The organism is Rhizobium sp. SG_E_25_P2, from assembly GCF_029892285.1.
Taxonomy (GTDB): domain Bacteria; phylum Pseudomonadota; class Alphaproteobacteria; order Rhizobiales; family Rhizobiaceae; genus Rhizobium_E.
Window position 1 is genome coordinate 1 of the sequence record NZ_JARXVM010000002.1, and the last position, 57,671, is coordinate 57,671.

47 protein-coding genes and 1 tRNA gene (1 of these 48 running past the window's edge) are annotated in these 57,671 nt (G+C 59.6%); 24 read left to right on the forward strand and 24 right to left on the reverse strand.

The features are described from left to right. Positions 1-15: 15 nt before the first annotated feature. Positions 16-92 (forward strand) — tRNA-Met (locus tag M2360_RS03940). Between the two features lie 671 nt (positions 93-763). Here M2360_RS03940 and M2360_RS03945 read toward each other — a convergent pair. Further along, positions 764-1,132 (reverse strand): isochorismatase family protein, encoded by a 369-nt coding sequence (locus M2360_RS03945; RefSeq protein WP_280773088.1) that lies wholly within the window; start codon positions 1,130-1,132, stop codon positions 764-766. A 425-nt stretch (positions 1,133-1,557) separates the two neighbouring features. On the opposite strand from M2360_RS03945, the gene M2360_RS03950 reads away from it, so the two are divergent. Continuing rightward, positions 1,558-2,544: an MBL fold metallo-hydrolase gene (locus tag M2360_RS03950; protein WP_280773089.1), complete on the forward strand. Its 987-nt coding sequence runs from the start codon at positions 1,558-1,560 to the stop codon at positions 2,542-2,544. A gap of 52 nt (positions 2,545-2,596) precedes the next feature. On the opposite strand, the gene M2360_RS03955 is transcribed toward M2360_RS03950, so the two are convergent. Beyond that, positions 2,597-5,443 carry a winged helix-turn-helix domain-containing protein gene (locus M2360_RS03955; protein ID WP_280773090.1) on the reverse strand — a complete coding sequence of 949 codons (2,847 nt, stop codon included), beginning with the start codon at positions 5,441-5,443 and terminating at the stop codon, positions 2,597-2,599. Between the two features lie 66 nt (positions 5,444-5,509). Beyond that, complete coding sequence (locus M2360_RS03960) at positions 5,510-8,380, reverse strand: winged helix-turn-helix domain-containing protein (RefSeq protein WP_280773091.1); 2,871 nt, start codon at positions 8,378-8,380, stop codon at positions 5,510-5,512. A gap of 609 nt (positions 8,381-8,989) precedes the next feature. Here M2360_RS03960 and M2360_RS03965 point away from each other — a divergent pair. The 3 genes from M2360_RS03965 to M2360_RS03975 all read left to right on the forward strand — a co-directional run bounded on the left by M2360_RS03965 (position 8,990) and on the right by M2360_RS03975 (position 11,702). Then, the gene (locus tag M2360_RS03965) at positions 8,990-10,519 is read left to right on the forward strand and encodes a winged helix-turn-helix domain-containing protein (RefSeq protein ID WP_280773092.1); all 1,530 of its coding nucleotides are present in this window, start codon (positions 8,990-8,992) and stop codon (positions 10,517-10,519) included. A 386-nt stretch (positions 10,520-10,905) separates the two neighbouring features. Next, positions 10,906-11,529: a pyridoxamine 5'-phosphate oxidase family protein gene (locus M2360_RS03970; RefSeq protein ID WP_280773093.1), complete on the forward strand. Its 624-nt coding sequence runs from the start codon at positions 10,906-10,908 to the stop codon at positions 11,527-11,529. 47 nt (positions 11,530-11,576) lie between these two features. After that, on the forward strand, positions 11,577-11,702 hold the full coding sequence (locus tag M2360_RS03975; protein WP_280773568.1) for a DUF1348 family protein: 126 nt from the start codon (positions 11,577-11,579) through the stop codon (positions 11,700-11,702). Positions 11,703-11,859: 157 nt separating this feature from the next. Here M2360_RS03975 and M2360_RS03980 read toward each other — a convergent pair whose 3' ends face one another. Further along, on the reverse strand, positions 11,860-12,798 hold the full coding sequence (locus tag M2360_RS03980; RefSeq protein ID WP_280773094.1) for a LysR family transcriptional regulator: 939 nt from the start codon (positions 12,796-12,798) through the stop codon (positions 11,860-11,862). A 258-nt stretch (positions 12,799-13,056) separates the two neighbouring features. Here M2360_RS03980 and M2360_RS03985 point away from each other — a divergent pair, with 258 nt between their 5' ends. Both M2360_RS03985 and M2360_RS03990 read left to right on the forward strand, forming a co-directional pair. Continuing rightward, the gene (locus M2360_RS03985; protein WP_280773095.1) at positions 13,057-13,377 is read left to right on the forward strand and encodes a nuclear transport factor 2 family protein; all 321 of its coding nucleotides are present in this window, start codon (positions 13,057-13,059) and stop codon (positions 13,375-13,377) included. Continuing rightward, on the forward strand, positions 13,377-14,156 hold the full coding sequence (locus tag M2360_RS03990) for an SDR family oxidoreductase (protein ID WP_280773096.1): 780 nt from the start codon (positions 13,377-13,379) through the stop codon (positions 14,154-14,156). The genes M2360_RS03985 and M2360_RS03990 overlap by 1 nt, the downstream gene beginning before the upstream one ends. 332 nt (positions 14,157-14,488) lie before the next feature. Here the strand turns inward: M2360_RS03990 and M2360_RS03995 are convergent, their stop codons facing one another. The 9 genes from M2360_RS03995 to M2360_RS04035 form a co-directional block, all read right to left on the reverse strand. Further along, positions 14,489-15,463, reverse strand: coding sequence for a quinone oxidoreductase (locus M2360_RS03995; RefSeq protein WP_280773570.1), 975 nt, complete (start codon positions 15,461-15,463; stop codon positions 14,489-14,491). A gap of 16 nt (positions 15,464-15,479) precedes the next feature. Next, a complete protein-coding gene (locus tag M2360_RS04000) occupies positions 15,480-15,887 on the reverse strand; it encodes a carboxymuconolactone decarboxylase family protein (protein WP_280773097.1) in 408 nt (135 codons plus the stop codon). 12 nt (positions 15,888-15,899) lie between these two features. Further along, positions 15,900-16,751 carry a branched-chain amino acid aminotransferase gene (locus tag M2360_RS04005; RefSeq protein ID WP_280773098.1) on the reverse strand — a complete coding sequence of 284 codons (852 nt, stop codon included), beginning with the start codon at positions 16,749-16,751 and terminating at the stop codon, positions 15,900-15,902. A 36-nt stretch (positions 16,752-16,787) separates the two neighbouring features. Then, positions 16,788-18,284 (reverse strand): sugar ABC transporter ATP-binding protein, encoded by a 1,497-nt coding sequence (locus tag M2360_RS04010; RefSeq protein ID WP_280773099.1) that lies wholly within the window; start codon positions 18,282-18,284, stop codon positions 16,788-16,790. 14 nt (positions 18,285-18,298) lie between these two features. Then, entirely contained in the window at positions 18,299-19,333 is a 1,035-nt protein-coding gene (locus tag M2360_RS04015) for a hypothetical protein (protein WP_280773100.1), read from the reverse strand. Beyond that, positions 19,330-21,453 carry an SMP-30/gluconolactonase/LRE family protein gene (locus tag M2360_RS04020; RefSeq protein WP_280773101.1) on the reverse strand — a complete coding sequence of 708 codons (2,124 nt, stop codon included), beginning with the start codon at positions 21,451-21,453 and terminating at the stop codon, positions 19,330-19,332. Before M2360_RS04020 ends, M2360_RS04015 begins: the two co-directional genes overlap by 4 nt. 130 nt (positions 21,454-21,583) lie before the next feature. Then, positions 21,584-22,609: a sugar ABC transporter substrate-binding protein gene (locus tag M2360_RS04025; RefSeq protein ID WP_280773102.1), complete on the reverse strand. Its 1,026-nt coding sequence runs from the start codon at positions 22,607-22,609 to the stop codon at positions 21,584-21,586. Positions 22,610-22,655: 46 nt separating this feature from the next. Then, the gene (locus M2360_RS04030) at positions 22,656-23,642 is read right to left on the reverse strand and encodes an ABC transporter permease (protein WP_280773103.1); all 987 of its coding nucleotides are present in this window, start codon (positions 23,640-23,642) and stop codon (positions 22,656-22,658) included. A 122-nt stretch (positions 23,643-23,764) separates the two neighbouring features. Then, complete coding sequence (locus M2360_RS04035; RefSeq protein ID WP_280773104.1) at positions 23,765-24,706, reverse strand: LysR family transcriptional regulator; 942 nt, start codon at positions 24,704-24,706, stop codon at positions 23,765-23,767. Positions 24,707-24,840: 134 nt separating this feature from the next. On the opposite strand from M2360_RS04035, the gene M2360_RS04040 reads away from it, so the two are divergent. The 12 genes from M2360_RS04040 (at position 24,841) to M2360_RS04095 (ending at position 40,799) form a co-directional block, all read left to right on the forward strand. Beyond that, complete coding sequence (locus tag M2360_RS04040; RefSeq protein WP_280773105.1) at positions 24,841-25,749, forward strand: MurR/RpiR family transcriptional regulator; 909 nt, start codon at positions 24,841-24,843, stop codon at positions 25,747-25,749. Between the two features lies 1 nt (position 25,750). Continuing rightward, on the forward strand, positions 25,751-26,389 hold the full coding sequence (locus M2360_RS04045; protein WP_280773106.1) for an isochorismatase family cysteine hydrolase: 639 nt from the start codon (positions 25,751-25,753) through the stop codon (positions 26,387-26,389). 2 nt (positions 26,390-26,391) lie between these two features. After that, positions 26,392-27,714, forward strand: coding sequence for a glutamine synthetase family protein (locus M2360_RS04050; protein ID WP_280773107.1), 1,323 nt, complete (start codon positions 26,392-26,394; stop codon positions 27,712-27,714). Next, on the forward strand, positions 27,714-28,451 hold the full coding sequence (locus tag M2360_RS04055; protein ID WP_280773108.1) for an N-formylglutamate amidohydrolase: 738 nt from the start codon (positions 27,714-27,716) through the stop codon (positions 28,449-28,451). The genes M2360_RS04050 and M2360_RS04055 overlap by 1 nt, the downstream gene beginning before the upstream one ends. A gap of 108 nt (positions 28,452-28,559) precedes the next feature. Then, on the forward strand, positions 28,560-32,156 hold the full coding sequence (locus tag M2360_RS04060; RefSeq protein ID WP_280773109.1) for a glycosyltransferase: 3,597 nt from the start codon (positions 28,560-28,562) through the stop codon (positions 32,154-32,156). A gap of 1 nt (position 32,157) precedes the next feature. Beyond that, positions 32,158-32,772, forward strand: coding sequence for a hypothetical protein (locus M2360_RS04065; RefSeq protein WP_280773110.1), 615 nt, complete (start codon positions 32,158-32,160; stop codon positions 32,770-32,772). Between the two features lie 82 nt (positions 32,773-32,854). Then, complete coding sequence (locus M2360_RS04070) at positions 32,855-33,511, forward strand: FkbM family methyltransferase (RefSeq protein ID WP_280773111.1); 657 nt, start codon at positions 32,855-32,857, stop codon at positions 33,509-33,511. Between the two features lie 2 nt (positions 33,512-33,513). After that, entirely contained in the window at positions 33,514-35,139 is a 1,626-nt protein-coding gene (locus M2360_RS04075) for a hypothetical protein (protein ID WP_280773112.1), read from the forward strand. A 515-nt stretch (positions 35,140-35,654) separates the two neighbouring features. Then, a complete protein-coding gene (locus M2360_RS04080; protein ID WP_280773113.1) occupies positions 35,655-36,248 on the forward strand; it encodes a DUF922 domain-containing protein in 594 nt (197 codons plus the stop codon). 118 nt (positions 36,249-36,366) lie between these two features. Then, a complete protein-coding gene (locus tag M2360_RS04085; RefSeq protein ID WP_280773114.1) occupies positions 36,367-36,567 on the forward strand; it encodes a DUF2892 domain-containing protein in 201 nt (66 codons plus the stop codon). A 9-nt stretch (positions 36,568-36,576) separates the two neighbouring features. Further along, on the forward strand, positions 36,577-37,557 hold the full coding sequence (locus M2360_RS04090) for an efflux RND transporter periplasmic adaptor subunit (protein WP_280773115.1): 981 nt from the start codon (positions 36,577-36,579) through the stop codon (positions 37,555-37,557). A 23-nt stretch (positions 37,558-37,580) separates the two neighbouring features. Continuing rightward, positions 37,581-40,799, forward strand: a complete 3,219-nt coding sequence (locus M2360_RS04095) for an efflux RND transporter permease subunit (RefSeq protein ID WP_280773571.1) — start codon at positions 37,581-37,583, stop codon at positions 40,797-40,799. A gap of 55 nt (positions 40,800-40,854) precedes the next feature. On the opposite strand, the gene M2360_RS04100 is transcribed toward M2360_RS04095, so the two are convergent. After that, complete coding sequence (locus M2360_RS04100) at positions 40,855-41,475, reverse strand: TetR/AcrR family transcriptional regulator (RefSeq protein WP_137155897.1); 621 nt, start codon at positions 41,473-41,475, stop codon at positions 40,855-40,857. A 138-nt stretch (positions 41,476-41,613) separates the two neighbouring features. Between M2360_RS04100 and M2360_RS04105 the strand changes: the two genes are divergently transcribed. Beyond that, on the forward strand, positions 41,614-44,082 hold the full coding sequence (locus M2360_RS04105; RefSeq protein WP_280773116.1) for a glycoside hydrolase family 3 C-terminal domain-containing protein: 2,469 nt from the start codon (positions 41,614-41,616) through the stop codon (positions 44,080-44,082). 45 nt (positions 44,083-44,127) lie between these two features. On the opposite strand, the gene M2360_RS04110 is transcribed toward M2360_RS04105, so the two are convergent. From M2360_RS04110 to M2360_RS04120, 3 genes are all read right to left on the reverse strand, one after another. Beyond that, the gene (locus M2360_RS04110; protein WP_280773117.1) at positions 44,128-44,448 is read right to left on the reverse strand and encodes a hypothetical protein; all 321 of its coding nucleotides are present in this window, start codon (positions 44,446-44,448) and stop codon (positions 44,128-44,130) included. A gap of 58 nt (positions 44,449-44,506) precedes the next feature. Further along, the gene (locus tag M2360_RS04115) at positions 44,507-45,886 is read right to left on the reverse strand and encodes a GH1 family beta-glucosidase (protein WP_280773118.1); all 1,380 of its coding nucleotides are present in this window, start codon (positions 45,884-45,886) and stop codon (positions 44,507-44,509) included. 72 nt (positions 45,887-45,958) lie between these two features. Then, a complete protein-coding gene (locus tag M2360_RS04120) occupies positions 45,959-47,128 on the reverse strand; it encodes a Gfo/Idh/MocA family oxidoreductase (protein WP_280773119.1) in 1,170 nt (389 codons plus the stop codon). 150 nt (positions 47,129-47,278) lie between these two features. Between M2360_RS04120 and M2360_RS04125 the strand changes: the two genes are divergently transcribed. After that, positions 47,279-47,917: a CatB-related O-acetyltransferase gene (locus tag M2360_RS04125; protein ID WP_280773120.1), complete on the forward strand. Its 639-nt coding sequence runs from the start codon at positions 47,279-47,281 to the stop codon at positions 47,915-47,917. On the opposite strand, the gene M2360_RS04130 is transcribed toward M2360_RS04125, so the two are convergent. The 4 genes from M2360_RS04130 to M2360_RS04145 all read right to left on the reverse strand — a co-directional run bounded on the left by M2360_RS04130 (position 47,914) and on the right by M2360_RS04145 (position 52,720). After that, positions 47,914-48,966 carry a sugar phosphate isomerase/epimerase gene (locus M2360_RS04130; RefSeq protein ID WP_280773121.1) on the reverse strand — a complete coding sequence of 351 codons (1,053 nt, stop codon included), beginning with the start codon at positions 48,964-48,966 and terminating at the stop codon, positions 47,914-47,916. The two genes, M2360_RS04125 and M2360_RS04130, sit on opposite strands and share 4 nt — an antisense overlap. A gap of 168 nt (positions 48,967-49,134) precedes the next feature. Further along, the gene (locus tag M2360_RS04135; protein ID WP_280773122.1) at positions 49,135-50,079 is read right to left on the reverse strand and encodes a substrate-binding domain-containing protein; all 945 of its coding nucleotides are present in this window, start codon (positions 50,077-50,079) and stop codon (positions 49,135-49,137) included. Between the two features lie 65 nt (positions 50,080-50,144). After that, complete coding sequence (locus M2360_RS04140; RefSeq protein WP_280773573.1) at positions 50,145-51,149, reverse strand: ABC transporter permease; 1,005 nt, start codon at positions 51,147-51,149, stop codon at positions 50,145-50,147. Positions 51,150-51,193: 44 nt separating this feature from the next. Next, positions 51,194-52,720 carry a sugar ABC transporter ATP-binding protein gene (locus tag M2360_RS04145; RefSeq protein WP_280773123.1) on the reverse strand — a complete coding sequence of 509 codons (1,527 nt, stop codon included), beginning with the start codon at positions 52,718-52,720 and terminating at the stop codon, positions 51,194-51,196. A 167-nt stretch (positions 52,721-52,887) separates the two neighbouring features. Between M2360_RS04145 and M2360_RS04150 the strand changes: the two genes are divergently transcribed. Together M2360_RS04150 and M2360_RS04155 are read left to right on the forward strand one after the other, a co-directional pair. Then, positions 52,888-53,916 carry a LacI family DNA-binding transcriptional regulator gene (locus M2360_RS04150; RefSeq protein ID WP_280773124.1) on the forward strand — a complete coding sequence of 343 codons (1,029 nt, stop codon included), beginning with the start codon at positions 52,888-52,890 and terminating at the stop codon, positions 53,914-53,916. Between the two features lie 3 nt (positions 53,917-53,919). Beyond that, positions 53,920-54,279, forward strand: coding sequence for a VOC family protein (locus M2360_RS04155; protein WP_280773125.1), 360 nt, complete (start codon positions 53,920-53,922; stop codon positions 54,277-54,279). A gap of 71 nt (positions 54,280-54,350) precedes the next feature. Here M2360_RS04155 and M2360_RS04160 read toward each other — a convergent pair whose 3' ends face one another. Next, on the reverse strand, positions 54,351-54,878 hold the full coding sequence (locus tag M2360_RS04160) for a hypothetical protein (RefSeq protein ID WP_280773126.1): 528 nt from the start codon (positions 54,876-54,878) through the stop codon (positions 54,351-54,353). Beyond that, on the reverse strand, positions 54,875-56,161 hold the full coding sequence (locus tag M2360_RS04165; protein WP_280773127.1) for a DUF3696 domain-containing protein: 1,287 nt from the start codon (positions 56,159-56,161) through the stop codon (positions 54,875-54,877). The genes M2360_RS04160 and M2360_RS04165 overlap by 4 nt, the downstream gene beginning before the upstream one ends. Before the next feature lie 224 nt (positions 56,162-56,385). Between M2360_RS04165 and M2360_RS04170 the strand changes: the two genes are divergently transcribed. Next, positions 56,386-57,009: an RNA ligase family protein gene (locus tag M2360_RS04170; protein WP_280773128.1), complete on the forward strand. Its 624-nt coding sequence runs from the start codon at positions 56,386-56,388 to the stop codon at positions 57,007-57,009. Between the two features lie 191 nt (positions 57,010-57,200). On the opposite strand, the gene xylA is transcribed toward M2360_RS04170, so the two are convergent. Beyond that, on the reverse strand, positions 57,201-57,671 hold the final stretch of the coding sequence (xylA, locus tag M2360_RS04175; RefSeq protein ID WP_280773129.1) for a xylose isomerase. Its footprint extends 837 nt past the window's final position; 471 of the gene's 1,308 nt are visible here — the last part of the coding sequence; its start codon lies beyond the right edge, outside the window; the stop codon is at positions 57,201-57,203.

The following is a 57,671-nucleotide window of genomic DNA, read 5'->3' on the forward strand; positions in this document are numbered from 1 at the left end:
GCAAAAATCTGGTAACGCGGGGTGGAGCAGCCCGGTAGCTCGTCAGGCTCATAACCTGAAGGCCGCAGGTTCAAATCCTGCCCCCGCAACCAAAAGCAATTCCTAAAACGCCCAGTGATAAAATCACTGGGCGTTTTTGCGTTCAAAAAACCGCAGCGGGCAGCCAGACCTCACCGTTAAGACAAAATTAGTGATTAGAATGGCCACGGATTCAATAATCCAGGGATAGCCGGAAACACCGGCTTCCCTGCAGCGTTTCCCAGCGATACCGAGGCGCTCATGATGCATGACAAGAACAACACTGATCCGAATTCGCACGACGCTTCGAGGGCTCGGTTTGTCTCGCCCGTTATGACGGGGTGGGATCACGCCGCAATAACCAAGGCGGTTCGGGCGCTGGCGGACTGCCCTGTCCTCAGGTTATTCTCGGACGCCATGACCGTCGATCACCGCGTCCTTCACTAAAGCAGGCCGCCCAAAAGTCGTCGTAGGTTCCGGGACGGCGACATCCCAACAAACCAGAGACTTAAAACGTAAGGCGCCAATCCGAAAGATCGCGAGATCTGGCATTCGGTCCCCTGCCTACAGTTTTTCGGAGGTTTGACCGATGCGTGCGACGATCATCGCCGCCGGTCGGCAAAGTTCGGGGTTTCCCGATGGGATCGCTGAACTTTCTGGGCGAGGGCGACTATCCGCATCGCCCAGACCAGGACCGGTCAGCCTGCATTCCGCGCTGCCACCTGGGCGCGCTGATAGGTCTCCATCACCGCAGCCTAGTTCGGCGCCCCTGGGCGGCTTCCGGGCGGGCCCAAGTCCTGTGGAGTTCTGACAGAAGTGAATTTGTCGAGGTCGGTTTGACCCCGCCCTGGACAAATCGAGCAAGCGTAACCCGCGACGCCATTTCACTGGGATCACCAGACGCATCGATCATCGCATAGACATCGTATCCCGCCGCCCGCGCGTCGAGCGTCGGGCACATGACGCAGACGCTGGTCCAGACGCCGGCCATGACCAGCGTCTTGCGGCCGGTAGAGCGGACCACCGCAACGACATCGTCATTGTCCCAGGCGTTTCCTTCTCCCTTGCGCGCGACGTAAACGGCGTGCGGTGCAAACTCATATATTTCGGGCATCAGAGGGCCGTTGCTTCCAGATGGCTCCGAAATCCGCCGTGATCACGATATGTCCTATTCGACTTCGAAAATTGGGATGGAGTTTCCTTTTCACCGGGGTTCACGCAACTTTACTGAGATTAACTCGCGAATACTTCGCTTGTTGTCCATCATATGATTATCGACCAAGTCAAAATAAGCCTTGAAGATTGGTATTGAAGTTATTTATCACAAACATAAAATATCATTGGCGAAAAAATGTATGATGTCACATGAAGTATAATTTCCTGAGTTCTGGTTACATGAATATTATTAAATACAATTATGCAAAATAGGAATAAGCGAGAAATATCAATAGGAAGTCAATCGGCTCGGCGATGTTATGTTCAAGTCCATTCCCAATGACCCTGCGTCATTGACCTGACACCTATCGGAAGGAGACTATCATGCCTAAACTTTCACGTCGCGCCTTTGCCGGCGCCCTGCCTATGGGCCTCCTCGGAGGCAGCCTTTTCGGAGCGGCGATCATTGGACGCGCGACTGCGCCGGCTGCGGCGCAGGAAAGCGCTAAGTTGCCCGCAAGCGTTACGCCCCTTGCGCAGATCCGCATCGGTCGTTTCACGGTAACGGCGTTGACGGATGGATATGCCGATATGCCCTATGATTACTTTCCAGGGCGCAGTGCGGCCGACGTCGAGAAGGCGGCGGTCGCGCAGTTTACCGCCCGGCAGAGTGGCGTTCGGTTTCTCTTCAATCAGTATCTCGTTGAGGACGGGGAACGCCGACTCCTGATCGATGCCGGCGCCGCGGGCTCGATAGGGCAGACCGGGCAGCTGCCACAGGCGCTTGCCACGCTCGGCGTCAAACCCGACCAGATCGATGCGGTCATTGTGACGCACATGCATCAGGATCACATGGGTGGTCTAATCCTGGGCGGCGCGAACAACTACCCGAAGGCGGAACTTTACATTGATCGTCGCGACGTCAAGCACTGGACTGATCCGTCCAAGCGCAATGGCGCGCCGGATTATCTGCAGACCAGCTTCAGGATGGCGGAGGAGGTGGTTCGCCTGTATCCGCGGCTGCAGGCGATTGACGGAGAGCGCGAGATCATGCCGGGCGTTTCGATCGTCGACCTGACCGGCCATACGCCTGGCCACATCGGCGTGCGCATCGAGGATGCCGGGCAGAGCCTGATCATGGTTTCAGACATGATTTTTCCGGTCGTCCATCCTGGCGCGACCGATGTCTTCTTCCTCTTTGAACAAGATCCTGCCGCCGCCAAAGCGATGCGCGATCGGTTTTTCCCCCGCGCCGCCGCCGAAGGGGCGCTCATCGCTGCCACGCATATGCCCTTCCCCGGGCTCGGCCGTGTTGTGGCCGATCAGAACGAAATGCGCTGGCAGGTCGCAGACTGGGCCTTGCAGGAATAACAGCACGTCTCGATGATAGGATCCTATTGGCTCCTATCATCGACGGTTGGCATTACGCTCTGTTCCGCAGCCTTGCCGCGCTCAGCAAGTGTTGGGCGCGATGGAGATCACGATACTCAAACCCTTCGCTGAACTGTTTGTAGATCGGTTCAAGCATGCGACGGGTCTCGTCGAACCGTGATTGGTCCAGCAACGATGCAGCCAGATCGTTTGCCGCCCTTAATGTCCAGGAGCGCGCGCCGATACTGTTTGCGAAGTCCATCGCTCTTACAAGATTGGCCTGTGCCGCGGCATGTTGGCCATCGGCCGTGAAAATGGCGGCTTCTACGCGCAGTAACTCCGGCACACACCAGTTTTCATCCTGGATATCAGCGCGCTCGAAAGCAGTCCGAATGATTGTCTTTGCGCGCGCGAATTGCCCAATTTCGTACAAAGCTGAAGCGAAAATCCCGAGATAAAAGGGCTTCCGGATCCAATGGTTCAGCATCTGAAACTCCTCGACGGCGCGTGACATGCTGTCGATGGTCTCAAGCGTGAGACTGTTAGACAACATCGCGTGGGCGCCACGAAAGATGTGCGCAACCGGTCGCCAGGTGCCGATGCCATGCCGGGCGATATATAGCTCCAGGTCATCTATATAGCGGCCCAACTGAACGGTGTCGCCGTTCCAAAAGGCGATCGGGCAGGAGGCGGCAACAAGGGCGTTGCTCAGCGAAACCTCCTGTCCGTAGGCCACCGTTTTGTCCAGGTTTGTCCGCGCTGTCGCAGACGCGGTTTCGGGCAAGCCCATCAACCACTGGGACCAGGACAGGACGATGCCAACCGACGTTGCATCGAATTCGAAGCGTCCGTAGTGCGGGCTCTTTCCCCCGTCCAGACTGTTGCGCCATAAGGCGTCAACGCGCCTGGCGGCCGTTTCCAGTCGTCCGACCCCCACTTCGGCAAGCGCCAGCATGGTTTGTCCAGCGGGCAGCGCCGACGGGTCATTCGCATTCGCGACTGCAATGAAGGCGTTCAAACTCTCGATTGCGGCTTTGTGCTCGCCAACGAAAACCTGGTAGCCTGCGATCATTCTCAACGCGCGCAATTGATATTCTGTATCGGCGATGCCAACGGCAATGCCGAACGCTCGTTGCAATGCTTTGGGTATAACGGGCACCAGACCGCGCGTGAACATGATCGCATAGGCGTAAGACGTCTGCAGATGCATCTCTGTCGCCGTGCCCGTCATTCCGGCATCGTCTAATCGCTCAATCGCCTTGAGCAGGCGGCCGGAGCTTTCGCTTGGCGACGAAAATTGGCTCCACAGATGGTTGCCCGCGGCCGTCAACCTGATGAGCAGGCCAGACGCTGTCTGTGTCTGTTCGCACCAGTCCAACGCGGCGCGCAGATCATCCAGATATGGTCGGTACTCGGCCGCCCAGTCGTCCGCCGCGCGGTGCGGAACTTCACGGGCGGCATTTTCAAGAGTGGCGCAAATGAAATCGGCGTGCCGGTGTCGAACAATTGCTTCATCGCCATGTTCGCAGAGACGCTCCAGACTATAGAGACGCGTCGTTTCCAGCAGCCGGTACCGGAAGTCAGAACTGTCCGGGTCGACTGCGATCAGCGACTTGGCCGCGAGTTCTTCAAGGGCATGCCAGCTGTCGGAGGCAGGCCGATTGGCAATCGCCGATGCCCCATCTATGCTGAAGCTGCCCGCAAAAACGGAGAGGGTGCGAAGAAATGCGGCCTCGCCGGCGGGAAGCAGGTCGTAGCTCCAGGCGATCGTGGCCATCAAAGTACGTTGCCGCTCAAGACCCCCGCGCAGACCCTTGAGGAGACGGAACTGGTTGTCCAACTGATTGAGAATTTCACGGACGCCGAAAGCATCGACGCGCATCGCCGCCAGTTCTATCGCGAGGGCAACTCCCCTGAGTCTCCGGCAGATCTCGGCAACAATCGGCGCGCTCACATCATTGAGGTCAAAGGTTTCGAGCCGGTCTCTCGCGCGCGCGACGAAGAGTTGGATCGCCGGGAACTCCATTGCGCGCGCTGCGGTAATCGCTGCCGCGTTTGAAGGATATTCAAGCCCGGGAAGTATCCGGACATGCTCGCCGACGAGAGCGAGGGGTTCCCTGCTGGTCACGATAAGCCTGACCTGGGGCGCGTTTGCCAGGATCATGTCTGCGCAGTCCGCGGCTGATTGGGCGAGGTGCTCGCAATTGTCCAGCACCAGCAACAGTTTGCGCTCTGCCAGATGGCGTCGAAGCACGTTCACAGTGTCTGCGCCAAATGTTTCTATGCCCAAAGCCAGAGCGATCGTATCAAGCGCCAGGCTCGGCTCTTTAAGAGGGGCGAAATCGACCATCCAGACACCGTCGGGGAAACCTTCTTTGGCGTGGTTCGCGACAGCAATCGCCACTGTCGTCTTACCAATACCCCCGGGTCCGACGATCGACACCATTTTCCAGGTGTCGAGGTCACGGGATATACGCCTTATGATGTCCGCTCTGCCGATGATGTGGGTCGTCGTATGTGGCAGACTGTGGCGGATGCGTGTGGGAAGCGCGGCTCCAGCCGTCGCTGTGTGCAGCGGCGCAACAAATCGATAGCCTTGCCCGGGAACGGTTTCAATGAACTGCTCTGTTGCAGCGCTCTCGCCCAGGGCGCGACGTAGTAAGGCGATGTTGACCTTGAGATTGCTTTCATCGACCGTAACGCTTGGCCAAACGCGGGCATAAAGGTCAGCCTTGCTCACCACGTCTCCGGCGTGTTCGACGAGCACGGTCAATATATCCAGCGCACGACCACCGATCCGGACTGGAACCTCAGCCACTGTCAGCAACTGACGTTCCGGGACGAAAGAAAATCGTCCGAAGCTGTAGCTGGTATGCGCTTTATGCTGGAAGCTTTCCATAACCGTTCCCATGCGAGTGGAGATCGTCCTTGACGCGAAAACCACGGGAATATCCGGATTGTGTTTTCATGCTATGATTTGCAGGAGAGTTGCGGCGCGACGCAAATCGGAGGTCCATAGACCCTCGGAAAACTGACGGTAGGTGCTCGACAAAATGCTCTCCGCCTCATCACTGCCCCCCTTGTTGCGCCAGAGATCAACCAGTTGGATTGCCGCGCGGAGCTGCCAGGTGAGCGACCCGTGCCGTCGCGCCATCTCGATGGATCGGCTGTAGCAATCAGCAGCGGCCTCCAAATACCCTTTGCTCTCTCCAGCTCGAATAAAGTTCCCTCGCATCGTGAGCATTTCGGGAATTCCCCAATCCTGTCCGCTGCGAGCATAAAGCGCTATCGCGTCATCGATGCATCTCAGCGCTCCGTCCAAGTCGCCGCGCAAGGAGAGCAGGTGACCGTAATTGGCCAGGAAAGGCGGATATCGTAGTCCGAGGCCGCCGTTGCGAATTTCCGCCAGGATACGTCCGTAGGACTCCAGATCGACAGGGCGCCCCATGTCAATATGCAGTTTTACCCGCATGCAGGCTGCAACCGTGTTCCATAAAGTCAATTGATGTTCAGCCGCGTATTCCTCGGCAAAGTCGAGTTGGCGCTCGGTTTCCTCAAAGTTCCCCACGTAAAGTTCGACGCACACCGACGTGAGCAGGATCGCTGCGCATCGCGGCATCGCAAAATTTGCGACTTCTGCTTCGTCACGCTGGCGCCGGGCCATGGCAAGGGCCTGGTCCGAGAATCCTTGCAGCCAGAGAACCATGGCCAGCGATCCGCGCGCCTCTAGCCGCTGGTCGAATTCGAACCGAGACACATCCGTGCGGAGCGCTGAAAATGGAGCCGTGTCGAGGAAACTTTCAAGGTGTCGTCGCGCCGCTGCCAGATCGCCAAGCGAGTGGAGGGCGCTGCCCGTTTGCCCGTCCGCATTCGTTGCGGCGCGTCCTTCCTTCTTCGCCGCCGCAAGCTCCCGCACTCGGTTTGCGATTGCCAGCGATGATCGGGAGTCTCCTGCCCATAAATCATATTGGGAAAGACCTCTCAAACATTCCAGCTGAAGGTCAACATCTCCTAGAGTTTCAGCGATTTCTAACGCTTTGGAGAAAAGCAGCCGGACTTCGGGCAAGGGGCCGCGTGTGAACAGTTTGGCCGCCGCCTGCGCGAGGATAAGAAGAAGGTCGTCGCGCCTGGTTCGATGCATCAAGAAGGCGTCATCAAGGGCGCGTTCGACGGCCATCCTGTTTTCTTCAAGCAGCGACAACTTTTCCCAGTAGGAAATCGCAGCAACGGTCAGCCTCACGCCCAACGCCGGATTCCCCCGTCCGGAAAGACTGAAGGCCTGAGCATTGCGAATATCGTCGATTTTCGAGCCATAGCGCTTCAGCCAGGCAGAATTTGCCAAAGTGGCGCTGTCTTCTTTGGCTCGATCTACAATCTCAAATGCGTATTCAGCCTGACGACGACGAATAGACTCCAACTCCCTGCTCGCCGACAGTTTGGCAAAAGCGTAAGCGCGTGTCGTATCCAGCATCCTGTAGTCTATCTCGACATCCAGCGCATCGACGGCGACAAGGGATTTGGACACCAGGCTTGCGAGGTCGTCGACCACATGCCTGGGATCGATCGTTTCATCTGCGGCGACGGCGCACGCTGCGGCCAGACTGAAAGATCCTGCAAAAATCGAGAGGCGACGCATGGTCGTCTGTTCGCTGTCGGACAGGAGTTCGTAGCTCCAGTCAATCATCGCGGCCAAGGTTCGATGCCGTTCGGGACCCGCCCGACGACCCTGTAGCAAACGGAAGCGATCGTCGAGCCGCTCGAGCAATTCGGGGATGCTGAACGCATCTGTCCGCGCCGCGGCAAGTTCGATGGCCAGTGCAACACCGTCGAGCTTGCGACATATCGCGCCGACCTTGAGAGCGTCGACATCATTCAAGGTGAATTCCGGGTTGCGATCTGTCGCGCGCGCGACGAACAACCGGACGGCTGGAAAGGCGAGGGCCTCGCCCGCCGTTGTGACGATTGATGCCGGCGGCGTCTCCAAGCCTGACAGACGGCGCACCCGTTCGCCCCTGACACATAATGGCTCCCTGGATGTAGCCAGGATTTTTACTTTCCGTGCGCTGGTCAGAATTCGTTGAACGCAAATTGCAACCGAATCGATAAGGTGTTCGCAATTGTCCATCAGCAACAGCATGTCCCTGTCCTGCAGAAATGCGCAGAGGGCTGCTGTCATGTTGGCGGAATGCGCATTCAACCCGATCGCCGTTGCAATCGCGTTCGGCACCAGCGACGGCTCTTTGAGTGTGGCGAGATCGACAAGCCAAACGCCATCGGCAAACAGCCCTATGGCCTTTTCCGCAGCGGCAAGCGCGACGGTCGTTTTGCCGACGCCCCCCATGCCGACAATCGAGACAAGGCGGGCGTTTTCCAGGTCGTCCAGCATGGATCCGATGGAGTCTGTCCTACCCAAGACCTGTGTCGCGCCGATCGGCAGGTTATGGCTCTGTTCGGCCGGCGTCTCACCCGCATCGCTGCGATCAACAGCATCGCCAAGCCGGTTGGCCAAAACCGGTGCGATGAAACGATATCCTCGCCCAACGACCGTCGCGATATATTTCGGCGGAGCGCTTTCTCCAAGCGCACGCCTCACGATGCCCATGTTGACTTTCAGATTGGCGTCGTCAACGGACATTCCGGGCCAGACCCGCGCCAGCAGATCTCGCTTCTCCACGACTTCACCGGGGCGCTCGACGAGCAAGGTCAAGATGTCGAGCGCCCGTCCGCCAATCCGGACGGGCGTTTCGCCCTCCATGAGCTGTTGCCGTTCCGGAACGAGAACAAACGGGCCAAAGGCGTATGCGCGCTGGATCTGTTCGGATGGGTACGTCGCCAAGCCACTCTCCCTCATCCATCTATTCCTGGAATTGGCGAAACTATATCGAAGTTCGGCTCAGGTAAAAAATGGTAAATTTGGGTAAGGTCGCGAAAATGCGTGTTCGAGTTTTGACGCCGCGTCCGGCGCCATACAACTAGCAGAGTCATACCTAGAGTCGGCCATATCGGTATCGGACCCAACGGAAGTTAAAGGGTGTGTTGAGGGCGTTGGCAATTGTTCCAATCCTTGCCTCCCTGCGTGCTCCTGTGGTGTGGCAAGAGATGCTCTCGCTGCGCAGTTTGCAACTTTGCGATCGACGAAGTCGTGGATCAGAGGCGCCATTGGGTGATCAGATTGCGGACAATGTATGAGGATCGCGAAATCCGTGGCGCTGGAGAGCGCCAGGCCATGAGACGGGTCCGCCTCGCAATAGAAGATGTTCTCACCGTCGATATCGGCTGACCGGTAGTGGACGACGGGTTGTGTTGCTGCTGTTCCTACCGCGAAACTCTGACTATTTACCGGAATTAACCGGTCCGCCGTGACGTCGTTGCGTAGGGTTTGATCGCAACAGGAGAATCCTGAGCCTCCGCTTTGAGGCGACTGGCCAGATCATGGGTGAATTCAATGGGAGACAATCCGAGAGCCAGTTTTTTCGCGTTCGGGCCGCATCGTCTTTATCCGGTCGCGCGAATTTTGACGCGAGATGGGCTGACAGTGCAAATTGGAAGTCGGGCGTTCGACATGCTTGTGGCGCTTGTCGAGCGTCAAGGCGAAGTGGTTTCACGCAGAGAGCTGATGAATTTCGCCTGGCCTGGGCTCACTGTCGAGGATTCCAATGTCCGCGTGCAAATTGCCCATTTGCGTCGAGAAATTCACTGCGGTGAAAACGGCGAACGATATGTGGTGAGTGTCGCTGGGCGAGGATACAGTTTTGTCGCATCTGCCGAGTGGCGCGAGATGGTTGACGATGAGGACTCCTCGACTGCGCCGCCCCGCGTTCAAGACATGCCCCCATACGGACCGGCTTTGCCCGCTCGGTTGGCGAAACCAATTGGTCGGGAAGAAAACCTTGTCGAACTCGTCCAGATGATCGGCGAGCGACGGTTCGTGACTGTGGTGGGTGCGGGAGGCGTCGGCAAGACGACGCTGGTCGTTCTGGCTGCGCAGGAATTGAAACAGTTTGATCGCGTGCACTTCGTCGATCTGAGTTTGGCCGAAACCAGCGAGATGATCCTGCAGCGGATTGCCGTCGCTATGGGCCTTGAAGCGGAACCTGACATACGAAGCCGGCTCGTCGATAAATCCCATTCATGTCTCACCCTGTTGATCGTCGACAATTGCGAGCACTTGCTCGATGAGGTGGCGCAACTCATCGGTCCCCTGCTGCAGAAAGCACCCAAGCTGCATATCGTTGCGACAAGCAGAGAGGCCTTCCGGTTGCCAGGGGAGACTGTATATCTTTTAAAGCCGCTGGCCGTTCCGCCCCCGGCAAGCAGTCTGTCGGCTCTCCAGACGCGAACCTGGCCGGCCGTGCGGCTGTTCATAGATCGAGCTATTGATGGTGGGTATCAGGACGAAATCGACGACGAGCGAGCCGACCTGATTGCGGCGCTTTGTCGAAGGCTGGACGGCAACCCGCTCGCCATCGAACTTGTCGCCAGCCGGACGGGCGCTTATGGACTCGAAAGAGTGTCGGAACTGCTCGACAACCAGATGGCGATGTGCTGGCGCGGAAGCCGATATGCGCCGTTGAGGCAGCAGAACGTACAGTCAATGCTGGACTGGAGCTATGCCTGCCTGTCCGAGACTGACCAGATCGCTCTGCGGCGTCTGTCCATATTCACCTGCGAATTCTCGTTGGATGCAGCTCTGGCGGTCGCGGGCGGAGACGGGATTGAAGACGTTCAGCTCATCGGTGCGGTTGGAAATCTCGTGGACAAGTTCCTGCTGGTTTTCCAGGCGGAGAGGGGCCCTGCTCTCTTCAAGCTTCCTGGAATTACCAGGATGTATGCAGCCAACAAACTCACGAGTTCCGGGGAGCGCGGATGCATTGACAAACGGCACGCTGCTTACGAGCGCCGGGTAAATTCAATATCCGGCTTTGGTGAAGGCGGATTGAGGGAAGACGCGGCCAGAGCGAGCGTCGCCCCCTAGGGCGGGAAAGGCCGTTCGCGGGAGGGCGCCTGTCGATCGCAATGTCCTTGTGTCGCCCCCACGCCGCGCACAGGGTTCGGATCCAACCTATATTCGTTCCCTCACTGATATCGCGCGCTCATGATGTGCTTTCCTCAGTGAGCTTCCCGTTTGAGGAAGGGCGTCGTCAGTGACTTTCGCCCGGCCGCCGGGGATGCGGTGCTGCTGTATGTGGCGATCTCCTTCGGTCGTGGCCGGCATTGCCTTTACGGGAATTCACGTTGTTTAACTGCTGGTTTGCCGGGTTTCAGCTAGTCTGGAAATGAGCGATGCCCCAGGGATGGTGACCTTCCGGCAGCGTCAAGGAGGTCACAACGCTCATCGACCTCTGATGGAAAGGTATTCCCATGCAGAAACGCCCTGTCGACGCCGCCTTTACCCCGTCGGTCAAAGCCGCACAGGCCCGCAAAGGGTCACGCGGCATGTATGAGGGCATGAGCATGGGAAAGCATGTCGATGACCACTTGGCCCGTCTGATTGGGACGGTCCGCAGCTTTTACCTTGCCACCGCAAGCGCCGGTGGCCAGCCCTATATTCAACATCGCGGCGGTCCCCCTGGGTTTCTGCACGTGGTCAACCAGACGCGTTTGATATTCGCCGATTTCAAGGGCAATCGCCAATTCATCACAACCGGCAATCTGGCCGAGAACCCATTGTCGTTCATTTTCTTGATGGACTATGCGCACCGGCTCCGGATCAAGATTTGGGGCGCGGCCCAGGTGATCGAGGGGAATGCCGAGCTCGAGGCCAGCCTGAAACCTGCCAATTACCGTGCTGCTATAGAGCAAGTCATTGCATTTGACGTCGAAGCCTGGGACGCCAACTGTCCGCAACACATTCCGCAGATGTTCTTTGCCGAAGATGTCGAGACTGCCATTGCCGCTCGCGACGACAAAATTGCAAAACTGGAGGCTGAACTCGCCGCCCTACGCAGCGCGGCAGCATCGGAGGCCGTATCCCACCCGTCCTGATCGCGCGAATTGCGGGTTTTTCACCGGGGCGCTGTTTCATTCTTTCCATCCGAACCGAGGCCACGATCTGGCGCAACCGCAGCGAATTTCCGTGTGGGTGCGCCCGAGCACAAGAGTTTTTGGAGCGCAAATGGGCGAAAGAGCGGGGGCGCCGGCTCATCAACGTACTTTGAGCCATCATCGCGCACCGTATCCAAATAATTTAAACAAACCGCCCAGTGAAACAGTTCTTGGGCGGTTCTGCGTTCCGAGAACAGGCTTGCTAGGCCAAGGCGCTCGCGTTGGCTTCGTCTAACGGGTCCACAAATTCGGCGCGTCCCGCCAAAGCGGTCACGCAGTGGAAAGACCGGTTGAGCGGGGATCGAGGGTGCGTTTCGCCAGCGCGCGCGCCATGTCCAGAAATGCCTTCATGCCAGCGGTGAGATGCCGCCGACCGGGATAATAGAAGCAGAGACCGGCATAAACAGGTGTCCAGTCGCCGAGCAGGCGGACCACCGTTCCCGCCTCGATATCGGCCAGAATATCCTGTTCGATAACATAGCCTATGCCCGCGCCTTGCAGCACTGCGGTCCTGACGAGACTGGTTTCGTCCAGCGTGATCTGCCCCTTGACGTCGATGTGAAGCGGCTCGCCATTGTGCTCGAAACGCCATGGATACAAAGAGCCGTCGGGCAGCCGCACGCGAATGCATTTGTGCCCGACGAGATCCGCCGGCGCCGCTGGCGCGCCGTGCTGGCCGAGATAACCGGGCGAACAGACGACGGCATGTCTGAGCGGCCGGCCAAGCGACACCGAAATCATGTCGCTCGGGACCAGATTGGCCGCCCTGACCCCGAGATCGAACCCGTCTCTGACGATATCGACCATTTTTCCCTCGGTGACCAGATCGACATTCATGTCGGGGTAACGCTCGATAAACTCGAGCACGAGCGGCGCGAGGATGGCGCGGGCGGCGAAGGGCGCGGCGTTGATGCGTATTGTGCCCATCGGCGTGGCGCGCTGTGCGCGCACCGCCTCCAATGCGCCGTATATATCCTGAAGCGAGGGAGCGACGCGCTGGACAAATTGCTGGCCCGCGTCAGTCAGGGCGACGCTGCGCGTGGTCCTGTTGAACAGCCTTACCCCGAGATTGGCCTCGAGCTTGGCGATCATATGACTGAGCGCGGTGGTGGATGTGCCGATCTCGATGGCCGCCGCGCGGAAAGTGCCGCGACGCGCGATGGCGATGACGGCGTCGAGTTCTCGCAGAGAGGCGATACCGGGGATCATCGATTGGGACTCACGCGATGGCTTGTAAACGGCATGCCGGCGGCCGTCGAAATCCGTGACCGATGCCCTCGGCGTCGCTCTGCGGTTTTCTCCTCGCCGGACGACACAAGGGATCCGGCCACATGAGGGCGTGTCGATGATTCCTGGCCAAACTGCATTGTCCCGATCTCTTCATGTCTGGATGCCGATTCATCCCACTTATTGATATATCGCCGATGGTCTATCTGTCTGCAAGACACCGCAAGATTGGAGATCATCATGAACCTGCCGCCCATCCTGGCCGCCTATTTCGAGGCCGACCGCCGCAATGACGCCGACGCATTGGTCGAAACCTTCACCGACACCGCCATTGTCGACGATGAACGGGTTCGGCGAGAAGGCAAAGAAGAGATCCGCCGCTGGTGGAGGGAGGCCAAGCAGGCCTCGCAATTCGTCGCCGAACCGCTCGATCTACGCGACGCCGACGGCGTCTTCCATGTGGCCGCCAAAGTCAGCGGACAGTTTCCGGGCAGTCCGGTCATGCTCACCCATAGTTTTACCGTTGAGGCCGGTAAAATCGCCATGCTGGAGATCCGGTGATGGCCGATTTCATGACCCTCGCAGGCAAGCGCGCCCTGATCACGGCCGGCAGCAAAGGGACCGGCGCGGCGACCGTCAGCGTCTTTCGCGCCCTTGGCGCGTGGGTGTTGACGACGGCGCGGACACGCCCGGACGATCTTCCGGAAGACATGTTCGTGGAGGCGGATCTGACCACGGAACATGGATGCGCAGCGGTGGCGGAGGCCGCCCGCGCTCGGTTCGGCGGCGTCGACGTGATCGTCCATATGCTTGGCGGGTCATCGGCTCCCGGCGGCGGCTTTTCGGCGCTGACGGATGACGACTGGCGCAGGGAATTGGAGCTTAACCTGTTCCCGGCCGTCAGGCTGGATCGCCTGCTGATTCCGGATATGGTCGAGCGAGGGGATGGCGTGGTCATCCATGTCACGTCCATCCAGAGCGTATTGCCGCTACCCCAATCGACGACCGCCTATGCGGCGGCGAAAGCGGCGCTTTCCACCTACAGCAAGGCGATCTCGAAGGAGGTGTCGCCGAGGGGCGTCAGGGTCGTTCGAGTATCCCCCGGATGGATCGAGACGGAAGCCTCCATTCATCTCGCCGAACGTCTCGCCAAACAGGCCGGCTCCGACCTGGAGGGCGGCAAAAGGATCATCATGGAGGGGCTGGGCGGCATCCCGCTGGGTCGTCCCGCCAAGCCGGGCGAGGTCGCGGATCTGATCGCCTTTCTGGCGTCCGATCGGGCGGCGTCGATCACCGGCGCTGAATTCACCATCGACGGGGGCACTGTGCCGACCGCCTGAGCGGGCGCGTCGATGTCGTCCGCCCGGGCCGCCGCACAGGGCTGCATTTACGCCAGGCGGTGGCTGTCGTCGTGGCGTTGACAATCAACGATTGGGAGGAGTGCGGCGCTGACGATCCGGCGCGAGAAAAGCCCCGTGCGGTGAAGCCCTGCGGATGTGAAGATCCCGACAACGTCATCGTCAATGCCGCCTGCAACGCCACAGATATCCGATACGCGATTGTCTGGTGACGCTGGTCAGGCTGCTGAAAGAGATGGCTTCGTTTGGATAAGCCAGGCTGATGACATCATGGCGACCATTGCGCGAACAGGGTCGTCCCAGACACCGAGGCTTCACACATCGAGAACCAGCGACCCGGTGGTCTGACGGCCTTCGAGCATCGCATGCGCCTGCGCCGCATCCGACAGCGGACGGCGATCGGGCTCTTTGATCCGGACCGCGCCGCTGACAAGGCGCGAGAAAAGATCGGCGCAGCGGGCAAGCAGTTCGTCGCGTTCTTCGACATAATCGAACAGCACGGGGCGATTGGCCGAAATCGAGCCATGGGCGGCGAGGTCGGACAGCTTGAAGCCGTCGATCATGCCGGAGGATTGGCCGAAGCTCACGAACATGCCGCGTTTTTTCAAACATTGCAGCGAACCGCGCCAGGTGTCGGCGCCGACGCTGTCATAGACGGCGGCGCAGCCCTTGCCGCCGGTGATCTCCTTGACCGCTTTGACGAAATCGTCGCGCCGGTAGTCGATCACATGTTCATAGCCATGCGCTTTGGCGAGCGCGACTTTCTCTGGGCTGCCTGCCGTGCCGATGGCATGCGCGCCGAGCGCCTTCAGCCATTGTCCCAAGATCAGGCCGACGCCGCCAGCGGCGGCGTGGACGAGGATATGGTCGCCGGGCTTCACGCAATAAGAGGAGGTGACGAGATATTGCGCCGTCAGCCCTTTGAGGAGCGAGCCGGCGACAACCGTGTCGCTGAGACCGTCGGGGATCTTCACACATCGGTCGGCCTCGATCAGCCGCTCCTCGCAATAGGCGCCGAAGCGGGAGACATAGGCGACGCGGTCGCCAATGGCGACATCGTGGACATCGGGGCCGACAGCCGTGATGACGCCGGCGGCTTCCGCGCCCGGGATGAGTGTTTTCTCAGGCCAGGGATAGAGGCCGCTGCGATAGTAGACGTCGATGAAGTTAACGCCGATCGCGCGGTGGCGGATCCGGACTTCGCCCGGACCGGGCGCACTGAGCTCGACATCGCTCCACACCATCGCGTCGGGTCCCCCCGGCGCGGCTGCCAGCATCGCTTTCATGATGTCCCCCCGGACCTGGTTATTTCACGTCGAATTCGGGATCGGCGGGCACCTGCATGGCGATCGCCAGATGGTTGGTCTGCGCCGCCAGCCCGATCACCGCCAGCAGTTCTCCATGCTGGGCGTCGGTCATGCCGCGGGCGCGGGCGGCCGCCGTGTGCGACTGGATGCAATATTGGCAGCTATTGGCGGTGGAGACGGCGATATAGATCATCTCGCGGGTCAGCGGGTCGAGCGCGCCCTCCACCGCCATCACCGATTTCAGGCTTTCCCACACCCGTTTGAGATTGGGGGGATCATTGGCGAGCGCCCGCCAGAAATTGTTGATGAAGTCGTTCTTGCGGGTCGTGCGGATGTCGTCGAACACCGCTTTCACAGCAGGGATCGCCTCGGCGTCGGCGTCGGTCAGAAGTTTGACAGTGGCCATGGTTCTTGCTCCTTACGCGTGCGCCCAGTCCCAATAGAGCGCCCGCGCCTTGCGGGCGAGCGGGCCGAAATCGAGCCGTTTGTCGTCGAAAGCGACGATCGGCACGACCTTGGACATGTTGCCGCTTGAGAAAATCTCGTCGGCCTCGCGGAAATCCTGAACCGTCAATGTCTTCTCATGTACGGTCACGCCGGCCTCGCGCAGGAGCTTGATGACGCGTTGGCGGGTGATGCCATCGAGGAAGGTGCCGTTCGGAACCGGGGTGAACACCTCGCCGCCACGGGCCATGAACACATTGGCGGTGGCAAGCTCGGCAACATTGCCGATCACGTCGGTGACCAGCGCATTGTGAAAGCCCTTGGCTTTGGCTTCGCGCATCATGCGGGCATTGTTGGGATAGAGGCAGGCGGCCTTGGCGTTGACGGGCATGACCTCCAGCGTCGGGCGGCGGAAGCTGGTGGTGGTGATGGTGAAGCCCTTGGGCTCGACCATCGGGATTTCCTCAAGGCACAGCGCAAAATCGGTGGAGTCGGCCAGCGGCGGCACGGTGCCGGCGTCGCTCTCCTCGGCCCAATACATCGGGCGGATATAGACATCCGTGCCGGGGGCGAATTTCTTCAGGCCCTCGCGGGTCAGCGTCTCGATATCCGAACCTGTGAGCGTGGGGTTGAGGCCGAGCGCGGTCGCGGAGGCGTTGACGCGTGCGCAGTGGCGGTCGAGATCGGGGGACACGCCTTCAAACAGGCGCGCGCCGTCAAACACCAGCGAGCCGAGCCAGGTGGCGTGCGAGGCGGCGCCGAGAATGCGGACATCGCCTTCATGCCAGGCGCCTTTGTAATAGGTCCAGGTGGTTTTCGTGCTCATGGCTGTTTCCTCATTTCGTCTTCTTGTGCGGGTGTCTCAGTGAACCGCCGCATACATGATTTTCTCTTCGGTCGCTTCGGTCGGCGAAAATTCCTCGACGATGCGGCCCTGGCGGCAGACCAGGATGCGGTCCGACAGGTTCAGGATTTCCGGAAGGTAGGAGGAAATCACCACGACGGCCAGCCCCTCATCGGCGAGCCGGTTGATGATCTGGTGGATCTCGGCGATCGCGCCGACATCGACGCCGCGGGTCGGTTCGTCGAAAATGACGATCTCCGGCTTCTGCACCAGGCCCTTGCCGATCACCACCTTCTGCTGATTGCCGCCCGAGAGTTCGACGACGCGGGCATTGTCATTGATGGCGCGGACATTCAGCGTCTTCGACCAGTCCTTGGACAGCGCCTGCATTTCGGCATAGCTGATGATCTTGCTCTTTTCGCGGTCGGCGGCGAGCAGGCCGCCGAACATGTTTTCGGCGATCGACATGGTTTCGAAGAAGCCTTCGGATTTGCGGTCCTCGGTGACATAGACGATGCCGTCCTTCACCGCCTGGCGCGGCACGACATAGCGGACGGGCCTGTCATTGAGTTCGATCGAGCCGCCGCGCAGGAAATCGCGCTTGTAGATGCCGGAGACGATCTTGAAGGTTTCGGTGCGGCCCGAGCCGATCAGGCCAAAGACGCCGGTGATCTGGCCCTGGAAGATCGAGAACGAGTTGTTGCGCACCGCGGCGCCCATGGAGATGTCCTGGACGGACAGCACCTTCTTGCCGGCCTTGCGGATCTTGCTCTCGTCGCGCTGGCGATAGAGTTCGGCCGACAGGGTGCGGCCGACCATGGCGGCGATGATCTTGTCGCGGTCGAAGTCTTTCGTTTCGCCTGAAGCGACGAGTTCGCCGTCGCGCAGGATGGTGATGCGGTCCGACAGCATCAGCGCCTCTTCCAGCGCATGGCTGATGAAGACGATGGAGACGCCGCGCGCCTTGAGCCGCCGGATGAGCGCAAAGAAATGGCGCTTTTCCTCCGGGGTCAACGTCGCAGTCGGCTCGTCGAAGATGATGACTTCGGCGTTGTGATGCACGGCGCGGGCGATCTCGACCATCTGCTTCTTGGCGGCGCCGAGCGTCTCGACCATGGCGGTGGGATCGACGGAGAAATTCAGCGACTGCAGGAATTGCTGGGCGGAGATATAGATGCCGCGCAGGCGGTTGAGGAATTTCTCCGAGCCGAGATAGAGGTTCTGCGCCACCGTCATCGAGCCCACCAGCGAGGTCTCCTGAAACACCATGGCGATGCCGGCTTCGAGCGCGTCATTGGGCGTGGCATAGATCGTCTCGACGCCCTTGTGGAACAGTTTGCCGGATGAGGGCTCGACGACGCCGGCGATCATCTTGGTGAGCGTCGACTTGCCTGCGCCGTTTTCGCCGAGCAAAGCATGGATCTCGCCGCGCTTGAGCTCGAAGGTGACATTCTTCACCGCCGGCACGCCGCGATAGAGTTTGTAGATGTTTTCGAGCCGGATGATCGTATCCATGATGTCTTCTCCGCTCACAATGCCAGAGCGAGGATTTCATCCCCGCCCGCCGAGGCCGCATGGATCCTGCCGTTCAGCGACAAGGCGGCGACAATGCCGTGGCGCTTGCCGTCGGCGCGGCTGTGATAGCTGGCGATGGGCTGGAAATCCCGGTCGAGCCGGGCGATGAGCCCGTAGGAGCGGCTTGGCGACCAGGGTTTGTGGATGCCCATGGTCTTGATGCCCCCGCATTGCAGCGGCTCGAGGAAGGAACGGCCGGAGGCGAGCGACGGCGCGATCCAGAATTCCGGCGCGATCTCCTCCATCATCGCCTGGCGATACTGGTCTTCCTGCAGCACGAATTCGATGAGGCGGTTGACCGGCGCAAAGATCGACAGAAGCGCATCGTCGTCGATGCGGGAGAGACGGCCGGGATAGCCGGGGATGTTCGACATCAGGGTTTTTGTTGCGCCGCTGGCGCTGATACGGATCACGCGGCGGGTCCAGGCTTCGGAGACGACGACATCGACGCCGTCTTCCAGAACGCCCGAGGGCCAGCCGAGGCCATCGATAAGCTTCGTGCTCTCGCCATTGGGCTTCACACGCCAAACGGAGCCCGTTGCGCCCTTTTCCATCAGGTCGCGGCGCCAGTCCGAAGGGCGATGGCGGGCGGAGCCGTTGGCGACCAGCAATTCGCCGCTGGCGGTGAAGCTCAGCGCGGTGACGCAGCGGATGTCTTTGGCAGTGGCGATCACGTTGCCGTCGAGGAGTATCGCTCCGGTTTCGAGCGCGACGGCGATCGAGCCCGAGGGCGAGACGGCGAGCGCCCTGACCGGCGATTGAAAGGCGGCGAAAACGCGGGCCTCTCCATCCGCAGAGACAGCAAGAACCGCATTGCCTGCGGCGGCCAGCAATTGGCCGTCATGGCTGGCGAGATCGACGGGCGACGCAATGGTCGCGATGCTCTCGGCCTCGTCAAGCCGGCGATTGGGGCGGAAGGCGCCGTCGAGCGGCGGCACGGTGACGGCCTTGCCGCGGAAGAGATCGAGAAGCGGATCGAAGATGGTCATGCCCGCTCTCCCCAATAGGATGTCGGACCGGTCCAGGCTTCATTGGCGCCGTCGAGTTTGTAGCGGCCGATGCGGTTGTTGAGAATGCCGCCGATATAGAGCCAGCCTTTGTGCTCGCGCATGGAGGTGACCATCGGGTGGGAGTCTCCTGTGAGATCGCCGAGCGCGCCGATGATCTTGCCGGCATCATCGAATTTCACCACGCCGCCGGTGTTGATGTTGGGAAACAGCCAATCGTCCTGCGGCAGGCGGCGCGTCATGCGCTTGCGGAAGCCGGGATTGCGCAGCGACAGGTCGAATGTCGGCGTGCGCATGCCGAGCCAGGCCATCCAGTAGGAACCATCGGAGGCGCGGTTGATATTGTCGGGGTAGCCCGGCATGTCCTTGATGACGCATTCCGCCGTGCCGGCTTTGGGACCTTCCAGCCAATAGCGATGCACGCGGCAGGCCCAGCTTTCGGCGAAGAACAGGCTCTTGCCGTCATGGGCCATGCAGACGCCGTTCATATAGTGATAGCCGTCGAGCAGCGTTTTGGTCTCGCCGGTCTTGGGGTCGTAGACCAGCAAGCGGCCGGTGGCGCGGTTCTCGATGGAATCGAGCGCCCAGTCATGCGCGTCGAAGCGCTTGGTGGAATCGGTGAAATAGATGCGGCCATCGGGGGCGATGTCGAGATCGTTGGGGTCGCGCAGACGGGCGTCGTCCTGCACCGAGGTCCAGGAGCGGCGCGTCTCGGCCGATAGCCGCGTCACTTCGCGATCGGGCGAGATGGAATAGAGGCCCATCGCGCCGACGCAGCTGAGCAGATTGCCCTGACGGTCGAACGCGAGGCCGAGCGGGAAGCCGCCGACATGGGCGAAGACTTCGGAGCGTGTGTAATCGGGAGCGAAAAAGCGGACGATTTCACCATGACGGGTGCCGCAATAGAGATGATCATTGCGGTCGAGAATGACGTCTTCGGGGCCTTCGAGTTCGCCCAGCCCGATATAGTCGGTGCGGGAAATGGCGTTGTTCAGCGCATAAGGCGTGCCGGAATTGGGCTCCGCCGACTGCGCCTCGCCCATTTTCAGATAGATGGGCGCGACATAGACCTCGTTGAGCACCTTGTGGCGGTTCTTGAGCCAGCGGATGTCGATGGTGACCGCGACCGCCAGCATCAGGCCGATCACCATCTGGTTGGTGCCGGTGCCGTAGCCGAGGCGGATCAGGCCATTGTTCATCACCAGCACGATGATGGCGCCCATCAGGCCCTTGACCACCGAGCCGCGACCGCCGCCCAATGAATTGCCGCCGACCACGGCGGCCGTCAGCGCCAGGATCTCCATGTTCAGCCCGGTGCCGGGGCCTGCGCCCGACAGGCGGCAGGCAATCAGGAAGCCGGCGATGGACGCGCAGAAGCCGGAAAAGACATAGGTCATGAAGACGGTGCGCTTGACCTTGATACCGGCATTATGGGCCGAGCGCCTGGAGCCGCCGACCGCCAGCACATGCCAGCCGGGACGCGACCGGGTCAGCGCGATATGGGTGATAATGGCAAGGATGATGGCGATGATGACGGGGATCGACAGGCCGGCGAATGTGCCGTCGCCGATGAAATCCCAGGCGTCGGACGAGGCCATCGAGGTCTGGATCGCCGCGCCGTAATTGACGACGAGAATGTCGAAGATGGTGCGGCCGATGATGAAGGTGACCAGCGTGGTGAGAAAGGCGCGGAGCCGAAGAAAGCCGATGAGATATCCGTTGATCGCACCGCAGACCAGGCCTGTGGCGATGGCCGCAGCCAGCGCCATCCAAACGGGCGCCTCGAAGATGAAGAAGGTTCCGACGGCGGCGAAGGTGGCGAGCGCAAAGATCGAGCCGACGGAGAGATCGATGCCGCCGCCGAGCAGGACGACGGTGAGGCCGGTGACGACGATCGAGAATTCGCCGAGCTGGCGGGTGGATTCCTGCAGCGACAGCGGCTTGAAGAAGCCGGGAATGGCCGAGCCGAAGCCGACGACGACGGCGATCAGCGCGATGAAGGGAATGGCGTTGTCGGTCCAGCGCTTGGACAGGATCTCGCCGATCAGATGATCGGGAATGAGATTGTAGCGCCAGGACTGCAGGCGTTCGCGAAAAGTCATCAATCAACCCGGAACTGTGGTGAAAACGGGCGGGGCGGCGCAAGGACAAAGCGCATCCGCAGCGTTTGATGGGCGCGCCGTAAAGCGCGCCCCGATGTCATGGCGAGAGCGGCAAGGACCGCTCTGTTGATTATTTCTGCTCGGCTTCGGCCTGCAGGGCTTTCAGATCCCAGCAGCTGTCGGGGCGCAGGTTCTCCTTCGTGGTCGCCTTCATCAGCGTGTAGATGAAAGGCGAGGCCGTGCCCGGCGCCTGACCGCTCTGCAGCAGATATTTGATGATCGCCACCATATTGTGGGTTTCCTGAGCGAGCTCGGTCATCACCACGGCGCCATAGGTGCCATCGGCGATCTTGTCGCAATCGGCGGTCTTTTCGCCGCCGCCCGTCGTCACCAGGAAAACCTTGTCCTGAAGCTTGGCTTCGCGGATGGCGGCTGCGGCGCCGACGGCGTCGCCGTCCCAGAAATCGATGATGCCGCAGATATCGGGATTCTGCTGCAACATGGTGGCGGTCACATTGCGCGAAGTGGTGGCGTCCCAGTTGGAATCAGGCTTGGCGACCACCTTGAAGTCCGGGTTCTTTTCGAGAACCTGCATGATGCCGGCATATTGATAGAGGCTGGTGGCGTTGACCTGGTCGCCCTGGACGAGGCCGATCTTCTTCGACGAATTCGGGCCGCAGCCCTTGATCACCGCTTCAGCCTCGAGGCGGCCGAGTTGGGTCCAGTCGCCGCCGACATAGGCGTCGGCCTTGAAGTTGGCGGGGTTGTCGACGAGGATCACATAGATGCCCGCAGCCTGCGCCTTCTTCATCAGCTTGGAATAGGAGTTGAGGTCGGGCGACATGACGATCAGCACGTCGGGCTTGGTGTCCGACGAAATGGCTTCGGTGATCGCCTGGGCGCCGGCTTCAACGCTCCAATTGGGATCGCGGGTCTCAAACACGCCGCCGAAAGCGTCGACTTCACGCTTCAGGATAGCGGCCCAGCCCTGGGCGAGATCGAAGCCCATGGCCATGGGCACGAGCATGACCCGCTTGCCCTTCATGGCTTCGGCATAGATGGCCGGCGACGGATCATCCGCCGCCTTGACCGGGGCGGCCGAGACGCCCATTGCAAAGACTGTTCCTGCGAAAAATATCGATAGTAGCTTTTTCATGTCTTGTCCCTCTTTTGGCGACAGTGTTGTTCCCCACACACGAAAGTCAGATATCCCCTTGCTGCGCTGTCTGTTCGTCACGCGGATTGAGCAGGCCGTCCATGATGATGGCGGCAAGCAGGATCGAAGATTTGATCAGGTTCTGGTAGATCAAGGGAATGTCGATAATGGTCATGGCGTTGAGCAGCACGCCGGTCAGCGCCGCGCCGATCAGCACATTGCGCACCCCGCCCTTGCCGCCTGACAGCCCGATGCCGCCGATCACCGCCACCAGAACAATGTCGTAAAGCAGCGTCGAATTGACGACGCGGGTATTCATCGAATGCAGGCTGGCGGCGGTCAGAATGCCGGCCATGAAGGAAAACACCGCCGAGATGACATAGCGCAGCATCAGCATGGGGCGGACCGGCATGCCGGCATTGCGCGCGGCCACCGGATTGTCGCCGGCGTAATAGACGTAGCGGCCCCATTTGGTGAAGCGAAGGAACAGGAAAGTCGCCAGCGCCAGGCCCGCGAAGATGAACACTTCCACCGGCGCGCCAAGCATCTGGAACGAGCCCAGCCCGATGATCCAGTGATCGACAGGAGCGCTGATCGCATCGGCGGAAATGACCTGCGAGCGGACATAGCCGAAAACGAAGGAGGCCGAGGCGAGCGTGACGAACAGCGCCGGCACGTCGGCATAGGCGACGAGAAAGCCGTTGATCAGGCCGAGCCCGATGACGCCGGCCAGCGTGATGGCAAGGGCTGCGCCGTCGCTCATGCCATCGCTCAGCATCTGCAGATAGGCCGCCACAGACATGGCCATGATGGCGACGGCGGAGAGATCGATGCCGCGGCCGATAATGACCACGGCCATGCCGAGCGAGAGAATGCCGAGCACCGAGACCGAGCGGATGATCGTGACGATGTTGTCGGATGTGAAAAAGCCCGGCAGCATCGCGGACGCCGTCGCGAAAATCAGAATGGCGATCAGGAGAACGATCCGTTCCTGATTGAGCATGGTCCAGTCAAATCGCTTGGCGGCGTTCATGTGTCGGCCTGGTCCTCTCAGTGAGGTTTCACTCTGCACAGCCCGAAAGTTAGGGGCGGGGCAATCGATACGTCCAATGAATTCTGATCCCCCCGATCCATGCGAAACGGGAATGGATTGTCTCAAACAGAATAAAGCGCGCCCCGGCGGAAAGGCTGGCGCGCTTCCTTCTCCTCCTCCCGGGCGATATGGGCGGCGAGCGCGTCGATGAAGCGTTGCGCGAAGGCGGGCGGCGGCAATTGCGTGTTCCACATCGCGGAGATGTCGAAGCGCACCGGCTCGCCCTTCAGCATGATCGGCCGACGCATCAGCGACGCAGAACTGATGCGCGCCGAGGACGGCACGATGGCGACGCCATTGCCGCCTTCGGCGAGCGAAAACAGCGTATGCGGCGAATAACTCTCGACGATAATCTCTGGACGCGCGCCATAGACACGCATGACCGCATCGAACACTTCGCGGGAAGCGTGTTTGCGATTGAGCATCAGCAGCGGCTTGTCGAATAGGTCCGAGGCTTCGATGGGCTGGCCCGGGCGGTCAAAAAAACCGGGGGCGGCGACGGCGAGATAGCCGAGACTGCCGATGCGGCGCAGGCCGAAGGTCTCAACCGGCTGGGCGGGCGCGGCGCTGACGGTGCAATGGACCTGTCCGCCCTTGAGCTTTTCGATCAATTCCGCGCCGCCGGCATCCTCGATGCGCAGATCGACGCCGGGATTCTGATCGCGCCAGCCGCGCAGGAAATCCGGAAAATAGCGCTCGATCAGCTGCGAGCAGGCGCCGAGGCGGAGCACGCCTGTATCACCCTGAGAGAGACCGTCGGCCTGCAGCCGCAACTCACGCTCGGCGGCGAGCAAAGCCTGGGCTTTGGCCATCAACAGTTCGCCTTCGCCTGTCAGCCGGATATTGCGGCCGGATTTTTCAAACAGTTTGACGCCGAGATGCGCCTCAAGACCGGTGATCTGCCGCGACAGCGCCGATTGCGTCATGTTGAGCCGCTGGGCCGCCGCCGTCATGTTCATCAGTTCGGCGGTGGTCACGAAACTCGAATAGACCCTGATATCCATGGTCGCTCCATCAGGCTGTCATGCCCTAAAAAGAAGCTAAGGCGTAAAATGAGGCAATGTCAACAATTCTTCAAGCTTGACGGAATTTTTTAGATATGTAGTGATCTCTACATTCGTTAACGCGTGTGTTCGGGATGGAACAGACAATCAGAGACATGCTGCTGGCCGCCACGCCAGCGCTGACGCCTGCGGAAGGCCGGATCACCCAGGCGCTCTTGGCGGAGTATCCGTCGGCGGGCCTGGGCTCGGCGTCGGCGCTCGCCCGGCGCGCCGGCGTGTCGGATCCGACCGTGCTCAGGCTGGTGGGCAAGCTCGGTTTTCAGGGCTTTGGCGACTTTCAGGCCCGGCTTCTGGCCGAGGTGGAGGCGCGTCTGCATTCGCCGCTGATGATGATGGAGGCGAAGAAGCCTGTCGGGGCAGGAGCCCCGGCCTCGGCCCAGTATCTCGCCTCCGTCGCGATATCCATGGACAGACTGGCGGCGTCCAGCCAGGAGGCGCTGATCGGACGGGCGGCGCGGCTGATCATGTCCGCCAAGGGCTGCGTCTATCTGCTGGGCGGCCGGTTTTCCCGGCATCTGGCCGGCATGCTCTCAGGCTATCTCGCCCAGTTTCGCGACGGCGTGGTCGATCTCGGCGAAGTCGGCTCCCGCACTGTTGACCAGCTGGTCGATATGTCCAAGGCCGATGTGCTGATCCTGTTCGATTACCGGCGCTACCAGAACGACACGATGCGCTATGGCGAACAGGCGGCTGAGCGCGGCGCCCATCTCATCCTGTTCACCGATCCCTGGATGTCGCCGCTTGCAGCGCGGGCCGAGGTGACGCTGACCTGTCCGGTGGAGGCGCAATCGCCCTTCGACACGATGGCGCCGGCGCTCGCCCAAATCGAGGCGCTGACGGCGCATATCCTCGGCGCAGCCCGGCCTGAGGCGCGCACCCGCATCGAGGCGCTGGAGGCGATCCGCGCCGAGAACGCCGTGACCATGGATGCAGAGCCCGCCTTGCGCGGCGGGCCCGGCCCCAAACCCAGCAAGGATTTTTGAGATGATCGACAGCATACGCCGCGACGAGCCGTTCAGGAAAGGCCAGACCGCGCTGCTTCTGGTGGATATGCAACGCATCTGGCTGGAGCCTGGGCTGGATCCGCATCACCCCGAACGCGGCCCGGACCATCACTTCTATAAAAGCGTGCGCGATCTGGCGATCCCCAATTGCGAGCGCCTGCTCGAAGCCGCCCGCGCGCATGGCGTCGAGCCCTTGCACACGATCATCCAGTCGCTGACCCGCGATGGCCGCGACCGCTCGCTTGATCACAAGCTGACGCCAATCCATGTCTCGCCGGACCTGCCCGAAGGCCTGCCTCCTGGAAATCTCGCGCCGCAGGGCGACGAGATCCTGATCCCCAAGACGTCGTCGGGCGTGTTCAACTCCACCAATATCGATTATCTGCTGCGCAATCTCGGCATCCGCTATCTGATCGTCGCCGGCGTTCTCACCGATCAATGCGTCGACATGACCGTGCGCGACGCCGCCGATCGCGGCTTCCTCGTCACCTGCGTCACCGACGCCTGCGCCACCATCACGCCGGAGCGGCAGGCCAATGCGCTCGCCGCCTTCGGCGGCTATTGCCATCTCGCCGACACGGAAACCGTGGTCGCCAAGATCAAGGCGATGGAGGGCTGAACATGAGCGCCAAACTTCCGTCTCTCGCCGTCATCGCCACCACCGATATTTCGGGCGTCACCAGGGGGCGGCCGGTGCGGCTCGATCGGCTCGACGATTACGCCGCTGCAGGCGTCGGCTGGGTGCCGGCCAATATTTCGCTCACTGCGTTCAACGCCATCGCCGATCCCAATCCCTGGGGCTCCCAGGGCGATCTGCGGCTGCTGCCCGATCTCGGCGCGGTGTTCACCACATCGGGGACGGGGGCTGCGACGCCGTTCACGCTCGCAGCAGGCGACATTGTCGAACTTGATGGCGCGCCCTGGCGCTGCTGCTCGCGCACCATCCTGAAACAGGCCATCGCCGATCTCGAAGCCGAGACGGGGCTCAGGCTGCTCGCCACATTCGAACTCGAATTCCAGATTTTCGGCGCTGATCTGCCTGAGGCGCACGCCTTCTCAGTAGGGGCTCTCCGGCGCGCCGATCCCTTCGCCTCCGAAGTGCTGGCGGCGCTGGAAGAGGCGGGCGTGGAGCCGGAAATGTTTCTCGCCGAATATGGCGACGACCAGTTCGAAATCACGCTTGCGCCCGCCGATGCGCTGGCGGCTGCCGACCGGGCGGTGGCGGTGCGCGAGATCATCCGCGAAATTGCCCGCAACAAGGGCTGGCAAGCCAGTTTTTCGCCCAAGACCAGTCTCAATGGGGTGGGCAATGGCGTGCATATCCATTTTTCGCTGCGCGACGGGCAGGACCAGCCGGCGGGCTATGATCCTGCGCAGCCGGGATGCCTTTCGGCGACGGCGGGCTCGTTCTGCGCCGGCATTCTTGAGCATCTGCCGGCCCTGACGGCGCTGACGGCGCCCAGCATTCCCTCTTACTACCGGCTGCAGCCGCATTACTGGAGCGCGGCCTGGACCTGGCTGGGCGAGCGCGACCGCGAGGCGTCGCTGCGCATCTGCCCGATCGCCGGCCTTAGTGGCAAGGACCCGGCCCGCCAGCACAATATCGAATATCGCGCCGCCGATTCGACCGCCAATCCGTACTTGTCGCTTGCCGGCCTGATCCGCGCCGGGCTCGAAGGTCTCAGGCATGGCCTGCCGGCGCCGCCGATCTTTTCCGGCGATCCGGCTCTTCTGAGCGAGGTGGAGCGGACCGAACTCGGCCTCAGGCGCCTGCCGGAGACGCTGGAGGCGGCGCTCGCCGCTTTCGAGGCGGATGACCGGGTCTGCGGCTGGTTCCATGCGGATTTCGTCGAGACCTATCTCGGCGTGCGCCGGCAGGAGATGAAGATGCTGGCCGGCAGCGATGCCGAGGCCATCTGCGCCCGCTACAGGACATTGTTCTGATGCCGGCCGAGACGACGTCCGTTTGGCCGGCGGCGGTGGAGATGCTCAATGCAGGTGGGCGCTCGCCCTTCGTGCTGACCTGCGAGCACGCCTCGCGGCATATTCCTACAGACTATCAGGGCCTCGGTCTGCCCGAGGCCGAGATTTCACGCCATATCGGCTGGGATATCGGGGCGGCGGCGGTGACGCGGCGGCTGAGCGCGCTGCTCGACGCGCCGGCCTTTCTGAGCAACTATTCGCGGCTGCTGATCGACCTCAACCGGCCGCTCGGCGCCGAAAGCAGCATTCCCATCCTATCGGAAATCACCGTCATTCCGGGCAACCAAGATCTCGACGCGGCGGAGCGGGCGCTCAGGGCGGACCGCATGTTCCACCCCTTCCATACCGCCGTGACAGCCCATCTCGACGAAAGGGCCCGGTGCGGGCGGCCCGCCTTGATCCTCGCCATCCATTCCTTCACGCCGGTGTTCAAGGGCGTCGAAAGGCCTTGGCATGCCGGCGTGCTGTTTTCGCATTCGCGCGACTGGGGCGCGGCGATGGTGGAGCGGCTGGGCGAGGACGGCCTGAACATCGCCGCCAACCAACCCTATGTGATCGACCGGACCGAGGACTACACCATTCCCATCCACGGCCAAGACCGCGGCCTGCCCGCGCTGCTGATCGAGATCCGCCAGGATTTGATCGGGGAGGCGGCCGGCGCCGAGGAATGGGCTGAGAGGTTGGCGAGGGCGGTGTGAGGGGTGGGCGCCACCCCGCTGGAATCTAAATCAAATCCCGCCTTGCCGGTTTTGCGGTCTTGCGTCTATAACGCACCAATAGGGGCGTTAAAGTGGAGAAGTATAGGTATGGCTGGCGCACGGAAGCTATTTTTCTATCCTGATTATACAGGAACAAATCCATACCAGTCTTCCCTTTATTCAAATTTTGCGGCTTTTGAGGTCTCCAGCGGCGACATAGATAATGCCATACAGTGTGTTTTAAGCGATGACAGCGTCATATTTCACTTGCATTGGCCGGAGCCGATATTTTCAGGCGCAAAATCTAAAGACGCAATGTACCGCGCCGGCGAGATATTTCTAGAAAAAGTTACCAATCTTCGTAGTTACGGCGGGAAGTTTGCGTTCACGGTTCATAATGTCCTTCCCCATGATAGTGAAAAAAGAGATATATGGGCTTGGTTTTATGAATCCATAATGAAACTAAGCGACTTTGTTCATCTTCATAGCGCCAGCGCGATAGAAGAAATGGAGAAAGAATACAAAGTTCCTGTCGACAAGTGCCATATTTTTCCACATGGAAACTACGTCGGCTCTTATCCGATGCGCCAGGCCACCGACGAAGCAAGGCAGCAACTTCTTCTCCCGGAAGAAAATACGGTATTCGGATTCGTTGGGCAGTTGCGGGCCTATAAGGGACTTGAGAAACTCGTTTCCAGTTTCGAAAAAATAAGAATAAAACATGAAAATGTTGATTTGTTGATTGCGGGAAAGGCTGTTCATCCTACGCCATCTGGTTATTGGGAGAGGTTGTCGATATTCAAAAAATCGATCACTGTACATGAAGGGTTTGTACCGGACGAATCGCTCCAAACTTATTACTCGGCTTCTGATGTTGTTGTCCTGCCATATGAAAATATATTGACATCTGGCTCTGTTATGCTGGCGTCCACTTTCGGAAAACCAGTTATTGCTCCATCGCTTTCAACCCTTGCAGAGGTTCATGAGGCGGGATTCACGATTTCCTACGACCCAGCGGATCCGGATGGTCTTACGTTGGCGCTTGAGAAGTTCCTGTCGACCTCACAGGTGGTTCGAGACGAGATGCGCCAAGCAGCCTTGGATTTTGCCGGGCGCTTTGGATGGGCTGATATAAGCGACGCCCTGGAAACAGCTTTGCTGACGCTGGAGAAGTCAGGCGACCTGCTGGAACTAGATTCGGGTAAAAAGCTGGAATTGTACGGCGACCTGGCCTCTGGGACAGAAGGGCAAATTGCCATAGCCCTCGTTAGTTACTATAGTCTTGATGATGTCGAAGCATTGTTGGAAACAATTCCACATCATATCGATTCAAGGGATGTTCATATATATATATTGTGTAATGGATTTTCTGAGCGCGAGATAAATTTTTACCGCGATATGGACAGGAAGGTCGTTGTTCTTGTTCCGGGTGAAAATCTTGGTTATGCGGCGGGGAACAATGCAATATTGGAACTGGCCCTCAAGAAACGATACGCCTACATATCCATTTTGAACCCTGATATGAACCTGCGAAAGGGCTGCTTGGAGCGACTGTACAGCGCGGCGCAGCAGTATCCGAATGATATCCTCTCGCCCGCGGTTTTGACGGCAGAGGGAAAGATATCCTTCGCGGGCGGTTGGATCATGAAAGATCGGACCATCAAGCAAAAGCACCATCTCGACGGTCAAAGCATCGCGAAACTTCCCACGCGCGACTACAAGGTTGATGTCCTCAACGGCTGCGCGCTTTTTGCGTCTGCGGGCGCCTTCCAGAAGGCGGGCTACATACCAGAGGACTATTTCCTCTACTATGAAGAGACTGACTGGTTCCTGGGTATGGAGCGGAATGGGGTTGGACGACGGGTGATACCGGACGCTGTCGCAACACATCACAAGGCGTCGCATGGCCGTTTGGCTCCCACCTTGTATTACCTATACTATTTTGTCCGGAACAGTTTTGTCTTCAATAAACGGGTGTTGGGGTCGAGCGACTATGTTTATGACGACATCATCCGCAAATTCAAGGAGGGGTGGTCTGAGCGCATCAAAAAAAACGCGCCGTCGTTTACTCCCATTTTTCAGCGCGCGCTGACGGCTGCCGAGGAAGATGGTGAAAATCATCACCTTGGGCCGGTGAGTGTCGGAGACCGCCTAGACGCCGTTGAGCTTGAAAGCCTTAAAAACTATAGCATCGAAGGCTATGTCGAAACGGTCGGAGAGACTATTTCCGGATGGGTGTCTTTTCGTACCGGTGACAGTGACGGCAGCGAATGGCAGGGCGGAGCCGACATTTGGCTCATTATCGATGACGTTCCTGTCGAGCGGGCGACAGCCGAATTGGAGCGCCCGGATGTCGCATCGGCGGGATATGCTACGGGCTGCGGTTTCGTTGTCCAGATCCCTTTCAATCTGCTTGACGGGGCTGTGCATAAGATTGAGATCCGTAACGGGCTTGACGGTCAACGACTGATGTTTCTCGAGGGAGATTGCCTGGAATTGAAGCATCGACTTACGCGCCCGGCGTCGGCAAGTTCGCTGTTGCCGATTCAGGCCCGCGTGGACGCGATCGAAAATGGAGTGGTCACAGGCTGGGTCTACGACCCATCGGCTGTAAACCGGGCGGTGCATTTCGAGTTGTCGGTGAACGATCATCACGTGTCCGGGTTAACGACCGGATTGTATCGAGAAGACTTGGAAAAAGCTGGCATGGGCAATGGCCGGCATGGATTCAGGCTCGCTTTACCCTATGACCATATAGCTCCGGAGACGGTAAACGTCAGGCTATATTTGGAAGGCGAAACGACGCATTTTTATGAACGGAAGCTTTCGCCGAGGATCCGTGGAGCGAATATTTCAGCCGCGATGACGCCTGAAGAATTCCTGGTGTGGGCGTTCACAAATTTTGAAACACCATTGGGCTTTTATCAGAATAACCATGCGCTTCAGCGTTATTTTGAGTTCAATAAACTTCATTACAGCCTTCTCGGGCGCAATAGTTCGCAGGATGACCTCATATCGGTTATTATGCCCGTCTACAATCGGAGTGGCGTTGTTGCTGACGCCATTCAATCCGTCCGCGAGCAAGTTTATGAAAACTGGGAACTGCTGATCGTCGATGATGGCAGTACGGATGATACCTGCAGCCATCTGGAGTTGTTGCTAACCGAATTGGCCGATCCACGAATTAAACTCCTGAAACTCGATAGGAATCAGGGTGTCTCAGCCGCCAGAAATGTCGGTTTGAGCGCGTGTAAGGGAAGTATCATTTCCTACCTGGATTCCGACAACCAATGGTATCCGGAATATCTTTCGATCGTCGTCGGCGCCTTTGAACGATCATCTGGCTTTTCCAGCTGCTATATGGGGCAGGAAATATGGGAGTATCTTCCTGCAATCAATGGTTCGGAACTACGGAGCATTCGGGCGTGCCCGTTCAACAGATCCAAGCTAGAGCAGAGGAATTATATCGACCTCAATGTCTTTGCCCATCGTCGGTCGGTCTATGAGAAAGTCGGCGGTTTCCGCGAGGATATGCGGCGTCTCGTGGATTGGGAATTCATACTTCGCGCGACAGAGCGTGAACCGTCGCTGTTTGTACCCGCTCTCATGAATAAGTATTTTGTCGGATTGGTCGACAATCAGATCACAAAAGTCGAAGTCTACGACGCTAACCTGCAAAAAATCCGGGCTTTGAGGCGCTACTGATATGAATATGTCACTTGTTGAAAATGGTATCGACATCGTCGTCAGAGCGAGCGAAGACGCCTTGGTCAAGGTCTGGTTGTCTTACAACAGTGAGTGGATCAATTCACTGGAGGCTCAAATATGGCGTTGTTCACCAGCGTCATCAGGCGGCTTGAGCGTGACGCCCTTTGGTGAGAGCTTCTGCGAAGAAGCTGGTCCGCAATCATCTGAAAGACCCCTTTTGTATGTATCCGCTGACTGGGTCCTGAGACATGATTGGCTGTCACATATCGCTGCGGCATATGCGTTGCGTCCTTTTATGTCGGCAACTGGAAGGTTGGTTATTCAAGCTGCTGGCGCGCGCGCGGACCTTGTCGATCAGACACCCCATCGAATTGCAGAAGATATCAAGGAATGGTTTTTCGCGCCGGAAATGCATGGTCTGGTTGCTCACAAACTGCCGGATGACGTCCTTTGGGTCAGTCCCGATGCAAGGCCATTGTTTTTGGCCACGCTTACCTTCGAAGATGAATTCGAGGGGGCCGCATCGAGATTTTATGGCTCGCTTGCCAGCGACGTCACCCCCGGCATTCACGTCTATCTGCCGGACGCGATAGCCGTAAGAATTTCACAGTGATCAAACCGTTTGCTAATATTCAAAGATGCCAACAGATTCGCGTCAGCGCTCTGTTGCAGGTGTCGTTTTATCGGTGTCGACAATGGAAAATACAGAGAACAGCGAAAAAAACTATGGTCGCAAAAGTTATTCCCAACTTGGGGAAGACGTGTTCATTGAACAAAGGCTGAGGAAGAGGGTTGGCGGTCTCTATCTCGATATCGGCGCTTATCATCCTTTCAAATATTCGAACACTGAACTTCTCAGGACTGCATTGGGTTGGAAAGGTATAAATATTGACGCCTCTTTCCAAGCGATTGATGCTTTTAATTTGAATCGTGACGGCGACATTAATATTTGCGCAGCGGTCGGAGATAAAGTCAAAAACGGAATATATTATGAATTCGAAGATAGCGCGCTCAATACTACAAATGAGACTGTTGGAGAGAAACGTCGCCGTCGTCAAAAATTGATCGCCGCAAATCCAATACAATTAAATCCTGTGCCGAAAATATTAAACGACAATCAGTTAGAATGTCGCGACATAGAATTACTTAATTTGGATATATCGGGCTCCGAGTTTGATGTCCTTGTTGGGATGGACTGGAGCAAGATGAGGCCTAAAATTATAGCTGTCTCCAACGAAAACTTAAAACTTAAAAATGTAATTCAGAATAGAATTTATCTTTTTCTATCGGCCTTAGGGTACAATTTGGTGGGCCACCTTCTGATAACCTCTGTATTCGAGTGGGAGGCATGATAATGCAAAGCTATCTTGACGAGAGCGCCGCATTTGAGGTTTTGAAGAAAAGAATGCATTCAAATCAACCGTTTAGCTTTGTAAGGCTCGGCGACGGAGAAGCCCTCATTTTACGATATCCGGATGATGGCAATCGTGAAGACGTAGATTTCATTTTAAATTTTTGGTTCGGTGACCGAAAATCGGAAATTACACATGAAGATCTGTTGTTGATACGTGCGTTGCTGATAAATGCTATCAAAAACTGTGACATGTTGGGGGTTCCGAGTTCTGCCCAAAAAAGAGATGCGAAAAAGGGCAAAAACTGGGCGTATATTGAGAAGTTTTTGGAGAAAAACATCGATCTTTCCGGAAAGATAATTACCTCTCATGAGCTTCATCTTTGGATTCAAAATCAAGAACGTTATCAGGAGTTGTTCGAGGGGCAGAAATGCTCTGTTATATCTTGTCGCTCGGTAGCTGCTGGGATGAAAGATCATTTTGGTGCTCAGAGAGTAAATCAAATATTTGTTCCTGAAGAAGTTATCTACGCTCACGACAGAAGCGCAGTGAAGGCGCATTATCCGGGAGAATTTATAAATATAATAGAAAAAATTCAAAGTGATAAAATTAGCAACCAATATTATGTTGGTGCAGGAGTTCTCGGAAAAATTTATGTGGATAGTGTGAAGCGTTCAGGCGGTCGTGCTGCAGACTTAGGCTCTGCTTTCGATAGTTGGGTGAACTGGTCTCGAAGAGGCTCTGTGAAGGTCAACAAAGCTGGATTCTCCTCTCGGTCCGATAATAAGTTAAAAGTTCTTGAGGGACGTGAGGGCTGGTTGTTCCTGGACAACGATACGAACAATGTAATTCAGCAGATTAAAGGGGAATATAAATTACCTCTGAACTTTGAGAGTCAGTGGAAAAACCTAATGTATGCTCGTAAAGTGAAATTCACTGCCAGGAATATAAATTATCGATTTTTAATAGCTCCAAATAAAGAATGTGTTTTTTCTGATTATCTTCCGCCGGGTGTTGTGCTTTCTGCGTCGCGACCGATAGGACTGGTTCAGTCTGCTAGCGCAGAGTTTGTGCGCACAATCTATCCTATCGATGTCCTCTCTGAGTGCAAGGATAGGTTTCTCAGTTATTCGAAAGGGGACACTCATTGGAACGATTGGGGAAGTTTTAGGGCCTTTCAGGAATTGTTCTCAGATGTTCCTGAGATGCAGTTGGAAGAAGATCAAATAGAGTTTTTTGAAAATGATGCTTCTGGCGATCTATCGGATAAACTCGGTAGAAAAAATTTTGCAATTTCAGCGCGATTGAAGAATCCCAAGGCTAAAGAAATATTTAACAATGGTGTAAAAAACAAAGGTAATTATATTGTTTTTGAAAACGAAGATAAAAATCTTCCTAGGTGTGTTTTGTTTAGGGATTCATTTTCTACTCCTATGCTAAAATATATGGCGGAAATATTTTCAAGGCTCGTGGTTGTTTGGCAGCCAAATATAGATTTTGTATTAGTGGATGCCGAGAAGCCGCAATATGTCGTGTCGCAGCAGGCCGAGCGATTTTTGATAGGATGTCCCGAAGATGATGGCGGGAAGAGTTTCGAAGATTACGCTCGAGACAAAGCCAGTCCTTGAAGTTACAATTCGTCATTGACGTTAGGAGTTGAAGGGAGGGTGTTGCGTTCTCCTGTGTTCTTCCCGCTCCTCCCCTCTGACCCTCGGCCCTGCCTCTGGATTGTTTTGCCGGAGGCAGCCGATGACGGTTTGGCGGATTTCGCAGCGCATGTCGAAGACGCGGCGTCATGGAGGGGGAGGCGCGGGCGCGCGGTAGTCAGCAAAGACAGTCATCGCGCCGATGATCGAGGCGCTTTCGAGGGGCCAGTTCTGGAATGGCTTTTCGATCAAGTCATTGAGCGGCAGGATCATCCGCCGCCAGGCGGCTCACGGCGATGGCTGCCGCTTGATTCAGAGCCCTGCTATGCGACTCTTGTTGCGAGGCGGAGTTCCCGCCGGCACCCAGCGAGAGGCGCTTGTCGATGCCGACCGGCCGCGGACGAAACGGCATTCCTCCCCTTCGCATCCCCGATCCCAGGCTCTTGCGCGGCGGCGGGGCGTCGGGCTACCAAAGTCCTGCTTGGATTGGAGGCGTCATGATCGTCAGGAAGTTGTTCGTTGCGTCCTTCGCGCTTGTCCTGTTGTGCGGTGCCGCTCGGGCTGAATGGACGGCGCGGGAAGAGATCAAATCCTATTCCGTCTCCGGCCAGACCGGACCCGAGCTCTACGCCTCGATCGGCGAGACCGGCCCCAAGCTCGGGGCGGGGCGGGTGATCGCCCATACCGCCTTCAAGCTTACCTGGCGGCGCGACTATCAGCGGCGCGGCAATGATTGCGTGCTGGCCTCCGCCAAGCCGAACCTGGTCATCACCTATACTTTGCCCAAGGCGCGGGAACGCCTGGCCTCGCCCGCCGCCGAGACCTGGGCGCGCTTCCGCGCCGGGGTCGAGGCGCATGAGCGGGTGCATGGCCAGATCATCCGGGAGATGGTCGAGGAGATCATCTCCATGTCCGTCGGGCTGGTCGAGAAGGACGATCCCGGCTGCAAGAAGATCCGCGCGACTCTGACCGATCGGCTCAGGGAGATTTCCGGCCGCGAACGGGCTCGGCAGCGGGATTTTGACCAAGCGGAATTCAGCGATGGCGGCGCGGTTCATCAGCTGATTTTGATGTTGGTCAATGGCGGCTGAGCAAAAGGCGCTATTCTCAGCGTTGTGACGGTATCCAGCATTCATCGTCATCATGGCATTGACATTCCGTATCACGTATCTACATAATGTCGTAGATACGCAATAAAAGGAGATTCTCATGTCTGTTGATCGCGCCGTTCTTGTCTTCGCAGGTTTCATGGTGCTGGCGTCTCTGGCGCTGACACAGTTCGTGCATCCCAATTTCATCTGGCTCACTGCCTTTGTCGGCGCGAACCTGATGCAATCGGCCTTCACCGGCTTCTGCCCGGCAGCGATGGCGTTTCGCAAGCTGGGCGTCCGCTCCGGCCCCGCTTTCTGAGGCGGCGCGATGATTCGGAGATCCGGACTTCGGAGCCTGGCGGCCTTGTTTCTGCTGGCGTCGCCGCTTGCGGCGACTGCGGGCGATCACATCCTCACAGCTGAGACGATCGTGGAGATGAAGGCCGTCTATGGCCAGGTGCAGGCGCGCAACAGCGTGCTGGCGCGCGCGCGGATCGGCGGCACGCTGTCTTCGCTTGAGGTCACCGAAGGCGACGTGGTCAAGGCGGGCCAGGTCATCGCCCGGATCCGCGACGACAAGATCGATTTCCAGATCAAGGCCGTCGACGCGCAACTTCTCGGCCTCCAGGCTTCGCTCGACAATGCGCGGTCCGAACTCGACCGCGCCGAGAAACTGATCAAGAGCGGGGCGACCACCGCCCAGCGTCTCGACCAGTTTCGCACCCAGGTGGATATCGTCGTCAACCAGATCGGGGCGGCCCAGGCGCAGCGTTCGGTGCTGGTCGAGCAGCAGCGCGAAGGCGCGGTGCTGGCGCCGACATCCGGCACGGTTTTGACCGTGCCCGTCACCCGCGACGCCGTGGTTATGGCCGGCGAAAGCGTCGCCACCATCGCTGGCGGCGGCTTCTTTCTCCGGCTCGCCATTCCCGAGCGGCATGCGCAGTTTCTCAAGCAGGGCGCGGATATCCGCATCGAAGCCGGCGGCAAGGCGCTTAGCGGCAAACTCGCCAAGATCTATCCGGAAATCTCGGGCGGACGCGTGACGGCCGATGTCGAGGTCGATGGACTTGAGACCGAGTTTGTCGGTGTCCGCGTGCTGGTGGAGCTGCCTGTGGGCGAGCGTAGGGCGCTGTTTGCGCCGTCTTCGGCGCTGACCATCCGCGCCGGCATCGATTTCGCCGCGGTCAAGGAAGGCGACAAGACGGTGGAGCGCGCGGTGGCGCCCGGCGCGACCGTCATGCGCGACGGCGTGGCCGTGACTGAAATTCTGACCGGCCTCGTTGAGGGCGATATCGTGGTGACGCCGTGAGCGCGAACAAGATCGATCCTTCCCTGTCCGCATCCGAAGACGTTGACCGCCCGCAGGGACGACTGGGCATTGCCGGGCATTTGACGGCGGCCTTCATCAAATCGCCGCTGACGCCGCTGTTCCTGATCGCCGCCTTCGCCTTCGGGCTGGTGGCGCTTCTGACCCTGCCGCGCGAAGAAGAGCCGCAGATTTCCGTGCCGATGGTCGACATCATCGTCAACGCGCCGGGGCTCAAGGCCGATGATGCCGAAAAGCTGATCACCGAACCGTTGGAGACCATCGTCAAGAGCATCAACGGCGTCGAGCATATCTATGGCCAGTCGATGGACAATCAGGTGATGGTCACGGCGCGCTTTCTGACCGGCACCTCGTCTGATATCGCCGTGCTGCGCGTGCGGGACAAGGTCCAGGCCAATCGCGACCGCATTCCGGTCGGCATCGCCGAGCCCGCCATTGTCGGCCGGGGAATCGACGATGTGGCGATCGTGACGCTGACGCTGTCGCCCAAGCCGGAGGCGCAAGGGCGGATCGCCGCCAGTGACCTCACCCGCATCATCCGAGAGGTCCGGACCGATGTCGCCAAGGTCGAGAATGTCGGCCTGACCTATCTGGTCGGCGAGGTCGACGAGATCATCCGCATTTCACCGCAGCCGGAAAAGCTCGCGCTTTACGGCGTCACGCTCCAGCAGCTGGCCGCCAAAGTGCAAGGCGCCAACAGCGCCGCGCCGGCGGGCCAGATCCGCGACGGCGGCCGCCAGATCGATGTGATGGCGGGAGAAACCCTGTCGACTCCTGCCGAGATCGGCAATTTGCTGATCACCGCCCGCGACGGACGGCCCGTCTATGTTCGCGACGTTGCGACGATCGAAGTCGCCCCTGAAGATACCGAGGCGCTGGTGTCGACGCTCAACAAGGGCAAGGACGGCGTCGAGCGCGCGCCGGCGGCGACGCTGGCCGTCGCCAAGCGTCCCGGCGCCAATGCCGTGGTGGTGGCTGAAGCCGTGCTCGCGCGGGTCGAGGCGCTCAAGGGCAGGCTGATCCCGTCCGATATCCGGGTCGAGGTGACGCGCGATTATGGCGAGACGGCCAATGAGAAGGCGAACGAGCTGCTCTATCATCTCGGTCTCGCCACTCTGTCGATCATCGCGCTGGTCTGGCTGGCGATCGGGCGGCGCGAGGCCTTCGTGGTGGCGATCGTCATTCCCGTCACCATTCTGCTGACGCTGTTCGCCTCGCGGCTGATGGGCTACACGCTCAACCGCGTGTCGCTGTTCGCGCTGATCTTTTCCATCGGTATTCTCGTCGACGACGCCATCGTGGTGATCGAGAACATTGCTCGCCACTGGGGCATGGGCGACGGCCGCAGCCGACGCAGAAGCGCGATCGAGGCGGTGGCGGAAGTCGGCAATCCCACCATCGTCGCCACGCTCACCGTGGTGGTGGCGCTTTTGCCGATGCTGTTCGTGTCGGGCATGATGGGCCCCTATATGAGCCCGATCCCCGCCAATGCCTCGGCGGCGATGATTTTTTCTTTCTTCGTGGCCGTGATGGTGACGCCCTGGCTGATGCTGAAGGCAGCGGGCAAGGCGCCGGTCGCCCATGACGATCACGCAGCCGCCGGCGGGCGGCTCGGCGCAGCCTATGCCGCGGTGGCCCGGCCCATTCTGGCCTCAAAAGCGCGGAGCTGGGTTTTCCTGCTTTTCGTCGGCGCACTGACGCTGGCGTCGCTCAGCCTGTTCTACACCAAGCATGTGACGGTGAAACTGCTGCCTTTCGACAACAAGTCGGAACTGTCGGTGGTGCTGGACCTGCCGGAGGGCTCGTCGGTGGAGGCGACGGATCGGGTGGCGCAGGCGGTGGCGCGCATCGCGCTCGACATGCCGGAAGTGGTGTCGGCCCAGACGCATGCGGGCGCGGCGTCGCCGTTCAACTTCAACGGTCTCGTGAGGCATTCCTATCTGCGCTCGGCGTCCTATCAGGGCGATGTCGCGGTCAACCTGACGCCCAAGGGCGAACGGACGCGAAGCAGCCACGGGATCGCGCTCGATCTGCGCAAGCGCATTGCCGCCATCCCCACGCCCGAGGGCACAAGCCTGAAAGTGGTCGAGCCGCCGCCGGGGCCGCCCGTCATGGCGACGCTGCTCGCCGAGATCTACGGCCCCGACACTGAGACGCGGCGCAAAACCGCGGCCAAGGTGGAGGCGGCGTTCCGCTCGGTGCCCTTCATCGTCGATGTCGACAACTCCTATGGCCAGGCCGCGCCGCGCAAGCGGCTGACTGTTTCCACCGACGACGCCGAGTTCTACGGTGTGGAGGAGAGCGACGTGTTCGACACGATTTCGATCCTCTCGCAAGGCAAGACGATCGGCTATTCGCATCGCGGCGAGGGGCGACAGCCGATCCCGATCCGGCTCGAGCGGGAAAAGGCCGACAAGGTGCTCGACGAGCGCTTCCTGGTGACGCCAATGCCGGCCAATGTGCTGCCCGGCGGGCGCGGCGTGGTCGAACTCGGCGATGTGGTGCGGATGAGCGAGGAAAAGACCTCGCCGATGAACTATCGGCATAACGGGGTCAGCAACGACATGGTCACGGCGGAACTGGCCGGCGATTTCGAGGCGCCGCTTTACGGCATGCTTGCGGTGCAGGAGGCGATCGACAAGCAGGACTGGACCGGCCTTGAAAAGCCGGCGATTGCGCTGCATGGCCAGCCGAGCGACGAGAGCAAGCCGACTTTGCTGTGGGACGGCGAATGGGAGGTGACCTGGGTGACCTTCCGCGACATGGGCGCCGCCTTCATGATCGCGCTGCTCGGCATCTATATTCTGGTGGTGGCGCAGTTCGGCTCGTTCAAGCTGCCGCTGGTGATCCTGACGCCGGTGCCGCTGACCTTCATCGGCATTCTCGGCGGGCACTGGTTGTTCGATGCGCCGTTTTCGGCGACGTCGATGATCGGCTTCATTGCGCTGGCCGGCATCATCGTGCGCAATTCGATCCTGCTGGTGGATTTCATCCGCCATGCGGATCACGCGGGCCGGACACTATCCGAGGTGCTGATCGAGGCGGGCGCGATCCGTTTCAAGCCGATCCTGCTGACGGCGCTTGCAGCCATCATTGGCGCGGCGGTGATCCTGACCGATCCGATCTTCCAGGGGCTGGCGATTTCGCTGCTGTTCGGGTTGATTTCCTCGACGCTGCTGACAGTGCTGGTGATCCCGGCGATCTATCGGGTGCTGCGGAGCTGAACGCGACGCATGTTCGACAATGGGGCCGGAAGGACGATCCTTCCGGCCATTTTCGTTACGGCTTGACTTCGAGATCGCGGACCAGCCGGTCTATATAGGCGTCGAAAATCGCGACGATGTCGGTTTGAGCCGGCGCGCGCAGCCAGAGGATCTGCAGCCCGTCCATCATGCCGATCACCTCGGCGGCGATGTCTTCCGGAAAGACGTCGTCACGAACCTCGCCGGCTTCGACGCCGCGGCGGATGCCGGCCGCCAGCCGTTCGCGCACCTCGGCCAGGCGTTTTGAAAACCAGCCGACGGCGGGATGGTCCTCGATCAGGCTTTCGGCGTTGAGGATCGAAAAAACGCGGACGACGCCGGGGATCTCGGTGTTGGCGCGGTTGATGCGGCAAAGGCCTTTCAATGCATCCCGCCAGTTGCCGTCCATGTTGCCGACCAGCGCCAGCGAATTGATGTCGCGGCGTTCGAGAATGGCGAGCAGCAGGTCGACCTTGGTGGGGAAATGATGGAGCAAGCCGGGCAAGGTCAGGTTGACTTCTTCGGCGACCGAGGCGATCGAGGCGCTGGAATAACCGCCCCGCGCGAAGATCCGCATGCCGGCGTCGAGAATCTCTTCGCGCCGATGCTCGCCCTTGGGCGAACGCCGCCGCCGCGGCCCGTCCGTGGACTTGATCATCCCTCAATTCTCCCTGATTTCCCCGCTTCACTTTTTGCCGGTTTGGAGAGCTTTCGCAAGCCCCTGAAGGGCGCTTGACAGGCATTGTAAAAAACCTAGTAGTTGATCGGAATAAGCGTGTTGAAATGGGAGGATGACATGACCGTGGGGATGGATATCGAGGCGCTGGTTGATGCGATGACGCTGGAGGAACAGGTGAGCCTGTTGTCCGGCGCCGACTTCTGGACCACGGTTCCAGTGGAGCGACTTGGAATCCCCAAGATCAAAGTGTCGGACGGACCCAACGGCGCGCGCGGCGCGGGCTCGCTGGTGGGCGGCGTCAAGGCCGCCTGCTTCCCGGCCGCCATCTCGCTCGGCGCGACCTGGAACGTGGCGTTGGCCCAACGCATGGGGGCGGCGCTGGCGGGACAGACCAAGAGCAAGGGCGCCAGCGTGCTTTTGGCGCCGACCGTCAACATTCACCGCTCCGGCCTCAATGGCCGCAATTTCGAATGCTATTCGGAAGATCCGGCGCTGACCTCGGCTCTGGCCGTGGCCTATATTAATGGGCTGCAAAACAACGGCGTCGCAGCCACCATCAAGCATTTTGCGGCCAACGAATCCGAAATCGAGCGGCAAACCATGTCGTCGGACGTGGATGAGCGGACGCTGCGCGAAATCTACCTGCCGCCTTTCGAGGCGGCGGTGAAACAGGCCGGCGTCAAGGCGGTGATGTCATCCTATAACCGCCTCAATGGAACCTATACGTCCGAGCATGGCTGGCTGTTGACCCAGGTTCTGCGCCAGGAATGGGGGTTCGACGGCATCGTGATGTCGGACTGGTTCGGCTCGCATTCGACCGCCGAGACCGTCAATGCCGGCCTCGATCTCGAAATGCCCGGACCGACGCGGGATCGCGGCGACAAGCTCATTCAGGCGGTGCGGGACAGCGCGGTGAAGCCCGAAACGGTGCGCCAGTCGGCGCTTCGCATGCTGCGGCTCATGCAATGGGTGGGCGCCCTCGACGCGGCGCCGGATCTCAGCGAAAGCGAACTCGACCTGCCCGAAGACCGGGCGTTGATCCGCGAGATCGGCGCGGAAGGGGCGGTGCTGCTCAAGAATGACGGCGTGCTGCCGCTCGCCAAGAGTTCCGTCGACCGCATCGCGCTGATCGGGCCGAATGCGGGGGAAGCGCGAGTGATGGGCGGCGGCTCGGCGCAGATCAACGCGCTGCATAAGGTCAGCCCCGCCGAGGGCATCCGTGCAGCGCTCGCCAACGCCAATTCGATCGAAGAGGAAAAGGGCGCTGATAACAACCGGCTTGTCCGCCTGTTCGATGAGGATGTGGCGGTCGACTATTTCCATGGCGCGGATTGCGACGGTCCGGTCGTGGCGCATGAAACTGCGGCCAAGAGCGAATTCTTCTGGTTTGAACTGCCGTCGGCGGATCTCGATCCGCGCGATTTCTCAGTGCGGATGGCGCTGAGTTTCACCGCTCAGGAAGATGGCGAGCATTTGTTCGGCATGACCAATGCCGGCCTCGCCCGGCTTTATGTCGATGATGCGCTGGTGGTGGACGGCTGGAGCGACTGGCGCCGCGGCGAAAACTATTTCGGCACGGCCAATGACGAGGTCCGCCGGCCGCTGACGCTTGAGGCGGGTAAGACCTATCGCATCCGGGTCGACTATTCATCGCGTCAGCCGGATGTGGAGGGCATTACGATTCAGGCGCTGCGCTTTGGGGTGCAGAAGCCGCTCGGCGCCGAGGCGATCGAACGGGCTGTGGCCAAAGCGAAGGATGTGGATGTCGCCGTCCTCTTCGTCGGCCGCGAGGCGCAATGGGATACGGAAGGCCAGGATCTGCCCGACATGCGGCTGCCGGGCCGGCAGGACGAGCTGATCGCGGCGGTGGCGGCCGTCAATCCTAATACGGTGGTGGTGCTGCAAACCGGCGGGCCGGTGGAGATGCCCTGGCTCAACGACGTCCGCGCCGTGCTGCAGATGTGGTATCCCGGCCAGGAACTCGGCCATGCCCTCGCCGATGTGCTGTTCGGCGATGAGGAGCCGTCGGGCAGGCTGCCGCAGACATTCCCGAAGGCGCTCGAGGATATGCCTGTCTTCACTGGCGATCCCACGACCTATCCCGGAGTGGATGGGCATGTACGCTATGACGAGGGGATCTTCGTCGGCTACCGGCATTTCGATACGCGCGGCGTCGAGCCCCTGTTCCCCTTCGGCTTTGGGCTCGGCTACACGACATTTGCGTGGGCGGACGCCAAGGTCTCATCGGATGTGATTTGCGCGGAGGGTGTGGCTGTCACGGTGCGGGTGGAAAACACCGGCGCGCGTCAGGGCTCGGATGTGGTGCAACTCTATGTGCGGCCGCGCGCGGCCAAGGTGGAGCGGCCCGACAAGGAGCTCCGGGCCTTCGCCAAGGTCAAACTCGCAGCGGGCGAAAGCGACGAGGTGACGCTGACGATCGGGCTTCGCGATCTCGCCTATTGGGATGTCGAGGCCAAGGCGTTCCGGGCGGATGCTGGCGAGTATGAGCTGGTGGTTGCGGCGAATGCGCGGGACGAGCGGTTTGTGCTGGTGGTGACGCTCATGGAGGATTGGGTGGAAAAGTGAGGCGCATCATTTGCGCCTGCATTCGCCCTTCCTGCAGTGCGCCAACTAGAGGCAACTGACGTCGCCTGAGGCCAGATGGGCGGCAAAATTGCAAGCGAAAGGACCGATGGACAGAATTACAGCGTGGCCCGCGAAAAACAGCCGTCGCTTCGTTCTGAATGCGCCAATCAGAGCAACGCCGAGCGCGAACAAAAAACTGGCCGCCATGAGTCCAAAATAGAGCAGAGCCAGAGGCGGGATATAAATCAGCGCTATGTGCCAGCAACTGGCGAAGGTGTAATTGCCCGACATCTTCATGGCCGCTGCGGCCAGCACAGCCCAGCCCGTGACGTGAGCGAGAAGCAGAAGCGGTCCAGTGTCTGTCATTGGGTTCTTTCTGGAGATCCGAGTCCGGCGAGCCGTGCGTCTCGCCGGACGTAGTGGATCACGCTTTTGGTGCTGCGTGATTGCCCTTCGGGAATTCCTGCGCCAGTTCGCTATACCATTTGCCGGATTTCTTGACGGTGCGGACCTGGGTCTCGTAATCGACATGGACGAGGCCAAAGCGCATGGCGTAGCCTTCCGCCCATTCGAAATTGTCCATCAGCGACCAGGCGAAATAGCCGCGGAAGGGATAGCCTTCCTTGATGAGGTCTGCAGTGACCGAGAGATGGTCGGCGTAATAGTCGACGCGCGGCTGGTCGTCGACTTCGCCGTCGTCGCCCACGCCCATATTGTAGCAGGCGCCGTTTTCGGTGATGTAGCAGTCCGGCAGGTCATAGGTCGCGTAGAGATCGCGCACGACATGGCTCAGGCCGGAACTGTCGATCTCCCAGCCGATATCGGTCTTTTCGGGATGCACGGGCGCAGCCTGGATATGGGCGGGGTAGGGTGCGTCAGGATTGGGGTCGGCGGCGACGCGCATGGGGGTGTAATAGTTCAGTCCCCACCAGTCGATCGGGCTCGAGATGGTCTTCATGTCGCCGTCTTCGATCTTCGGCATGAGAGGCTCGCAGGCCTCGACCAGCGCCGGGGGATATTCGCCCTTGAACAGCGGGCCGAAGAACAGGCCATTGTGGAAATCATTGGCGCGGATGGCGGCTTCCAGATCGGCTTCCGTCTCAGTCGCCGGGATCACCGACATGGCGTTATAGACGATGCCAATGGGCAGTTTCGGCGCCTCAGTGCGGATCGCTTCCACGGCCATGCCATGGGCGAGATTGGTGTAATGGGCGGCATAGAGCGTTGCCTGCATGTTGCGCTCGCCGGGGGCGTGAATGCCGAGCAGATGCGACAGGATCACCGAACACCAGGGCTCGTTGAAGGTCGCCACCGCATCCAGCCGGTCGCCAAGGCGGTTGATCACCGTATGCGCATAACGCTGGAAGGCATGCGCGGTCGAGCGCGATGTCCAGCCGCCATCGCCCATCAGCGCCAGCGGCAGATCCCAGTGATAGAGCGTCGCGAAGGTCTTGATGCCGCGCGCCTTGCAGCCGTCGATGAGGCGGTCGTAGAAATCCAGGCCCTTTTCATTGAGGGGGCCGGTTCCATCGGGATAGACGCGCGGCCAGGCGATGGAGAAGCGGTAAGCTTCGACGCCCAGGTCCTTGATGAGATCGAGATCCTGCTCCCAGCGGTGATAGTGATCGCAGGCGACATCGCCATTGTCGCGATTGTGCACTCGGCCGGGCATGTTGGAGAAGGCGTCCCAGATGGAGGGCTTGCGGCCGTCCTCCTTGGTCGAGCCTTCGATCTGAAAGGAGGCGGTGGCGACGCCGAAGAGGAAATCTCCGGGAAAGCGGGCGGCGAGAGCCTTGGGGTCCATAGGATCGATCCTCATCGGTGTGTTGAAGAAAGACGGCGCCAGATGGCGCCATCATGATGTGTGTGCGTCGCGTCAGGCCTTCACCCAGGCGCCGTTGCGCTTGGAAGAGGCGATGCAGGCTTCAACGAAGGCGACGCCCTTCACGCCGTCCTCGACAGTGGGGTAGATCACGTCGGGGTCCACTTTCTCGCCCTTGCGCTTGGCGATGATGGCGCGGGCGGCTTCAGTGTAGATGGTGGCGAAGCCTTCGAGATAGCCTTCGGGATGACCGCCCGGAATGCGGCTGACGCGGCCGGCTGCGGCATTGGCGCCAGCGCCGTTGCGGGTGATCAACTGCCGGGGCTTGCCGAGTTCGGTGACCCAGAGATAGTTCGGGTCCTGCTGCGACCATTCGATACCGGCCTTGGTTCCATAGACGCGCACCTTCAGCGCATTCTCATTGCCCGTCGCCACCTGGCTGCACCAGAGCAGGCCCTTGGCGCCGCCCTTGAAGCGCAGCATCACATGGGCATTGTCATCGAGCGCGCGGCCGGGCACGAAAGTGTGGACGTCGGCGGCGAGTTCTTCGAGCTCAAGGCCCGAGACGAAGCAGCCGAGATTGTAGGCATGCGTGCCGATATCGCCGGTGGAGCCGCCTGCGCCGGACTGCTTGGGATCGGTGCGCCAGGCGGCCTGTTTCTGGCCGGTCTGCTCGATCGGTTCGGCCAGCCAGTCCTGCGGATATTCCATCTGCACCAGGCGGATCTCGCCCAGTTCTCCCGACTTCACCATCTCCCGCGCATGGCGGATCATCGGATAGCCGGTGTAATTGTGGGTGAGGATGAACAGCGCATCCGATTCCTGGGCGACCTTCAGGAGCTTCTTGGCGTCGGCGAGGTTGGAGGTCAGCGGCTTGTCGCAGATCACATGGATGCCGCGGCGCAGGAATTCCTTGGCGGCCGGGTAGTGCATGTGATTGGGCGTGACGATCGAGACGGCCTCGATGCCGTTCTTGAGCTTGGCCTCGCGGATCGCCATCGACTTGAAGTCGTCATAGATGCGGTCTGACGCGAGGCCGAGTTCGGCGCCCGACTGGCGGGATTTTTCCGGGGTCGAGGACAGCGCCCCGGCCACCAGTTCGTAATGATCGTCGATGCGGGCGGCGATGCGATGCACCGCGCCGATAAAGGCGCCCGAACCGCCGCCGACCATGCCCAAGCGAATGCGGGCTTCGCGCTTTTCCGTGCTTCCTTCGATAGCCATAGATAGTCCTCCCTGATGCTCAGTTGTGTCTGCGGTCGCCTTCACCTGGCTTGCCGATGTTTTCGCGGCATGGTCTAGAGCCTGCGCTTGATTTCAAGCGCATTGCGTTTCATTTCCACGCGCAAGGCAAGCAGTCGAAGGGCTCCCGCGATGTCTTTTCCAGATCCAAATCTCGTTTATCCCATCACGCTTGCGGATGGGACGGTTTATCGCGAAACGGTGTTTCTCAAGAATGCGGTCAACCATCCCCGCATTGAGGTTGGGGATTACAGTTACTTCAGCCATTCCCGTCCGGTCGACGAGACGGCGAGCCTGCTTGCGCCCTATCTCTATCCGGTCAGCCAGGAGAAACTGGTGATCGGGAAATTCACGCAGATCGCGCGCGGCGCTTATTTCATCACCAGTTCCGCCAATCATCCGATGCATGGCGTCACCACTTATCCCTTCCGCATCTTCAGCCAGGAGACGATCGACGGTTATGCCGATCTGCCGACGCGCGACACGATCGTCGGCCATGACGTATGGATCGGCCATAATGCGACGATCATGCCGGGCGTGACGATCGGCCATGGCGCGATCGTCGCCGCCGAATCCGTCGTGTCCCGCGACGCGCCGCCTTATGCGGTGGTCGGCGGAAATCCCGCGCGGATCATCCGGATGCGTTTCGAACACCATATCGTCGACACACTCCTCGACATCGCCTGGTGGGATTGGGACATTGGTAAGATCGAGCGCCATCTGGCGGCGCTCGAAACTTGCGATATCGCGGCGCTCAAAGCCGCGGATTAGAGGCCGAGCATGCGGCGATTGGCGGCGTCATCGGCGCCCGAGCCGGCGAAATCGTCGAACGCCTTTTCGGTGACGCGGATGATATGGGCTTTGACGAATTCCGCGCCTTCGCGGGCGCCGTCTTCGGGGTGCTTCAGCGCGCATTCCCATTCGACCACGGCCCAGCCGGCGAAATCATTGGCGGCCATCTTGGAGAAAATAGCGCCGAAGTCGACCTGGCCATCGCCCAGCGAACGGAAGCGGCCGGCCCTGTTAACCCATCCCTGATAGCCGCCATAGACGCCCTGACGCCCGGTCGGATTGAACTCCGCGTCCTTGACGTGGAACATCTTGATCCGGTCTTTGTAGATGTCGATGTTGTCGAGATAATCCAGGCATTGCAGCACATAATGCGAGGGATCGTAGAGCATGTTGGCGCGGGGATGGTTCTTCACGCGCTCCAGGAACATCTCGAAACTGATCCCGTCATGCAGGTCTTCGCCGGGATGGATCTCGTAGCAGACATCGACGCCCTGCTCGTCGGCATAATCCAGGATCGGCGTCCAGCGGCGGGCGAGTTCGTCAAAGGCGGTCTCCACCAGTCCGGCCGGGCGCTGCGGCCAAGGGTAGATGAAGGGCCAGGCGAGCGCGCCGGAGAAAGTGGCGTGCGCATTGAGGCCGAGATTGCGAGAGGCTTTCAGCGCCAGCTTGACCTGTTCGACGGCCCATTCCTGCCGCGCCTTGGGATTGCCGCGCACTTCCGGCGCCGCAAAGCCGTCAAAGGCTTCGTCATAGGCCGGATGAACAGCGACGAGCTGGCCCTGCAGATGGGTTGAGAGTTCGGTGACTTCGACGCCGTTCTCACGGGCGACGCCCGCGAATTCGTCGCAATAATCCTTGGACTCGGCGGCCTTTTTCAGGTCGATCAGACGGCCGTCCCAGGACGGGACCTGCACGCCCTTATAGCCGATGTCGGCGGCCCATTTGGTGATGGTCTTCCACGAATTGAACGGAGCGGCGTCGCCCGCGAATTGCGCCAGGAACAGCGCAGGACCCTTGATCGTCTTCATGATTTCCTCCCTGGAACGTTCTCCTGCAACGTTTCCGTTAACGTTTATAGGGTTTGATTTGCCGATACAACCGGGCAAACGGGTTTAAACGGACTGAAAATTAAAAGCGCTTGCGAATACGAAAAAACGCCCCGCCCGAAGGCGAGGCGCAATGCGCTTCCGTTCCAATCAGAACGGCGAGTCGGGGAAGTAATAGTTCTTGGCGTTGTCCTTGGTGATCAAGGTGGCGTCGAGCGTGTAGGTTCCGTGCACCGGCACCTGATCGTAGATGGCCGCAGCGGTGAGTTCCATCGCCGTGCCGACCATCGCCGGCGGATAGAGAACGTCGACCGGGATCATCTTATCGCCGTCCATGACGCGCTTGATCATGTCCTTGGAGCCGGCGCCGGCCACGACATACTGGATGTCGGTGCGCTTGGCCTGCTCGATAGCCTGGAGCACGCCGACCGCCATGTCGTCATCCTGGCACCAGACCACGTCGATCTTCGGATATTTGGTCAGGTAGTCCTGCATGACCTTGAAGGCGTCGTCGCGGTTCCAGTTGCCGAACTGACGGTCGAGGATCTTGACGTTGGAGCCGGCGATGCCCTTGTCGAAACCATCCTGGCGCTGCTGGTCGATCGGGATCGGCAGGCCGCGGATCACCACCACCTCGGCGTTGGGCGTGTTGTCCTTGATATATTTGCCGGCGACTTCGCCGAGCGCCGGGTTGTTGCCGGCGACATAGAGGTCGCGGACGGTGTTGTCATTGACCGAAGGCGCGCGGTCGACGATCGACACGAAAGTGCCCTTGCCCTTGATTTCCTTGATGGCGTTGACGAGCGGGTCCGGATCGGTCGGCAGGATCACCAGCGCGTCGATGCCCTGGGTTTCCAGATCCTGCAGCGCATTGGCCTGGCTCGCCGGATCGGGCGAGGTCTTGACGATGACGTTGAGGCCCGGATGCTCCTTCATCAGGAGATCGGCGACGCGCTGGGCGTGGTAGACGACGCCGGCCGTCCAGCCATGGTCGGCAGCTGGAATCGACACGCCGATGGTCTTGGTTTCCTGGGCGTGGGCCACGCCGAAGACGGTGGACATGGCGAGCGCCAGTCCGAACAGTTTCATACGCATGTTTCTCTCTCCCTAGAGGTTTTGCGGGGTCTCTCCTCCAACCGGGCGACCCCTGACCCGGCGTGTCAGCCCTTGCGCGCCAGCGAACGCTGGACGAGCATGGCGATGATGATGATCGCGCCCTGAATGGCCCCGATCAGATATTCGCTGATGAAATTGGACAGCAGCATGATGTTGCCGACCAGCTCCAGAATGAAGGCGCCGCAGATCGTGCCCCAGACGCGGCCGGCGCCGCCTTTGAGGGCCGTGCCGCCGACCACGACGGCGGTGATGGCCTGCAATTCCCACAGAATGCCCGTGGTGGCCGAGGTCGAGCCGAGGCGCGGCACATAGAGCAGCACGGCGATGGCGACGCAGAGGCCTTGAATGACGAAGGCGATGGTGCGGATGCGGTCCACCGCGACGCCGGAATAGCGGGCGACATCGCGGCTCGAGCCGACCGCCACCACATGCCGGCCATAACGGGTGCGATAGAGAATGAAGGCGGCGATGGCGGTGACGACGAGAATGATCAGGATCGGCACCGGCAAGCCGAGCACCGAGCCGAAATAGACGGGGCGATAGAGCTCCTGCTGCTCGGGCGAGCGCAGCGTGATCGCGCCGCCCTGCGACAGCCATGTGGTGAGGCCGCGATAAATGCCCATAGTGCCCAATGTGGCGATGAAGGGCTCGATCTTGCCGACAGTGGTGATCAACCCGTTCAGCAGGCCGCAGGCGGCGCCGATGACGAGGGTCAGCGCGGCGGCTGCGACCAGCATCAGGGCCGGGTCGGCGATGACGCCCGAATTCATGAACAGGATCATCAGGCTGGCGACAAAGGCCACCATCGAGCCGACCGAGAGATCGAGGTCGCCCGAGGAGATGACGAAGGTCGCGCCCACGGCGATGATGGCGATGAAGGCCGAGCGTGTGGCGACATTGGCGAGATTGTTGATGCCAATGAAATTGGGATTGACCAGCGCGCCCACGATCAGCAGCAACGCCAGCGCCGCAAAGGGCGCAACCGCCCGCATGTCGATATTGCGCCAGCTCCGCGTCTTCCGCGCTGTCTCGCCGCCATTGATGCTCATATCCACGTCTTTCCCCCGTCCGGATCTTGTCGTCCGCGCGCTTGTCAGCTGGCCAGCTTTTCCTTCAGCCCGGCCGCATAGCGCATGATTTCCTGTTCGCTGATTTCCTCGCCTTCGAGCATGCCGACGATGCGGCCTTCGCGCATGACGGCGACGCGGGTGCAGAGGCCGATCACTTCGGGCATCTCCGAGGAGACGACGATGATCGACTTGCCTTCGCGGGCGAGCGCGGCGATGAAATGATAGATCTGTTGCTTGGTGCCGACATCGATGCCGCGCGTCGGCTCGTCGATGATGACGATGTCGGGCTCGGTCTCCATGACCTTGGCGAGCAGCAGCTTCTGCTGGTTGCCGCCCGACATGCGGCCGGCCACGACATTGCCGTCGCGCACGCGGATGTCGAAGCGGCGGCGCGCCCGCTCCATGGCGGTGGTCTCGCTGCGGGGATCGAGATAGACGGCCTTCAGATGCCGTTCGAGATTCTGCAGGGTCAGATTGACGGTCATGCCTTCGCCCAGCAGCAGGCCCTTGCCCTTGCGATCCTTGGTCATATAGGCGAGGCCGTGGGCATTGGCGGCGCGGATGTCGCCCGAGGGCACGGATTGGCTGCGGATCTCGACATTGCCCGTGAGGCGCGGACGCAGACCCGCCACCGCTTCCATCAATTCGCTGCGGCCAGAGCCGATCAGGCCGGAAAAACCAAGGATCTCGCCCTTGCGCAGCTCGAAACTCGCGCCGCGCACATAGCCTGTCGTCAGGTCGCGCACCGACAGCACCACCTCTTCGTCGATATCCGGTTCGCGCTTGGAGGGGTAGAGGCTCGACAATTCGCGGCCGACCATCAATTGCGCGATCGCCTCGCCATCCATCATCGCGGTCGGGGCGGTCTTGATCCACTGGCCGTCGCGCAGCACGGTGACGCGGTCGGTCAGTTCCATGACTTCATTGAGCTTGTGGGAGACGAAAACGAAGCTCGTGCCCTTGACGCGCAGTTTGCGCACCTGATCGAACAGGATCAGCGTCTCCTCGCGGGACAGGACGGCGGTGGGCTCGTCCATGAACACCACGCGGGCGTCGCGGCTGATCGCCTTGGCGATCTCCACCATCTGCTTGTCGGCGACCGAGAGCGCGCTGATCAGCACGTTTTCATCGATATGGGAGCCCAGTTGATCGAGCACGCGGCGGGTCTCAGCGCGCATATGCTTGCGGTCGAGCATGCCGAAGCGGGTGACCTCGCGGCCGAGAAACAGGCTTTCGGTGACGGTGAGGTGGTCGGCGAGATTGAATTCCTGGTGGATGATGACGATGCCCAGCGCCTCGGCCGCGCCATTCGGCGGCAATCTCACCGGCCTGCCGTCGAGCAGGATTTCGCCGGAGGTCGGCTGTTCGTAGCCGGAGAGGATCTTGACCAGCGTGGATTTTCCGGCGCCGTTTTCGCCCATCAGCGCATGCACTTCGCCTTTGGCGAGATCGAAATCGACGCTGAACAGCACCTGGACGCCATTGAAAGATTTGCTGATCCGGCGCGCAGCCAGAACCGGCTGTCGCTCGCTCGCCTCAGGGGCCGTCATGGTCTTCCTCCCTCACGGCTTTTCCGCCGCGTTGGCGATTTTGTAAACCTTTACAGGATTGATGTAAAGGTTTACATTCGGAGTGTCTGAAATTTTCGCGGCGGATCGTTTGACCTTGCCGGCAGTCTGTGTAGTTTGCAGCCGTAACGGCGGAACCGAGGACACGCGTGTCGAAATCCACCCCCGCAACAATTGAAGACGTCGCCCGTCTCGCGGAAGTATCCATCGCGACGGTGTCACGCGCGATCCATACCCCGGAAAAGGTGGCGAAGGAAACCCGTCTCAAGGTGACGCAGGCGATTGCGATCACCGGCTACACCACCAACGCCATGGCCCGCAGCCTCAGGCTCGGCCGCTCCAACATGATCCTGGTGGTGGCGCCTGATATCGGCGATCCCAATTTCTCCAACATCCTGATCGGGCTGGAAAACGAGGCGCGCGCGCATGGCTATGGCGTGCTGATCGGCCATACGCAGAACGATCCGCAACGCGGGCTGGAATATCTGAAATTCCTGAATTCCAACCAGGCGGCTGGAATGATCCTGTTCACCGGCATCCTGCCCTTTGGCCACCAGACCATGACCGCGCGGCTGCCGCCCAGCGTCGGCGTGTTCGAGCCAGTCTATAATGGCGGCATTCCCTATGTCGGCGTCGACGACGCCGCCGGCGCCCGAAAGGCGATCGACCTGTTGATCACTGAGGGCCATCGCCGCATCGCCTTTATCGGCGAATCCCGAACAAGGCTCGGCCATGCCCGCCGCAAGGCCGGTTATGAAGACGGCATGCGCGCCGCACGGCTGGAGCTCGACCCGGGCCTGATCATGCCCGGCGACGGCACGATCGAAAGCGGCCGCCTCGCCGTCGAACAACTGTTCATGCGCGACACGCTGCCCACGGCCTTCATGTGCGTCAACGACCAGACGGCGATCGGGGTGATGCTGGCGCTGACCGCGCGCGGCTATTCCATCCCCGGCGACTTCTCCGTCACCGGCTTTGACGACGTGCCGCAGGCCACCTTCATGAACCCGACGCTCACCACCATCCGCCAGCCGCGCACCGCGATCGGCAAACAGGCGATGGCGCTGCTCTTCAAGCTGCTGCAGGACGAAAAGCCCGAGGAAACCGAGATTTTGCTCGCGCCGGATCTGGTGGTGCGGAATTCGGTGGGGGCGCCGCGCTCACTGCCCAAGCGCTGACGCATGGGCATCGGCGCCGTCACCCTCTATGTGCGCGATGTCGAGCGGACGGCAGCCTTCTATGAAACCTATTTTCCGTTCCGCGCGCTCAGGCTGGAAGGCGACCGGCTCGTCGAGCTCGTCGCCCAGGATGGCGGCGCCAATCTGCTTGTTCATGCGGCCGGCAAAGCCCAGAAAATGGGCCAGGTTCTGGTGAAGCTGGTGTTCGATGTCGAGGATGTCGAAGGCTTCTGCCGCGACTGCGCCGCCAAGGGCCTCGTGTTCGGGCCGGCGCACAGAGCGGATGGCTATGTGTTCGCCAATGCGAAAGATCCGGATGGCAATCCGATTGCGGTGTCGGGACGGGCGTTTGTGCGGCGGTGAGGGGGCCGGACGAGGCCGCTGAGTGATTTCGGGGGCTGTCAGGCCTTTGGCAGCGTTGCACAAATCAAGCGTTATCTTTGCTTCTTCTCCGCATGTTTTTGTCGCGACCAGGCTTCAATGATTGGCTCCAATATCAGCGAATGAGCACATAATTCGGTTTCCCAGTCATGCCAGTCAGTGTCTCCTGCGAATGCGATGCAACCCTCCCCAAACTGAGCGAACGACACCAGCGCGGCCGCGACCATTTTCCTGTCTGCAAGGTCGTGGACTACAGTCTCCAACGAGCTTGGCACAATTCCATGGCCATTCTCGTCGTATTGCACTGGGACATTGTCTAAGGCTGCAGTACTCATCTTGTGCATGATCACTTGGATACCGTAATCGTTAAAGCCCAATTTATTCTGATACTCATCAAAAATCTTCAGTTCGGAGTCCAATACCAAACGTGATTCGCATTTCTGAAAGCTGTCCAACCAGTCCCACACCTCTTTGCGGCGGTCAGCGTCTTTCGGAGTCGCATCTATATCCGCAGGATTGGTTGGATCAGCCGCGCTTGCTGCGATTAGGACATTGGTATCAATAACATATCGCAGCTTCATCGGGTGGTTTCTTTCTGACGCTGGAACATGAGGCGAGCTTGTTCGCGAGTCTCTCCCATGGCGTCACCGAAGAAACCATCCGGCCAATTCTTGACTCTTCCAAAATTATCTACTTCCAGTTGACGTAACGCCGCCGACTTATTTTCCCGTTCTACAAAATACATCGAAGTATTTTCTGTGCTGGCATCTTGTTTTGCTATCAGGGTTTGCATTCGTCGAAATAGATGTTCCGAATGCGTCTCCACTATAAACTGAATATTTCGTTTTTTGCTAATTTCCACAAACAGCTCAGCTAGTGTGGCCTGAGCTAACGGATGAAGATGAATCTCGGGCTCTTCAAGCATGATTGTGCTTCCGCTGCGAGCGAAGAATGAGACCACCAAAACGGGAAGGACCTGAGAAATCCCAATCCCGACATCGCGGAGATTGCATTGAATGCCATCTCGATGAACAATAAGTTCATAACGGTTCGATCGGCCGTTCTGACGCACCTCCACTCTGTCAGCGAGCTTCATACGCGCTAACCAGTGAGAAACCTGATCCACGACGTAACTTCTTTCATCGCTTCTCAGAAGTGCGCTTGCCAGTAGCGCATCTATCGCGCCTCTACCATCGCTGCCAAGGTCACCAGGATTCGTTTTGTTCCAAGGGTAATCTCTTTCAGGTTTACGGCGCAGCGGTCCGAGATATGCGATCTCCTCCAGCTCTCTCCTGACGGCGAGACTCAGGTCTTCGATAAGCTGTCCTTCTTTTTCCAAAAGCGCGATTGCGTCTGCTGAAAATGCTATCGACCTTTCTGGGGCGTAGTGTCTGCCCTTGCCTCTTGGTTGAGTTTCATCATCCACCAGAATCGAAAACGCGCCCTTTTCTCGGCGGACAGCTCTGAACTTCCGGTTTTCCGTCTGAAGAGTTAACTCTTGGATGGTAACGCTGCCTGAAGAAGTCTGAACATACGTGCAGTCGAAGGTACCCTTCTTGATGCGGTCGGCAATTGGACGTTCGAAGTCGAAGGCTATGGAAAACTGGCGTGCGCCTTCTCCTGATTGATGAAATACATCTTCGAAACTGCCAAAATTGAAGAGGTCGTTTATTTCATCGCCTCCGAGATTCAAGTGGATCGTGCGGTCTGGAGATCGCGCCGTCTGCTTGAGTAGCAATAAGCTCTGAATCAGGGTTGATTTCCCCGACGAGTTGGTGCCCAGCAACATAGTCACGGGTTTGAGTGCAATGTCGCCTGTGGTTTGCCATGCCTTGAAGTGGTCTAACCGTAGTCGTGTAAACATTGCGCCTCGCTCCCTTTAACGTCCTGATTATTCGCTTCGTGCTTGTAGGAACACCCTAACGATTTGATGCGGTTACGGGTAGGGTTGGAAACTGTAAATCTTTGTCGATATGATAAGTATCGACAAATCGAAGGGTACGTCGTTCTCCAATACGACATGATAGCTGGCGGTTAGGTTGCAAGTTTGCGTTGCGGTTGAAGCCAATGGCGGGGTATCAAGTAACAATGAAGAAATATGGCCGCACGTATCATTTGCAGATATCTCCCGGTGCATCCAGTGATGACAAGATCATACCGTCGCCCGAAGGTCTGATGGTCACCGACCTAGTGGTCACAGAGAAGATGGACGGTGAAAACACGACCATTCACGCTGGCGGAACTTATGCTCGAAGCCCCGACAGTGCCTATCACCCGTCACGTGATTGGATGAGAGCATTCGCGGCAAGTGTCTCCCCTCAACTCGAAAGAGAAGAACGCATCGTGGGCGAGAACCTTTACGCTCGGCATTCCATCGCCTATGACAGCTTGCCATCTTACTTTATGGGGTTCGCTTGGATCGTCGGCGATGAAGTTCAAGCGTGGGACCTCACGCTGGTTCGGTTGAACGAATTGGGGATCACACCCGTACCCACGCTGTATCGAGGACCTTTCGGGCCGGGTCTTTTCGAAGATTTAGCAGTATCATTAGACACACTTAGCCAGGAAGGATACGTGGTCAGGGTCGCATCTTCCTTTCGCGAATCTGAAATGCCGTTCCGGATGGGGAAATTCGTCAGGGCCAATCATGTACGAAGTGAGAAGCACTGGAGGAGCACCGCAGTGATTCCCAATCGCTTGAGCGGTAATTAACACTCTCTATCTCCAACCCAACGTCACGGAACCAGCGCATCATTTGCTATTGTGAGATCAGGCAGACCAGATAGCCTGTGATGTCTACAAAGTCTTCTGTTGGCACAGCGCCGCCCTTTGCCCCAACTAGTTCAGAACTCACCAAAGCTCGTATGAAGGCGGCGTCGCCGCCGCCTCCCATTTCTCCCGCCTCAAACGTAGCGGTTGACCACGTTTTCCAGCAATTCCTGCTTGCCGGATTTCGGCTGCGGGTTGATGTCCTCGGCTTCGACGCGGGCGGCGATGGTTTCGAGGCTTTCGGAGGCCAGCATTTTCTGGTTTTCGGGCTTGGCCCAGCCGGCGTAGCGGGCGTCGAGCGGGCCCGACAGCGCCTTTTCCTCGATCATCGCGGCGGCGGCCTTCAGGCCGCGGGCGCAGCAATCGATGCCGCCGATATGGCCGATCAGCAGGTCTTCGGCGTCGAGCGACTGGCGGCGCAGTTTGGCGTCGAAATTGGTGCCGCCCGAGGTGAAGCCGCCGGCCTGCAGGACCTGATAATAGGCCAGCGCCATTTCCGGAACATTGTTCGGGAACTGGTCGGTGTCCCAGCCGGACTGGTAGTCGTTGCGGTTCATGTCGATCGAGCCGAAGATGCCGAGCGCATTGGCGAGCGCCAGTTCATG

What these genes read in the sequence shown, in the direction of transcription:
- M2360_RS03945 (WP_280773088.1), bottom strand. Translation starts at nt 1,132, where the DNA reads ATGCCCGAAATATATGAGTTTGCACCGCACGCCGTTTACGTCGCGCGC.
- M2360_RS03950 (WP_280773089.1), top strand. Translation starts at nt 1,558, where the DNA reads ATGCCTAAACTTTCACGTCGCGCCTTTGCCGGCGCCCTGCCTATGGGC.
- M2360_RS03955 (WP_280773090.1), bottom strand. Translation starts at nt 5,443, where the DNA reads ATGGAAAGCTTCCAGCATAAAGCGCATACCAGCTACAGCTTCGGACGA.
- M2360_RS03965 (WP_280773092.1), top strand. Translation starts at nt 8,990, where the DNA reads ATGGGAGACAATCCGAGAGCCAGTTTTTTCGCGTTCGGGCCGCATCGT.
- M2360_RS03970 (WP_280773093.1), top strand. Translation starts at nt 10,906, where the DNA reads ATGCAGAAACGCCCTGTCGACGCCGCCTTTACCCCGTCGGTCAAAGCC.
- M2360_RS03980 (WP_280773094.1), bottom strand. Translation starts at nt 12,798, where the DNA reads ATGATCCCCGGTATCGCCTCTCTGCGAGAACTCGACGCCGTCATCGCC.
- M2360_RS03985 (WP_280773095.1), top strand. Translation starts at nt 13,057, where the DNA reads ATGAACCTGCCGCCCATCCTGGCCGCCTATTTCGAGGCCGACCGCCGC.
- M2360_RS03990 (WP_280773096.1), top strand. Translation starts at nt 13,377, where the DNA reads ATGGCCGATTTCATGACCCTCGCAGGCAAGCGCGCCCTGATCACGGCC.
- M2360_RS04000 (WP_280773097.1), bottom strand. Translation starts at nt 15,887, where the DNA reads ATGGCCACTGTCAAACTTCTGACCGACGCCGACGCCGAGGCGATCCCT.
- M2360_RS04005 (WP_280773098.1), bottom strand. Translation starts at nt 16,751, where the DNA reads ATGAGCACGAAAACCACCTGGACCTATTACAAAGGCGCCTGGCATGAA.
- M2360_RS04010 (WP_280773099.1), bottom strand. Translation starts at nt 18,284, where the DNA reads ATGGATACGATCATCCGGCTCGAAAACATCTACAAACTCTATCGCGGC.
- M2360_RS04015 (WP_280773100.1), bottom strand. Translation starts at nt 19,333, where the DNA reads ATGACCATCTTCGATCCGCTTCTCGATCTCTTCCGCGGCAAGGCCGTC.
- M2360_RS04020 (WP_280773101.1), bottom strand. Translation starts at nt 21,453, where the DNA reads ATGACTTTTCGCGAACGCCTGCAGTCCTGGCGCTACAATCTCATTCCC.
- M2360_RS04025 (WP_280773102.1), bottom strand. Translation starts at nt 22,609, where the DNA reads ATGAAAAAGCTACTATCGATATTTTTCGCAGGAACAGTCTTTGCAATG.
- M2360_RS04030 (WP_280773103.1), bottom strand. Translation starts at nt 23,642, where the DNA reads ATGAACGCCGCCAAGCGATTTGACTGGACCATGCTCAATCAGGAACGG.
- M2360_RS04035 (WP_280773104.1), bottom strand. Translation starts at nt 24,706, where the DNA reads ATGGATATCAGGGTCTATTCGAGTTTCGTGACCACCGCCGAACTGATG.
- M2360_RS04040 (WP_280773105.1), top strand. Translation starts at nt 24,841, where the DNA reads ATGGAACAGACAATCAGAGACATGCTGCTGGCCGCCACGCCAGCGCTG.
- M2360_RS04045 (WP_280773106.1), top strand. Translation starts at nt 25,751, where the DNA reads ATGATCGACAGCATACGCCGCGACGAGCCGTTCAGGAAAGGCCAGACC.
- M2360_RS04050 (WP_280773107.1), top strand. Translation starts at nt 26,392, where the DNA reads ATGAGCGCCAAACTTCCGTCTCTCGCCGTCATCGCCACCACCGATATT.
- M2360_RS04055 (WP_280773108.1), top strand. Translation starts at nt 27,714, where the DNA reads ATGCCGGCCGAGACGACGTCCGTTTGGCCGGCGGCGGTGGAGATGCTC.
- M2360_RS04060 (WP_280773109.1), top strand. Translation starts at nt 28,560, where the DNA reads ATGGCTGGCGCACGGAAGCTATTTTTCTATCCTGATTATACAGGAACA.
- M2360_RS04065 (WP_280773110.1), top strand. Translation starts at nt 32,158, where the DNA reads ATGAATATGTCACTTGTTGAAAATGGTATCGACATCGTCGTCAGAGCG.
- M2360_RS04070 (WP_280773111.1), top strand. Translation starts at nt 32,855, where the DNA reads ATGGAAAATACAGAGAACAGCGAAAAAAACTATGGTCGCAAAAGTTAT.
- M2360_RS04075 (WP_280773112.1), top strand. Translation starts at nt 33,514, where the DNA reads ATGCAAAGCTATCTTGACGAGAGCGCCGCATTTGAGGTTTTGAAGAAA.
- M2360_RS04080 (WP_280773113.1), top strand. Translation starts at nt 35,655, where the DNA reads ATGATCGTCAGGAAGTTGTTCGTTGCGTCCTTCGCGCTTGTCCTGTTG.
- M2360_RS04085 (WP_280773114.1), top strand. Translation starts at nt 36,367, where the DNA reads ATGTCTGTTGATCGCGCCGTTCTTGTCTTCGCAGGTTTCATGGTGCTG.
- M2360_RS04090 (WP_280773115.1), top strand. Translation starts at nt 36,577, where the DNA reads ATGATTCGGAGATCCGGACTTCGGAGCCTGGCGGCCTTGTTTCTGCTG.
- M2360_RS04100 (WP_137155897.1), bottom strand. Translation starts at nt 41,475, where the DNA reads ATGATCAAGTCCACGGACGGGCCGCGGCGGCGGCGTTCGCCCAAGGGC.
- M2360_RS04105 (WP_280773116.1), top strand. Translation starts at nt 41,614, where the DNA reads ATGACCGTGGGGATGGATATCGAGGCGCTGGTTGATGCGATGACGCTG.
- M2360_RS04110 (WP_280773117.1), bottom strand. Translation starts at nt 44,448, where the DNA reads ATGACAGACACTGGACCGCTTCTGCTTCTCGCTCACGTCACGGGCTGG.
- M2360_RS04115 (WP_280773118.1), bottom strand. Translation starts at nt 45,886, where the DNA reads ATGGACCCCAAGGCTCTCGCCGCCCGCTTTCCCGGAGATTTCCTCTTC.
- M2360_RS04120 (WP_280773119.1), bottom strand. Translation starts at nt 47,128, where the DNA reads ATGGCTATCGAAGGAAGCACGGAAAAGCGCGAAGCCCGCATTCGCTTG.
- M2360_RS04125 (WP_280773120.1), top strand. Translation starts at nt 47,279, where the DNA reads ATGTCTTTTCCAGATCCAAATCTCGTTTATCCCATCACGCTTGCGGAT.
- M2360_RS04130 (WP_280773121.1), bottom strand. Translation starts at nt 48,966, where the DNA reads ATGAAGACGATCAAGGGTCCTGCGCTGTTCCTGGCGCAATTCGCGGGC.
- M2360_RS04135 (WP_280773122.1), bottom strand. Translation starts at nt 50,079, where the DNA reads ATGCGTATGAAACTGTTCGGACTGGCGCTCGCCATGTCCACCGTCTTC.
- M2360_RS04140 (WP_280773573.1), bottom strand. Translation starts at nt 51,149, where the DNA reads ATGAGCATCAATGGCGGCGAGACAGCGCGGAAGACGCGGAGCTGGCGC.
- M2360_RS04145 (WP_280773123.1), bottom strand. Translation starts at nt 52,720, where the DNA reads ATGACGGCCCCTGAGGCGAGCGAGCGACAGCCGGTTCTGGCTGCGCGC.
- M2360_RS04155 (WP_280773125.1), top strand. Translation starts at nt 53,920, where the DNA reads ATGGGCATCGGCGCCGTCACCCTCTATGTGCGCGATGTCGAGCGGACG.
- M2360_RS04160 (WP_280773126.1), bottom strand. Translation starts at nt 54,878, where the DNA reads ATGAAGCTGCGATATGTTATTGATACCAATGTCCTAATCGCAGCAAGC.
- M2360_RS04165 (WP_280773127.1), bottom strand. Translation starts at nt 56,161, where the DNA reads ATGTTTACACGACTACGGTTAGACCACTTCAAGGCATGGCAAACCACA.
- M2360_RS04170 (WP_280773128.1), top strand. Translation starts at nt 56,386, where the DNA reads ATGAAGAAATATGGCCGCACGTATCATTTGCAGATATCTCCCGGTGCA.